Below are 57,671 nucleotides of genomic sequence, written 5' to 3'. Positions count from 1 at the left end.
AATTTAGTCAAGCAACTGCGAGAACTGGACTACAAAAATCCTATCATTGGTGGCAATGGCTTGAATACTGCCAACATCTTTTCTGTGTGTAAACAATTCTGCGACGGCATTTTCATTGCTCAAGCCTACAGCCCCGAACTGGACACTCCCATTAACAAAACCTTTCGGTTATTATATGAACAACAAAAGCAGCAAATTCCACCCCAATTTACCGCCCAAGCCTTTACCGCCGTGCAAGTGATTGTGGAAGCACTGCGCCGAGTCGACAACCCCACTGGTCTACCCCTGGACACGCTGCGGCAAAAACTCAACGACACAATTCTGTCCCACAGTTACGACACACCCCTGGGTAAGATCAGCTTTACCGCCGAAGGGGAAATCCTCCAGAATCAGTTCTACGTTGCCCAAATCGAGATGGACAGTAGCGGGGAAAAGGGCAGATTTAAGTTCATTCTATAGCCCCAACTGCCGCCGCGCCTCAAACAACCCCACTGCCACACTCACTGACAGGTTATAGCTCCTGACTTTGGGTTCGGCAAAGGGTATATAGACCGTAGGATTAGTAGCGAGAATTTCCTGGGGCAAGCCATTGGTTTCACTACCAAACACCAGCCAATCTCCTGGTTGATAGGAGAACTTTTGGAAATGGGTTTCCCCGCGAGCGGAAAAACAGACCCAGCGCTGCGCTAATGCCCGACAACTCTGCCAGTCGGGATGCACATAGAGTTGCACATACTGCCAGTAGTCCAGCCCTGCTCGCTTTAGCCAGCGGTCGCTAATTTCAAAGCCCAGGGGTTCTACCAGATGTAAAGGTGTTTTTGTGCCGGCACAGGTGCGGGCGATATTGCCAGTGTTGGGGGGAATTTGGGGATAGACTAATACCACCTGCAACGGTGCAACTACCAATTTGTCTAAGGGTTGCGTAAACGGATAAATACCCATAGGGAAAACTGTAAATTTATGTAAAAACTATTGGCTTTTATGGCAAGGGTTTTATATTATGTATGCAAGGCACAAGGAAAGCAACAGATGAACCAAAACAACCTTAGCTCCATCGGGCTGTGCCTCCTCCCGAAGCTAAACCTTGAAGTTCTCCCCTTCGACTACAAACTAAGATTAAGGTCTTGATTCCTGCCTTATTTACTAAATTTCGGAAGCCTCTAGATCGCGACAAAGAAGTAAGTTTAGGGTTAGGTTATTAACAAATGTTGCCACCTTCTAGACGAGCAGAAGAGAGGAAGTGAGTAAGGAATAGGAAAGACAAACTGCCCAGGTTAGTGGGAGCTGTAGGTAGCGATCGTGCGAGAACTGGTGTCCTGTCGTTTAGTAAAGTGAATCGCAAATTGAATCAACCTCTGACGATTGGAGTCCGGTAGCCGTCTACTGGACTCTCGTTGTTTTGGGGTATGTGCTATACTGGACGTGCCTTGTCGGTTAAGTGCATGAAAAAGTGGGCAATTCTGGCGGCTGTGTTCCTGACTGCCTGTGCTAGTTCCGCCAATCGTTTCCCCAGCGGTCCTGTAGCAGTTGAGACAAGCGGCTTAGTCCTAGGCACGATCGAGGATACCTCTGATTTCATTGCTGCTCTCAATTCCCGGCAATCGGTAGCTCTCAAGCCTAGGGTAGCGGGGCAGGTGACACAAATTTTAGTCAGGCAAGGGGACACGGTCAAAGAAGGGACAACGCTACTAGTAATTGATCCCTCCCAACAACTGGCAACGGTAGAGAGTAATGCTGCCCAAGTTCAAGCTGCCCAAGCGGAAGTGGATGCCAAAGTTGCTGCCCTGGCTTCAGCCGAAGCCGCTTACGAAAGCGCTAAAGCTCTCCTCAGTTCTAGGCAAGCTCTCCGCAGTGAGCGGGTGGCAGCCCTTAATCTGCAACAGCGGGATGTTCAAAGGGACAGAGAGCTATTCAAGGAAGGAGTGATTTCCCAGCGTTTACTAGAGGTGAGACTAACTAATCTTCAAGCAGCAGAGGCTGCTCTCCAGTCCCTCGATCGGGAAATCGAAGCGCAGCAGGCTAACGTTAAGCAGGCGGAAGCGCGGGTTCTCCAGGCAACAGCAGACCTCAATGCGGCTAAGCAGCGTCTACAACAGTTTCAATCTAACAAGCGTCGCGAAGAGGTACAGTTAGAGTTTCACCAGGTCAGTGCTCCTTTCCCAGGACAAGTGGGAAACATTCCCGTCAAGGTGGGAGATTTTGTTAATACTGCAACAGAACTATTGACTATCACCCAGGGTGACCAGCTGGAGGTGGAAATTGCTGTACCAGTCGATCGGGCTTCCCAATTGAAGGAGGGATTGCCAGTCAAAATCCTAGGTGAGCAAAACCAACCGATCGGTGAAGGTAATATATTTTTTATTTCTCCCACTGTCACTCCCCAAAGTCAGTCCGTACTGGTGAAGGCAGTGATTGACAACCAACAGGGCTTGCTCAGACAGAACCAGTTTGTGCGGGTGCGGATAGTGTGGAGCAGTCGCCCAGGGGTAAAAGTACCTGTAACTGCTATCTCTAGACAAGCCGGCAAGAACTTTGTCTATGTGTTGGAAACAAAAGTGGCAGATGGTAAAACGAAAACGATCGCTCGCCAAAGGATGGTAGAGCTGGGCAAAATTGTGCAAAATAACCAAGAAGTTTTGAACGGATTACAACCCCAAGATACTGTCATCACTAAGGGAATTCAATTTTTGACTGACGGTGCCGAAGTCATTGTAGGAAAGGATCAATCATGATTTTCTCTATTTCTGACCTGTTCATTCGCCGTCCCATTCTTGCTACTGTCTGTTCTTTGATCATCTTCCTATTGGGGCTGGGGGCAGCTTTCACCCTACCGATCGGACAATATCCCAATATCACTCCCCCCCAAGTTGTAGTCAGTTCCGTTTACATTGGGGCAAGTGCAGAAGTGGTAGAGGCAACGGTCACAAATGTCCTGGAGCAGGAGCTTAATGGTATCCAAGGATTGCGTTACATCACCTCTACCAGTACCGACGATGGAGTCAGTACTATCACTCTCACCTTCCAACCCGATCGAGACCAGGATTTAGCCGCGGTGGATGTACAGAATCGGGTAGCAACTGTCACTTCTCGCTTGCCAGCACCTGTACAACAGGCAGGGGTAAGAGTTAGAAAACAGACATCAGGCTTTTTGTTTGCTATCGGTCTTTATGCCGACAAGGATGAACAGGGCAAACCGCTTTATGATGATGTCTTTCTCAGTAACTACGCTGACTTATACCTAGTTGACCCGATTCGCCGTGTAAATGGTGTCAGCAATGTACAGATCTTTGGGGAAAGACGGTTCGCTATTCGGACTTGGTTAGACCCCAACAAAATGGCAGCGCGGGGAATTACTACCCAGGATGTCATTCGTGCGATTCAAGAACAAAATTTACAGATTGGTGTAGGACAAATTGGGCAACAACCAGCTCCACCTGATTTAGAATACCAACTGACAGTAACGGCTAAAGGGCGCTTAGTTGAGCCAGAACAATTCCAAGAAATTATTGTCCGCTCTACCCCTACAGGGGAACTAACCCGCATCAAAGATATTGGTAGGGTGGAGTTGGGGGCGGAAAACTATGCCACTGTATTGCGTTTTAATGGTGTACGGGCTGTTGGTTTGGGGGTATCCCAATTAGCTAATGCTAATGCTTTAGAAATAGCTGACCAGGTGCAGAGTTTGATGGCAAGACTGTCTAAGCAGTTTCCCCCTGGTATCAAGTACAAATTCGCCTACGATACCACTCGGTTTATTAGAGCAGGGGCGCGGGAAGTAATTGTTTCTTTGTTCCTAGCTATTGTTTTAGTGGTCATTATTCTCTTCTTGTTTTTACAAGATTGGCGGGCTACTCTGGTGCCTTCTCTGGTTATTCCTGTAGCTTTGGTGGGGACATTCATTTTTGCCAAACTGCTAGGTTTTAATATCAACACTCTCACTTTATTTGGTCTCACCCTTGCTTCTGGTTTAGTGGTAGATGATGCCATCGTTATTGTAGAAGACATCAGTCGCCGCATCAATGAGGAAAATATGAACCCGATCGAGGCAGCAATTGCTTCTATGAATGACTTAGTTAGTGCGGTAATTGCTACTTCTCTGGTTTTGATGTCAGTGTTTATTCCTGTTGCTTTCTTCCCTGGTACCACGGGACAGTTGTATCGTCAATTTGCTCTCACGATCGCTTTTTCGATCACTATTTCTACTTTTAATGCTATCACTTTTACTCCCACTTTGTCAGCGCAATTATTTCGCCGGGGTCAGGTTCATACCAATGGCTTCTTTCGCTGGTTTAATAATGGAGTAGATAACCTAAGAATCAAATACCGATCGGCTTTATTTGCTCTGTCTCACTACAAGGGGCTAGTTGTCATATTGTTTATCGCCTCCCTGGGTCTAACGTATTTTGTCTTTACCAGAGTACCGACTAGCTTTTTACCAGGGGAAGACCAATCCTACTTTATCACGATCGTGAGGGCACCGGAGGGTGTATCCCTCAGTTACACGGAAAACATCCTCAAACAGGTAGAACAAATAATGCTAGCGCAACCAGAGGTAGAGGGAGTATTTGCGGTTGGTGGTTTTAGTTTTGCTGGTACTGCTCCCAATCAAGGGATTGTTTTTACTACTCTCAAACGCTGGGAAGAAAGGAAGCGCCCTGACCAGGCGCAAAATGCTATTATTTTTGGCAGAATTGCCCCCCAACTAGCCCAAATCAAGGAAGCTAGAGTATTTGCTTTTCCCCCACCAGCTATTTTGGGTTTAGGTAATGTGGGTGGATTTGAGTTCCAGTTACAGGCTTTAGAGGGGCAAAGTTTTACTGAATTAGAGAGCTATGCCCAACAGATTGTAGCTAAGGCTAAAGAATTTACAATTGACGGCAGACCTGCTTTTGCGCCCCCCGGCTTAAGGGTGGATTTCAGTGCCAATACACCTAAATTGTTTGTGGAAGTCGATCGGGATAAAGCCATAACTCTCCAGGTTTCTCCCCAGGATATTTACACTACTTTGCAGACATTTTTAGGTTCTAGCTACGTCAACGATATTGACAGATTTGGGCGCGGTTATCGCGTGTATGTGCAGGCAGATGCCCCTTTCCGATCGAGTGTGGATGACATTCTCAAACTCTACGTCCGTTCTAGGTTAGGGGTAATGATTCCTTTGAGCAGTTTAGTACGGGTTTCTCAGGTTTCTGCCCCTGCTATTATCAATCACTACAACTTATTCCGGTCGATTCCGATTAGCGGCAGTGCTGCCCCTGGCATTAGCTCTGGTCAGGCAATTAAAGCAATGGAAACAATTGCTACCCAAGTTTTACCGCGGGGTTACAACTATGAGTGGACGGGATTAGCCCTAGAAGAAATTACCTCCGGTGGTCAGGGTGTTTTAATTTTTGGCTTTGGTCTAATTCTTGTCTTTCTTGTGTTAGCTGCCCAGTATGAAAATTACGTAGACCCCTTTATCATCATGCTGGCTGTACCTCTGGCAATTTTAGGTGCTCTAGTGGCAGTGATTGGTAGGGGATTCCTGTCTATTTTACCCTTTATTATTGGGCAACCTTGGCTAACTCTAATTGTTGGTCCACCATTTCAAATGGCAAGCGATGTTTACACCCAAATTGGGTTCGTCATGCTGATCGGTTTAGCTAGTAAAAATTCTATTCTGATTGTGGAATTTGCTAACCAACTGCGCCAAGAATTGAATCTCCCAATTGTGAAAGCAGCGATCGAGGCAGCCCAGTTGCGGTTAAGACCAATCTTAATGACGGCTCTTTCCACCATGATTGGCATTTTTCCCCTAGTGATTGCCAGTGGGGCAGGGGCAGCAGCGCGGCAGTCCCTTGGTACAGCGGTATTTGGCGGTATGGCTGTAGCTACTTTCTTGAGTCTGTTTATCACCCCCGTACTGTACATCGTTGTTAAAACAGCAGTTGATCGCAGCCAAGCTGGTCTTTATAAGCCCGATCCCTGTAAGGAGAAAGAATTACCTTGATAGGGACTAACTATTCTGTGCTATAATCTGGCTTGTTGGGCATGTAGCTCAGTGGATCAGAGCATCAGATTCCGGTTCTGAGGGTCGTAGGTTCGAATCCTACCATGCTCGTAGGGAAGATGATTCGGTGGGCTAGGCAAATCCTCTTTTACCTAGGAGTTACTTATTGTCTCTGTCTTGGTAGTTACCTAAAATTGTTTGGCAAAGCAGATGGGCAGTAGCTAGTTGAGAGTAACACAGCGAAAATAGTCAGTATGTCCTCCATGAGGTGAGAACCAATTGCAAGGCAGTTGTAGCGAGTAATTATGACTAGCACAGTACGGGGTATATTATCCATGTATATGTAGCTTTGTCGAAGTATGTTACAGCAATGGGTTGGCACGGTTGTCTTTTGCTTGTGCGTTGTGTCTCTGTCCCTCTCTGCTTCAGAACTGGCAAGAAAAGCTTACGAGGAGGGTAACTACAAATTAGCAGTAGCTCTGTGGCAAGATTCATTGCGAAAATTTGAACGACAGGGGGATATAGCCAATCAAGCTATGGCTCTAAGTAATATCTCCCTTGCCTGGCAAAAACTGGGGGAATGGGAGAAAGCTACTACAACTATCGATCGGAGTCTCTCCCTGTTATCATCTGGTGTTATAGAGAATAAATTACTACTAGCCCAGGCACTGGATATTCATGGACAACTATGGCAAGAGAGGGGCAAACCAGCACAGGCGATTGCCTCCTGGCAGAAGGCAGCCAAACTCTACGCAGACCTGGGGCAAACAGAAAGACTGATCCAAAATCAACTAAATCAAGCGATCGCTCTACGATCGTTAGGGTTATATAGCAGGTCTTGTAGTATTATTTTGCAGACATTAGGATGGAGAGGGCAAGAATGCCAAATTACGCAGCAGGACATAGACAATCTAAACAAAAATAATCAAATCAATCCCCAGCAACTTAGTACAGCATTGCGGCAATTAGCTGACACATTACGGGTTGTCGGGAAACTTACCCAAGCAGAACAATTGCTGCAGTTAAGTTTGAACTACGTAACAACAACTCAAGAGAAACAAAGGGTTTATCTCAGCCTAGGAGATACATATCGTACCCTAGCGATACGTCAAACGAACACTGCCAATACAGATTTACAGAGACATTACCGCGAACTAGCACACAAGCATTATTTGCTGAGTGGGAATACCTTGGCAAGCAAGTTAGGGCTATTGCGGCTAGCAATCGATAGAAGTGAAGCAATAGATTCTCTTGTTCCATCGATCGAGGCAGACCTACAAACCTCATCTCCTAGTCAACTCACTGTTTTCACACGCCTTGAGCTAGCTCAGCATCTGTTATGTCAATCCCATCCAGCCCTATCAGAATTAGCCAAGTTACAGGCATCGCCGATTATGCAGTCCTGTCGCCCTAACTTTTCTTCAGAAAAAGAGATACCCTGGATGAAAATCATAGACTTGTTGCAGACCGCCATAGCAGAGGCGCAGACCTTGGAGAACAAGAGAGCAGAGTCCTATGCAGTGGGCTATCTAGCAGGAGTGTATCACCAGCAAGGTAAGTTGCAACAGGCAGAAACTCTTACTCTCCAGGCTCTAGCTTTAGCGGCAACGGCAGGAGCATCTGACATAACTTATCTTTGGCAGTGGCAGTTAGGGAGAATCAGCCGTGCCCAGCAAAGAACAGCAGACAGTTTAAGTTTTTATGCTGCCGCCTTTCAAACTCTACAACCCCTGCGGCGTGACCTAGTGGCAATCAATCCAGAAATTCAGTTTACCTTTCGTGACAGTATTGAACCAATCTATCGAGAATACGTAGATTTACTGTTGGCAGACAGGAATCCTAGCCAGTCAAATTTGCAGCAGGCAAGAAATGTAATTGAGGCGTTACAGCTAGCAGAACTGGATGACTTTTTCCGCGAAGCTTGCATTAATGTCAAACCCAAGGTAATTGATGCGATCGACCCCCGTGCTGCTGTATTTTACCCTGTGATTGGTTACCGTCGCCTAGATGTGATTGTTAAACTCCCAGGGGATCAGAATCTGTTGCACTATGCAATTCCTGTAGAAAAGACTAGCGTAGAATCAACTCTGAAGGCACTACAAACCTATCTACCCGATCGGACTCGATCGGCGCAAGTACGTCAGCTATCCCAGACAGTTTATAGCTGGTTAATTCGTCCTGTACAAGACAGATTAGCAGCGATCCAAGCTCAACAAAATGAGCCAATAAATCTAGTCTTTGTTTTAGATGGCATCTTACGCAATGTACCGATGGCAGCCCTCTATGATGGCAAGGCATATCTAATTCAGAAATATCCTGTTGCTGTTGCTCCTAGCTTACAATTAGTTGATCCCCAGCCCTTAGCTAAGGTAGAGATCGCAGCACTAGTAGCAGGAATTAGTCAAGAGCGCGCAGTACAAGGTAGGAGTTTTGTGGCATTGCCGCAAGTAGAGTCAGAATTAGTGTCAGTGCAAGGGAAAGTAAAAACAAAAGATAAACTACTTAACCCTAACTTCACCAGTTTTAATTTGCAAGAGAGGTTGGCAACAAAAGATGTCTCGATCGTTCACATTGCTACCCACGGCAAATTTAGTTCTATTGCTGAGGAGACTTTTGTATTGTTGTGGGATCAGCTCCTCAATGTCAAGGAATTTGATCAAATTTTACGGGCAACAGAGCGTGGCAAGCCCATAGAATTATTAGTTCTGAGTGCTTGTGAAACAGCTGCTGGAGACAATCGAGCAGCATTAGGGTTAGCAGGGGTAGCGATCAGAGCAGGAGCGAGAAGTACCTTGGCTACCTTGTGGCCCGTGGATGATGTCTTTACCGCGTTTTTTATGGAGCGATTTTACACAGAATTAAGTAAACCTGGGGTAACCAAGGCATTAGCATTACGCAAAGCACAACTAGCAGCATTACAAGTGGAGAACCGTCCCTATTTTTGGGCACCCTACATTTTAATTGGCAATTGGCTGTAAGGGGCAGTAGTAGTATCACCGAATAACAACAGCCTGGGAAATTAATTGCCCAAAGAGAAAACAGACTTATAGAATGGAAAGGGAATAAGCCTAATTAGGTATACAGCTGTGGTCAAATATATCAACCTAGAACTCACAGGGCAGGTGCTAGATGGCTATGCAGTGCGCTGCGAAGTAGGAGAAATTAAAAATAGTGTCTTACAGCGCCAGGGAGTGGTAACTGGTAAACTCCCTTCTCCTGCAGAGATATGTGCAACTCACAAGCGCTGGCAAATTCTGCATAGCTATGTTAGTCACAGCTTGTTGAAAATTAGGTGTCAAGATGAGATAACTATTAACAATGGGGGAAATTTGGACACTTCCATACGAGAGTTAGATACAATATCTGTAGAGTTAAAGCAGGGAATAAATAGGTGGTTACAAGCAGATTATTTCCAGGAAATAAATGACTATCTATTAAGTTATTTTCACGATCAAGATGAAATAATTTTCACTCTAACAACCGAGGATCAACAAATACAAACCTTACCCCTTCATCTCTGGGAATTTTTTGACAACTACTCCCATGCTACCTTTTCCCTGGGTTACCATAGCCCTAGCTTATCTGTGTCAACCGATGATAATACAGGCAGACTTTTAGTCATTATAGGACATAATGGTCATACTGGCGGCAGTGCTGACCGACAAGTGTTAGAGAAATTTATGGGTAGTAATCTATGCTACCTAGAAGAGCCTACAACAAAGGCTCTAATCGAAGTTCTTAATACACAAAATTTTGCAGCAATATACTTTGCTGATTATAACTTTCACCCTATCGACAAGGGCTATCTTAGACTAAATCAGACTGAAATCATACCTATTAAAAATTTTAAGTCCATGCTGAAGCAGCAAGTTCACCAGCGATTGAAGTTAGCGATCATTAATTCCTATAATGCTGTAGAGTTAGCGAGGGAACTGACAACCTTGGGCTTAGGGCAAATTGTAGCAATGATCCATCCCCTACCCGGCTATATCAACCACCAATTTTTGGGACATTTTTTAGAAGAATTTTACAACCATAATTCATTATGTTTATCAGTTCGGCGTGCGAGGGAGAAATTAACAGCTTGGCAGGTACACTTCCCCTATATTAGCTGGTTACCTATCATATGGCAAAACAGTTTATTGATTGGTAAATTTCTCTTTTGGAAACATATTTTTCCTCCACCTCCCTTTAGTCTCAATGTCACATTGCCCGATCGTGATGAAGAAGAAACTCTCCTGATGGCTGTTGATCCTGCGATTGGAATTTTAGAGAGTAGAGGATACAAAGTGTTGGGGGTTTTGGGGCAGGGGGGATTTGGCAAAACCTACAGAGCTGTACAAAGTGATGGTAGATTTGTAGCCATAAAACAGCTATTGTTTAGGGAAGGAAAAGATAAACAAGCTCTTGTAGAAAGATTTCTCAAGGAGGCAAATGTTTTGCAGAAATTGGGTAGTCATCCCCAAATCCCTAGTTTCTATGGTTGTTTCTGGGAAGGTGACAATTATTTTATTGTGCAGGAATTTATAGAAGGCATAACCCTTGATCAGGAACTAGCACAGGCTACTAAATTTTCTGAAGATTATGTCAAACAATTAGTAGAGGATGTACTTAATGTTTTATCCTTTGTGCACTCTAACAACTTCATTCACAGAGACGTTAAGCCCCAAAATTTAATCAGGCGAAGCTCTGATCAAAAAATAGTGTTGATTGACTTCGGTGTTGTCAAGGAAAATGTCGGTACTAACTTGAACTTGTCTATCCGTGTTGGTACTCCCAAATATATGCCCGTTGAGCAATACTACAATAATCCTGTGTTTGCTAGTGACATTTTCGCCCTAGGGATAGTTGCTATAGAGTGTCTAAATGGATTGACAATACTCAGTGATAATTTGGAACCTGCTTCTTTGGCACAACGATTATCAATATCAGAGGGATTTGCTAGTTTTCTACTCAAGTGTATTGCTGATAAAGCTGCCGATCGCTATAAAGATGCCAAAACAGCTCTGTTAGCACTACAGTCCTTGGATAACCAGCCGCCAACCTTTGCTAAAACTACCGTAGCTCTGCCTAAGCCACATCCTCTTACCTCTATAAAATCTTTACTCCCTCTTGTTCTGTCGACTTTTGCAGTTTTAGCAGTACGATATGTAGGTTTACTGCAGGGGGTAGAACTATTTGCCTATGATTTACTGTTGCGGATACGACCAGGTGAGTTTCCCGATGAACGCTTAGTATTTATCACCATAGATGACAAAGACCTTAGTTTTCAAGATGAAAAAGGTTGGCAGAGAAGGGGGTCGATCGCAGATGCAGCTCTGGAATTGACAATTAGGAAATTAAATGCCCTAGGAGCTCAAACGATCGGGCTAGATATTTATCGAGACGGCGAGCCTGATACTGGGACTATTACCAATCTCTATGCATCCCAAAGTAATTTAATCGGGGTGTGTAAGGTTGCTGATCCTGAAATTGATGTACCAGAAATACCACCTCCTACGGGTTTAAGGAAAGAGCAGGTGGGTTTCAGTGATGTCCCTGATGATAATGATATTGTGCGCAGGCAACTAGTATTTATGACCCCGCCAAAGTTAGAGGGAAAATGTGTTGCTAGTTTGGGTTTTGCTACACAGGTAGCTCTGCATTACTTACGCAGTAAAGGGGTTAGCCCAGCGGTCGAAGGGGGACTTATACGAATTGGTGGAGTTAAATTATTCCCCTTAGAATCCCATAGTGGTGGCTACCAAAGAGTGGATATGCGTGGTCATCAAATTTTGCTCAACTATCGTGCTGTTGATGCAGTGCAGAGTTTCGGCTATCGTTCTAACCGATCGGTACAAAATCTAGCTCCTTCTCTGTCATTACGTGATTTTCTGAATGAGGAAATTCCGCCTGAACGCATTAAAGGTAAAATTATCCTGATTGGTGTCACCAGTACCAGTTCTGATGATTATTGGCAGACTCCCATTAGTAAAGGAAGAGTGGCAGGATTGTATATACAAGGGCAAATGGTTAGTCAACTTGTCAGCGCTGTTTTGGATGGGAGAACTTTGCTTCGCCCTCTGCCATTTTGGCAAGACTATCTTTGGATGTTTGTGGGGGCAGGGATCGGCTGTATAATTTATCGCATATCTCGTACTCGTGTTATCTTCCTGGGTACTACACTTGCTGGTTGCCTAGCATTATTTATTGTCTACTTTCTCCTATTTGCCAAGGGGCTGTGGATACCTTTTGTACCAACAATTGTTTCTATGATCTTAGCTCAAGGGGGGACACATCTCCTGTCTTACTCTACCAAAATAGCTCATAATAGAAATCGACTGTAAAGTTTGGTAGTTTGAGCTGTCCCTGTTCGGTTTGGAGTCTGGTAATGAAAAATTTCTGGTTGTTTGTACCAATGATGGCTGCCACGATCGGGCTGATCTTACCTTTGCCTGCCCAGGAGAACGAGCCGACTAGTGTCTGGAGCATGGTTTTGGGTAGGAGTGCCCCAGGGGGGAGACGTAAGGGCGCTGCCAGTCGTGGCTGTTCACCCCAAGTTACTCCTATTGCTTTGGTGCCTGACCCTGCCAAAGCTTGGGCTTTAACCAGTAGCCCTACTCCTCGTTTCTGGTTTTATCTGCCCCAATTGCCGCCACAAATTCGATCGGCGGAGTTTGTGCTACAGGATACCCAGGATAATGACATCTATCGCACTACTATTTCCTTGACAGGCAAAGCTGGTTTAGTGCGGGTGGCTGTGCCAAATGTGCAAGGAAAGACTTTGGACACAGGGAGAACCTATCGATGGACTTTCCAAGTGCCCTGTGAACAAAACAGTTGGGTGGTTTTGGAGAGCCATACTGGTAGGGATACTGAAGGGAAAACTACTCCCTGGTTAGACAAGGTAGATACTGTTGCCAGCCAGGTAGTGGCAAATCCCCAAAATGTAGAGGCACGCAAAGCTTGGCTAAAACTTCTCCAAGAGCTGGAGCTGCCAGAACTGGCTAAAGCCCCCCTTTAGCTCAGGGCAACCTACATCTCTGCTGGTAGGCACCAAGCCGCACTAACTTTCCTCTAGGGTCGTAGTCCACCAGTACCACATTCCCTTTGCCGTCTGCCACCCAGCCTAGGGCAGGGGGTGTCTCACCTTTATCGATCGTGTTTTTCTCCCCCCTGGTGGAAGGACTTGCTACAATAGGCGCCACAGCATCCGCTAGACCCACCTCCGTCTCTGAGCGAAAATTATCCCCAACTGTTGGGGGCACTCCTCCTCTCCCTTTGATCACAAACTGACTGCCCTGCCGTACTCGACAGACATTGCTGTTGACTAACTGCAAAGGATCAACCGTGTTTTGGGGAAGATTGACCAAGCCCTTGCTGGGGTCAGCCTCTGGAGTACTGATGTTGACTTGCCCGCTCAGATTGGGGTCAGGATTGGTAGTGGAAATCGCCAGAATATTGGCGCTGTTGGGGAAATCTCTGAAAGGGTTGAAATTACTCAAGTCTTCTCTGCCCAGTAATCTTTGAATTTCAGGACGGGAAAGAGTGCGAAAACCCAAAACTGCCTTAGCAGTAATGGCAATTCTACCGCCTTGCTTCTCAGCGTTGGCTGTGATGTTTGTGTTGGGAAAGCCAATCAGGGTGTTCGCATTGATGGTAATGTTACCCCCAGTGGCATTGCGAAAGGCATTGGCTTCGATTTCACTGTTGTTCCTCAGTCGTACATCGCTAGCGTTAATCACAATGTTTGCTTCACTTCCTCTAAGAGCAGAGGCAGTAATACTAGAGTTGTCAATGCTTAGAGCATCAGTAGTAATCTGCAGGCTACCTGCACCTTTGGCACCCGAAAAGTCACTCACAGAAATACTCGCTCCCTCACCTAGACGGAGAAGAGGAGTCTCGATCGTTAAATTGCCCCCCTTCCCTGCTGCCCTTGATCTAGCCTGCGCTCGAATGATAGTTGGTGAATTGTCGGTCGGTGCTCTACCCTTTGCCTCTAGGAGTTGAGATGCCCTGACAAATAGAGAACCACCATCCCCCTTGCCATCAGTGGTAGCAGAAATAAAAGCCCCCCCAGTTAAACGGAGAATAGCAGTTTCGATGGATAAATTACCACCGCTTCCTTCTGCTCCCTCTTGCACAGAGACACCTATAGCGGTACCAGAACCGCTTGCTTCCAGAAGTTGCGAGGCTTTAATGAGCACAGTCCCTGCCTTTCCTCTGCCAAAGGTGGCAGCTGCAATCTGCGCCCCCTCAGTTAGACGGAGAATAGGGGTCTCTATTGTTAAATCCCCACCCTTCCCTTCTGCCCCAGCATCAACATCTGCCCGAATACCACTTGCCAAATCGTCAAGCCCTCTTGCTACTGCTTCTACTGATTGAGAGGCTTTGATAGATAGGTTTCCCCCATCACCTTTGCCAAAGGTAACGGCTTGAATTTTTGCCCCCCCAGTCAAACGGAGAGTGGCAGTCTCAATAGATAAATTGCCGCCCTTTCCCTCTGCTTGTGGCTGGACGGATACATCAATGAGGCTACCAGAATCCTTAGCTTCTAAGAGCTGAGAGACCTTGAGGGAGAGGTTACCTCCATTGCCCCTACCAAAGGTGCCAGAGGCAATTTGTGCTCCTTCAGTTAACCGAAGCGTGGGTGTTTCAATCGTTAAATTACCGCCCTTGCCTTCACCTCCTACAGCAACATTGGCAAAAATTCCACTAGCAGCTTTACCAGTGCTTGATCTACCAATTGCTTCTAGGAGTTGGGAAGCTTCAATAGCTAGAGTCCCTCCGTCCCCTTTACCAAAAGTGCCGCTGGAAATTTGGGCTCCTCCAGACAGGCGGAGAGTATCAGTTGTAATGACTAAATTACCCCCCTTCCCTTCGGCTCCTGGCTGCACAGAGGCACTGATAAGGCTATTCCCTGTGGCTTCTACTAGTTGGGATGCCTTGATAAATAGGTTTCCCCCGTCCCCTCTGCCGAAGGTGGCAGTACCAATTTGTGCTCCCTCCACTAAACGGAGAACAGGAGTATCTATGAATATGTTACCTCCCCTGCCTTCTGCTTCTGGTCCAACATCTGCACTAATATCACTAGCAATCTTGCCATCAAGCGATCTGCCCTGCAATTCCAAGAGCTGAGAGGCTTTAATAAATACTGTCCCTCCATCTCCCCTGCCAAAGGTACTAGCAGAAATCTGGGCCCCTTCAGTCAAACGGAGCGTGGGAGCCTCGATCGTTAGATTGCCCCCCTGTCCTGTTGCTATCGGTTGCACGGACGTGTCAATGACGATGCCGGGACCTCTTCCCTCTACCAGTTTATCTGATTTAATGAATACTGTTCCGCCATCCCCCTTGCCAAGAGTAGTGCTGGAAATCTGGGCTCTATCAGTCAACCGCAGGGTAGGTGTTTTGATGGTTATGTTACCTCCTTTTCCCTGCCCTCCCACACCAACGCTGGCAGAAATGCTGCTACGGCTTGCCTCCATAGCTTGAGATGCTACGATGACCAAAGTTCCTCCCTCGCCTCTGCCAAACGTATCAGTGGTAATTGAAGCTCTATCACTTAAACGGAGAGTGGGAGTTTCGATCCTCAAGCTGCCGCCCTTCCCCTCTGCTCCCGGTAGAACCGATGCATCAACAAAACTTGGCAATTCTCCTACGATTTCTACCAATTCAGATGCTCTGATGATAAGACTGCCACCATCTTTACTACTTGTAGTGCCGGCAAAAACCTGCGCCCCATTCCTCAGTTGCACGTTCCTGCCCTGGATTTGTATATTGCCATCGCTGCTGTAAGCACCAGCAACATCTCTCAGGCTAATGTCGCTAAAAATGGTGTCGTCACTGTAGCGCAAAATCATGTTCGGCTGAATATTTATATCTCCCGATCGGACACTGCCAATTTCCAGAAAACCCGCTGGTGCAGACACTACCCCCCCCACAAGATTTACTGCCCCACCAACGAGAGCCAATGTCTTTCCTCGGTTCGTTGCTAAGCTGGTTTGCAGTTTTCCTGTGCCGTCTCTGTTGGCAGTCCTTACGTCTATCGCTCCTGCATTCTCCCTAAACCGCAATCCCACAGGAATGTTGACGACTAACAAAGGTGGGGCAGTAGGGTTGGTGGCACTGAATTCAACGTTGTTGGGAAACATAAAACTATTAGCTGTTGTCCCAAGGAATGACCCCTGCAAATCTAAACGGGCACCACCACCAAAAACTATACCCGCTGGATTGGTAAAGAATAGGTTAGCCTCCCCCAAGACTCCCAAGGTGCCATTGATATTGGAAACATTTCCCCCTGTTACCCTAGTGATGATGTTCTCAATACCCCCAGGATTGCTGAAGTAGACTCCCTGACCTGTATTGACATTAAATTCCTGAAAACTATGAAATAGGTTGACTCCTCTGACGGCACCACCATCAATTCGTGTCGCCGGTAGGTCTCGAATTGTCACGTTGGGGATAACAACAGAAGTCTCCCCTCCAAGAGTCCGATCGGGAATAATCTGTGCTCTCCCTGGAACACCCCACAGTACCAAAATACTGAGGATGTGCAGGGAATGAGAGAGTAACCGATCGATGTCCATATGTGCCCCCAACTTATGTCTGTAGTGTATCAGGGTCAATGCCTAACGATCGGAGTTTGGCTATTAGTTTCTCTTTCTGCTGCCGTTCCTGTTCTGCGCGTTGATACTCAAATTCCGCTCTTTGGCGCTCTAGTTCTGCCCTTTGGCGCTCTAGTTCTGCTCGTTCTTCACCCGTGGGCAGCAACTTCCCTTCCCCATCGTACCACCGCAGCCAGGGTAATTCCATGCCACAGTAGCATCCCTGCCATATCCCCAACGACACCCCCATCTCCGGAATGAATATATGCCCTCGAGCATTGGCAACCATCCTCTGATACCGATCGTTGACCAAGTGATACACCTCTACCGCCCCCTTGCTCACCTCATAAATCCCATAGTAGGGAACCCTTATCCCCTGCTCATACACCCAAAACTTGCCTGGCTTGCAACCAGGGCTTGGGGGAGTCTGGTCTCTCTCTTCTCTGCCATCCCCTGACACAAACTCAATCACAATCAAAGGTGGGACTTTCTCCTGCCACAGGACATAGGAGCGGCGGTATTTGCCCTCGAGCATGGGGGGTACATTGGGGACATAAAACCAATCTGGTGCTATGCAGCCCTTGAGGGGGTCTGCGGTTATTTGCCAGTAGATGCCGCTGTCTTGACCTATGGTGAACTGACCATCGGGATGGAGTTGCTGCAGGATGGGGTAAATGGCGCTGGTGAGCAAGATACTTTGGGGATGTTCAGCAAAGTTTTCCACGATCGCACCATCGGATTCGGGTAGTTGATTGTGGTCAGGGAGTAGGTTAACTGTAACAACCATGGCTGGACTCCAAATGGACTGCTCATTCTTGCAAAGTATCAGGGTCAATGCCTAGGGATCGGAGTTTAGCTGCTAATTTTTCCTTCTGCTGTCGTTCCTGTTCTGCTCTTTGACGCTCCAGCTCCGCCCGTTCTTCCCCTGTGGGCAGCAGCTTCCCCTCCCTGTCGTACCAGCGCAGCCAGGGCAACTCCATGCCACAGTAACACCCCCGCCATATCCCCAATCCCACTCCCATCTCAGGAATGAATATCTGCCCCCCCTCTTTGGCAACCAGCCGCTGATACCGATCGTTGACCAAATGATAAACCTCCACTCTCCCTGGGCTGACTTCATAAATGACATAATACGGAACCCCTATCCCCTGCTCATACACCCAAAACTTGCCTGGCTTGCAACCAGGGCTTGGGGGAGTCTGGTCTCTCTCTTCTCTGCCATCCCCTGACACAAACTCCATCACAATCAAAGGTGGGACTTTCTCCTGCCACAGGACATAGGAGCGGCGGTATTTGCCCTCGAGCATAGGGGGTACATTGGGGACATAAAACCAATCTGGTGCTATGCAGCCCTTGAGGGGGTCTGCGGTTATTTGCCAGTAGATGCCGCTGTCTTGCCCTATGGTGAACTGACCATCGGGATGGAGTTGCTGCAGGATGGGGTAAATGGCGCTGGTGAGCAAGATGCTTTGGGGATGTTCGGCGAAGTTTTCCACGATCGCACCATCGGATTCAGGTAGTTGGGTGTGGTCAGGCAGAGAGTTAACAGCAACAACCATAGGCGAATCTCCCAGGGGCTACATCCATGATAGAGGCTGACAGGCTTAGAAAGCCCTGTACTCCAGGGAAAACAAAATGTTGTTTGTGCCCAAAGCATTGCCTGCTGCGTCGGTGAGATTGAGAGGAACACCAACATCTAACCTTGTTGTCAACCGATCGCCTAGACGAAATTGCAGTCCCAACCCCAGAGAATAGAGTGTACCGTTGCGAGCAGCCAAGCCAGGAGTAGCACCAGCACTCCAAGTTGTCCCAAAATCAGCGAAGGGAATTACTTGTAAAACATCTTGGGGAGAGAAGCGCGCGATCGGTATTTGCACCTCTGTGGACAGGAAAAAACCACTGTCAGCCAAAATAGTGTCCTGTCGGTAGCCCCGTACACTGCGAAAACCGCCCACAGCAAATTGTTCTTGGGGTACCAGAGGGCGATTCGCTAATTGGGTATCAACACGGGTCACCCACAGACTATCAGCACCCAACGATCGGACATATTGTCCCTGGAAGCGCCAAGCAAGGAACCGACTATCAGGGGGATCAGGGTTAATCGTTGCTCCCAGTAAGCCGACACCGTAACTAAATTGCGATCGAGCTTGGAAAACTTCCAGCCTACCGCGGGTCAGGTAATCTTGAAAGAAACGAATAGCTGCAATGCGAGTGTTTCCCCCAGGGTCAGCCCCAGGTGCTAATTGAAATGGCTCCCCCCCCAGGGTGGATTGACTCGCTTGATAGGAAGCAGTTAAACCCAGAGCTAATTCCTGCAGGGGAGTTTGATACACAGGTTGACGATAGGTAATGCGATAAGTAGGAGACTCCCCCAATATGCTCAAACGATCGAAAGGAGGTTCAATCACAGTACTGCTGGTGCGGTCATACTCCAAAGATAGAGTACCGTTGAGGGGGTTGACAGGAACTAGATAATTAAAGCTAAAAGCATTGCTGCCATCTGTGTTGACATAATTAGCAGAAAGTTTATCGCCGATGCCGGAGAGATTTTGGTAACCAAATGTAACACCTCTACGAACACTACCTACAGCAGGAGACCTGCCGTTGTCGACATTTACTTTCAACTCAAAAGGTTCAGATTCCGTTACAACCACATCCAAACGACTCAAATTGGGATTAGGACCAGGTGATAACTCTGCTGTGACACTGCTAATCAAGGGATCAAGCCGCAGTAATTGTAATCCTTCCAACAGTCGGTTTTGATTCAAGGGAGATGCACCAGCCACTGCCAAGCGGGAGCGCACATAATTAGGGTCAAGCCTGCGGAGTCCCGTAACCGTGATTTCTTCCAGACCACCCTCAATAATTTCAATGGTGATGACGGCATCTTTGGGGGAGAGGATTTGTCCTGCGGGGATTTTCGCACCAGAATTAATATAGCCAGCCTCTACGTATTTCTGAGTGATACGTGCTTCTAAATCCAAGAGGTCACTAAATGATACTTCCCTGCCGATCAGAGGAGCTGCCGCTGTCAAAATCTCCGCATCTGAAAACACAGTATTCCCCTTTAGCACGAAGCCCTTAATTTTTATTAATTCCTGGGCAATTGCTCCCTGGGAGTAAAATAGCGGGAAAAGAACAAGCAGCCAACCTCTGGGCATACAGCATTAACAATAGCAATACTCTAGCCAGTTTAGTCTATAGTCGACGGAAACAGCAATAGAGGTTTGATTAGGGATGAGTAATGTAGTTCTAACAGATGATTTCTCCTATCTTGATGCACATTTCTCAGTCTTTTTGCCGACTTAATGCAGTAACAATTCTGCGGATGAGTGCAAGGGATGCCATAGAAAACTGCACATATTACCGCTTGGTAAGAGACATTTCTTATAACCTGCAAAAGGTGGCAAAGACCAACAAAATTTCTACAGCCAATCAAGAGCGATCGGGAGTAAAAAGTTAATGATACTTCCCTGACAGTTAGAGGGACTGTCTGCTTACAGAACTCTGGGCATCCGTGATAGATTTCTTTCAGCCTCTTCTCCCCACTCGATGGAAAAAACGATCGATTCCACAATTTCAGACTCTATGAGTTGCATGGGAAGAAAAATTAAGTAATCTGACAGAATCAGTATTACTCTGAACTTGGCGATTTTCTACTGGAACCTTTATGACTAGCAAAAATCTACTACTAATTTCGTTTTGTGTCTTGGCGGGATTGTGTGCTAGAGCAGAAGCCCTAGATATTGTTCTCACCAATGACGACGGCGTTGAATCTGCCCTGACCCAAGCCCTGGCAAGTTCCCTTCGTGCAGCGGGACACCGAGTGATTGTTTCTGCACCAGCTCAGGACCAAAGTGGCACAGGAGGGGGAATCAACTTTCTGCGTCCCATCACTGCTCTAACTGCTCCTTCCCGCGGTGGGGCTATAGCTAATGGTGCACCTGGAATTGGTATTTTACCTGGTGATCCCCAGAGTTTCTATGTCAATAGCTCGCCAGTCGCTGCCTCTCTCTATGGCATTGATATTGCCGCTCCCAGAGTTTTCGGTAAACTTCCTGACCTGGTCATCAGTGGACCTAACTACGGTAACAACACAGGTTTAATCAACAACCACTCCGGTACAGTCAATGCAGCGTTGATTGCTATCAATCGGGGTATTCCCGCCATCGCTGTTAGTTGTGAAGCCCCTTTGAACTATCGTCCTGTTTCCCAGTTGCAGAGGGGGGATATTGACTTTGAAATTGCCGAAATTGTTGTCCTGTTAGTGAATACTCTGGAAGCACGTCGCACCGTTGGGGGAAATGCCCTTTTACCCCCTGGTATTGGTCTCAATGTCAACATCCCCGCTTTTACAGCAGGTAGGGGCAAAGATTTACCCATTCGCTTCAGTCGGGTAGGCTTAGCTTCCTTTGTCATTCCTTTCTTCACAGAGAACCTCTCCCAAGACCCCGTAGCTCAACAATTTGGTGCAAATGTGGCTGCGCCTGGGGTTACTCTCTCTCTGTCTCCTAGCTTACCTAGGGGTCTGTCTGTGCTGCCTGATGTGAATCCTACTTCGGAACAAAATGTAGTCCGATCGGGGGCAGTGGCAATTTCAGTGATCGAAGGTACTCACCAAGCTCCTGAGGAAACAAGACTACAGGTCATCCAGAAGCTCGATAGTTTGGTGCGTTGATTATGCTCCCCCACTCCCTGGAGAAATTGATTTGGAAAGATTGTCTTGATATTCATTTCTGCAGAGGAGTAAAACATGCCAAAAACCCGCACCAACCTGCCCAGATCAAATATGTCCCGATGAGGTAAAAGGGAGCGATAAGATTTTGTAGAACAACGTATCAGTTTTCCCTACACTATGGTGCAGCGTATTCTGGAACCAGAAGTGATGGATTCCCCCCAAGCAGCGATCGAGTACGACCGCATGGACTTTACGGCAGTCAACACTGATTTTGCCCGTACGGCACTACAGCTAGGGGCTAGGGGTCACATTCTCGACATCGGCACAGGGACAGCCAGGATTCCCATTATTCTCTGTCAGTTTGCTAATGACTCCACCATGCACATCACGGCGATCGATTTAGCCCAGAGTATGCTTGACCTTGCCAAAATCAACGTCACTGCTGCCCAGCTTGAGCACCAAATTACCTTGGAACTGGCAGACGCAAAGCAGTTACCCTACGCTGACCATACGTTTGATGTAGTGATTTCCAACAGCATCGTGCATCACCTGCCAGACCCTCGCCCTTTCTTTCGGGAAGCCCTGCGGGTACTAAAACCAGGGGGAGGCATTTTGATCAGGGATTTAATGAGACCAAAAACGATCGAGGAGCTAGAGCAGATAGTTGACACGATTGGGGCAGGCTACAACCCAGACCAGCGCCAGCTATTTTATGATTCTCTTCATGCTGCCTTTACCCTAGAGGAAGTGGAGACAATGTTGGTAGAGTGTCAATGGCCAGGGGTAGAAGTGTATGCCTCCTCGGATCGGCATTGGACAATTTCCCGACCTTTCTTGGGAGGCGGTGTTGTCAAGTAAATCATAACTAATTTCTCTACCGTTCTGTTGACTCTGAATAGGTCTCCACCATAATACTACTTTGACCTTCTGCCTAAATCCGTATTGGTACACCATAAACTTTGGGCTGGCTCACCAGCTCTGCTCCATATCGTTCCCTCTCATCTTTGAGAGAGATTGTCACTTGCCATCGGTTTAATCAAGGCATTATCCTCCTGTTAACTATCACGACCTTACATAGACCGGGTCTACTAGCACTGAGCCTGACTATGTCACTCGCAACTTTTTGCCATGGTATTTAGCAGGGGTATCTTGGATGGAATTAAGCTCAGCGGTGCTTTATCGACTGCGAGGTGGGTGACCTAGCTCACAGGTACCAGGCTAATTGTCTTTAGCTGTAACTTAATGCTTGACATTTTTATTAAGCCCCTGTAGTGTAGAGGGATAACTTAAGAATAACTTTTAATAACTTATGAAAGTAAGCCACTTTTCGCGCAGGGGGTCTCTACTGGTTTTAGGGGGTCTTGCTGCGGTCTTCATTGATTTCACTCCCTCTAGGACAGGTTTTCCAGCAGCAGCCCAGGGAGGGGTGAATAGAGTTGTGGCTTTGACTTCTCTGACAGCAGATATTTTACAGAGACTAGATGGCTCTAAGCTGGTAGGAGTGCCTGGAAGTCAATTATTGGCTAATAATCCTGATTTTCGCAACAAGGTCAAAGTTACAGAGGGACGAGCACAGCCAAACTTGGAGCGGGTTCTCTCCCTTAGACCTGATTTGGTGATTGGGGCAAAGGGGTTCCATGACCAAGTGGCGGTGCGCTTACAACGATCGGGCATTAGCACTGAATTAGTAGATGTAGATAGCTGGACAGCCCTGGAACAAGTGACAAGAGACTTGGCAAGCAAGGTAGGGGCAAATCCAGAACCGTTGTTGAGTCAATACCGAGCGTTATCCTTGCCTAAACCTAGTCAGTCTCCTAGTGTGATTGTGATAGTTAGCCGTCAGCCGATTTTGAGTCCTAATCGCAATAGTTGGGCAGGGGCGATGTTGGAGCGTTTTCATTTGCGTAATTTGGCTGCTGATATACAAGGTAAAGCGCCTGTGGAGGGTTATATCACTCTGTCCCCCGAACGTCTGTTACAGCTCAATCCTGATACTCTGATTGTCGTGGAGTTTGGTGAAAATGTACTGGCTCAGCTACAAAACCAATCATTTTGGCGCAACCTCAAGGCAGTGCAACAAAACAAGGTCTATCAAATGGACTACTACGGTCTGGTGAACCCTGGTAGCATCGACTCGATCGTTAAAGCTAGTCAAAAGCTGCAAGAGATTGTCAGTGGGAGGTGAAAAGTTGCATTTATTCCTATGGAGTGCACACATGAGAAACCTATTTTTTGCACTTTTGGCTGTCCCGATCTTTAACTTACCCGTGTTAGCACAAGCGGATGACATTGAGATAACTGTGACAGGCACACGATCGCCACGGGATGTACAGGATGCCCCAGGGTCGGTGACAGTGATCGAGCGGGGTGAAATTGAACGGGGTAACGTCAACAATTTACGGGACATTATTCGGGAAGATTTAGGGGTGTCAATCAGAAAAAGTCCCCGATCGGGATTGCAAAATTTCAACATTCGGGGGATTGAGGGAAATCGAATTCTGTTCCAGGTAGATGGTATTCGTCTACCCAATGAATTTACCCTTGGTCCCTTTGGTACAGGCAGGGATTTTGTTGACTTGTCTACCCTCAAAGTATTAGAAATTCTCAAGGGTCCTGGTTCGGCTTTGTATGGTTCTGATGCTATTGGAGGGGTATTAACTTTTACTACCGTTGATCCCAGTGACTTATTAGCAATTACAGGTAAAGATAGCTACATTAGTGCTAACACCAATTACAACAGTGCAGATAGTGGCTTTAATAATTCAGTAGCAGTGGCTACAAGGGCAGATAAGTTAGAATTTGCTGGCATTTATACCCGCAGGGATTTTCGGGAACTGAACCGCAACGGTGATCCTCAATTTAACGATCGGCAGACAGGTTCTTCTAATAACTATTTGGGCAAGCTAGTCTACAGATTTGATGCTAAAAACAGCTTGAAATTGACGGCGGAAGTGTTGAACCGATCGACCTTTACTACCTTTGCTCGGGCTAACTTACCAGAGGAGACGGGGGGTGCTGTAGTTGTACAAAGCTTGACTTCTGATTTCAAGACTAATAGGACTAGATTGAGTTTGGATTATGACTTTGACAATCCCGATGGGGGATTTATTAGAACTGCTAAAATACAAGCCTTCTACCAGGATGCCAATACTCCTGAATTCAATGTGGAGGATAGATTAGTTGCTCCTACAGGTGCTCGTCCTGGTACGCCCCCTAGTCAACTAGCCAGTAGAATTGGTTTGAATGATTTTACCGATCGGATTTATGGTGCTAATTTACAACTGCAGAGTAGTTTTGCTACAGGAACAGTTAATCATTTACTCACCTATGGACTGGAGTATTCCCAACAGAAAAATACTAGACCCAGAGAGCGGGAACAGATAAATAGAGTGACAGGGGAGCGCACCCGCAATCTTATTCCTGAAAACTTCCCCACTAAGGATTTTCCTGACTCTGATACCACGCGGTTTGCTCTGTTCTTGCAGGATGAGATTAGTTTCGGTAACATCAGTATCATTCCTGGGCTACGTTTAGATTTTTACTCCTTAACTGCTACGGCTGATGAGGATTTTTTGCGTAATTTATCACCGCCCCCTGCTAATTTTAGCTCCAGTAATCTATCCCCTCGTTTTGCTATTCTATGGAAACCCTCACAAGACTTTACTATTTTTGGACAGTATGCTAGGGGATTTCGAGCACCCCTTTATGATGAAATTAATAGTGGTTTTGCTAACACATTGTTTGGCTACCGAGTTATACCTAATCCTGACCTCAAGGCAGAGAGTAGTGATGGTTTTGAATTAGGGGTAAGGGGCAGATTTCCCCAGGGGAGATTCTCCCTGGTAGGCTTCTACAACACCTATGACAATTTCATTCAAAGGTTTGTCAATACTGGCTTGGAAAATATACCTGGATTTCCCCGTCCATTTATCAGATTTCAGTCGCAGAATGTGGCTAGTGCTAGAATCTATGGTGTGGAATTCAGTGGGGAATATCGCTTTTCTAACCAACCAGGGGGATTCAGTTTGTTCGGGGGGTTAGCCTATGCTGTAGGTGATGACCAAACTAATAATCGTCCTCTCGGTACTATCAATCCTTTCAAGGCTAATGTGGGTCTGCGTTACCGTGCTGCTGATAATAGTTGGGGGATAGATTTAGTAGGTACATTTGTTGGTTCACCCCGTGTACCTTTGGATACCCAATTGTTTGTCCCCGCTGGCTATACTCTGGTAGATTTAACGGGATATGTTAACTTTACTCCCCTTATATCTCTAAATTTTGGGGTCTACAATCTGTTTAATCAAAAATATTTTGAATACAGTGACCTGCGTACTTTCCCAGCAGCGGATGCGGCTAGAGTCGATCGCTTAGCCCAACCTGGTACTAACGTGGCAGTAAGTTTGAATGCTAAGTTTTAGGAGGTGGTCATGTCTAACTATACTCTGTGGTTAATAGAAAAAAAACGATCGTTGCCCCTTAAAAACTTGGTCTGGGGAATTCCTATTACAATTGGTCTGAACGCCACTTTGTTTATTGGTATTGCGTCAGCTATCAGAGAAGTTCAGCCTGTAGTTGTAGCAGATATACCAATTGAGATTGTTGTTTTAGAAGAAGAGAAGCCAGACTTACCAAAACCTGAGTTAATTGAACCACCACCGCCAGAACCCCAGCCTGTAGCTGCACCAAGTTCCCCCGCCTATACACCACCTTCTGTACCGAGTTCTCCTGCAAAAGTAACTTACACACCACCTTCCGTACCGAGTTCCCCTGCAAAAGCAACTTACACACCCCCGCCAGCGTTATTCCAGCCTCCTGCTCCCAAGGAGCAACCAAGGATGGTACAACAACCAGAGGAGAGGAAACCGACACCTTTACCCCCTGCTCCCCCTGTAATGACAAGTACGACTGAACCAGAAGAAGAAGCTCCTGCTCCCTTTGTGCCTCTTGTCAGTTCGGCAAATCAAACCCAAGAACCTGAGTCCCAGCCTGGGAGTCTCACCGAGCAACCCGCCCCTGTGGCGAAGGCACCACCTGTAGAAGCTTTGCCCGCACCTGTGGTACCTAAAGTGGAGTCCACTTCTCCACCGCCAGAAACGCCTAAGCCAGAACCTGTGCCAGAGGCAGTCTTACCAAAGGAAACAAAACCCTATGTGCCTGAGGAAGAAAAACCGCGGGAAGATGGAAAAGTTACTTGTGTTAGCTGTGAGAAGCCTAGCTTTCCTGCTGGTGCTAAAGAAAGGGGTTTGCAGGGACAGGTAAGACTAAGTATTGATGTTGCACCCAGCGGGGTAGTGGAAGATGTACGCTTGCTGACTTCTAGTGGTCATCCCGAATTAGACCAGGCGGCAATGGAACAGGTAAAAAGGTGGCGGTTCACTACTTCTACTCAGGGGAAGAAAGGTTTGTCAGCTAGGATTAACTTTGAATTGATAGATCGGGATAGAAGAGCGGGGACTAGATAGTATGTGGCAGACAACGATCGATTTATTTCAGAAAGGGGGTCTGGTTATGTATCCCCTCTTACTCAGTTCTTTGGTGGCGATTGTTTTAATTGTAGAACGCTGTCTTTTTTGGTGGAAAGTTGCCAGAAGGCAGCAGCGGGTAGTGCGGGAAGTGTTGCGCTTGTATGCAAGTAGCAAAGATAAGGCAATAAAAAAATTAGAGTTGGAACTGGACTTACCGATCGCTCGTATTTTTCTCACAGCCTTGGAGTTAGATTACCCTGATACAGAGGAGTTCAAGATTGCCCTAGAAAGTGCTGCTCAAGCGGAAATTCCCATTTTGAAACGCTTTAACACAATCTTTGACTCCATCATTACTCTGGCACCTTTGCTGGGGCTGCTGGGGACGGTGACTGGCTTGATGAACTCCTTTGCCTCCCTGCGCTTTGGTGATTTTTCTGGGGAGCGGGCGACAGTGGTAACAGGGGGTATTAGTGAAGCCTTGATCACAACAGCCACAGGTTTAATTATTGCCATCTTTACCGCCTTTTTTGCTAACATGTTTCGTGGTTTCTACCAAAGGCAAATTTATCTCATTCAGGAGTATGGTGGTCAGTTGGAGTTGATCTTTCGCCGTTATCATTGCAAAGCAGGAGTGAGTAACAATGCGCTTACCTGAAGAACCAGAACAACCTGCAATTATTAATGTCACTTCTCTGATTGATGTTACCTTTGCCATCTTGGCGTTTTTGGTTATCTACTCTTTGTTTTTATCGCCTAACTTAGGTATTTCTCTCAATTTACCCCAAGCTAGGACGGCTAGGACTCAAACTTCCCAGCGGCTGCTTCTCTCTATCTTGCAGGATGGTAAAATTATGTTGGAAGATAGAGAGGTCAAACTCGATCGTTTAGCCGCAGTTCTGCAACAAAAGAAGGGACAAAACCCTGAGCTATTGGTTTATTTACAGGCAGATGAAGCGATCGATTATGGGCAAGTAGTGAGTGTTATTGATGTTTTGCGGGAAGTAGAGGGGGTCAAAATGGCATTGGCAACGAAGAAAAAGCAATGAAAAAGAATCCGACGGTTTATCTGAATTCATCACAATCAAACTCCCTCAAGCAGTGGTCTGCTCTATGTATTACCCTCCTATGTCTGCTAGGAGTAATTTTGTTGGGCGTAGGACTAGGCTCTGTGCCGATTTCTCTAGCAGAAGTAGTGCAGGCTTTGTTTAGGCGAGGGGAAGAGTTAAACCAAACGATCGTGTGGGATTTGCGGCTGCCCAGGGTCTTGCTGGGAGTCTTGGTAGGAGCGGCTTTGGGGGTAGCAGGGTCATTGATGCAGGGAATGCTGCGCAATGGTCTGGCGGATCCATTTCTATTGGGCATTTCGGCGGGGGCGGGCTTGGCAGCAGTTGTGCCCCTAGTGCGGGGTTTCATGTTGAGCTGGGTGCCCTTGATTGCCTGGGGAGGAGCGATCGGGACGACGGCATTAGTCTACGCTCTCTCCTGGAGTGCCAATGGTATTTCGATTCCCAGGTTAATTCTAAGTGGAGTAGCAGTTAGTGCTTTCTTTGGTTCTTTGACTTCTATGCTGTTGTTGTTTGCTGATGAACGAGTACAGGTAGCTCTCAACTGGCTAGTGGGCAGTCTGAATGGCAGAGGCTGGGATGAAGTCAATGTTGTGGCTGTATATATTGGGATTGGTATTTTGCTGAGTATATCCCTAGCTAAGTTCTTGAATCTGTTGAGTTTGGGGGATGAACTGGCAGTTAGTTTGGGTGTCTCCCTCAAGTGGATGCGCTTGGGCATTGGTCTGACCTCAGCAGGTTTGACAGCGGCAGCAGTTAGTGTCAGTGGTTTGATTGGCTTTGTCGGTTTGGTCGTTCCCCATCTAGCTAGATTGTTGGTGGGCAAAGATTACCTGTGGGTCGTTCCTATGTCAGGGTTGGTCGGTGCTCTGCTCTTGACGGGGGCTGATACCCTAGCGCGCTTGGGCAGTGTAGAGTTACCCGTAGGAACGGTTACAGCTTTGATCGGTGCCCCTTTCTTTGTCTGGTTGCTAGCAAAACGATCGAGTTAACTTTCTACCGCTCCTCCCAGGACAACAATTTGTTTACCTATGGGTGTGTCCATGCAGACAGAATCAATATTGAATACTGCCCTCAGGTTCTCTTTGGTCAAAACTGTATCCACAGAGCCGACAGCGTATAATCGTCCTTGATGCATCAAGGCTACCCGATCGCTATAGCGCATTGCTAAATTGATGTCATGTAAAACTGTGACGATCGTGAGGTGGCGTTGAGATTGTAACGATCGGAGTAAGTCCAAAATTTCTAGTTGGTAGTGAATATCTAAAAAAGTAGTGGGTTCATCTAGGAGGAGAATATCCGTATCCTGTGCCAAAGCTAGGGCTAAAAACGCCCGTTGTTTTTGTCCACCCGATAGTTGTTCTACAGGCCTGTCCTGTAACGGTAAGAGATTTGTTTGATAGAGAGCTTCCGATACTTTACTTTTACCTTCCCCATCTAATTCCCATTGCCACCAACTTTGGTAGGGATTGCGCCCTAAACTCACCATCTGCTTGACAGTCAAACCTTCAGGCATAGGCGGAGACTGGGGTAACAATGCCAATTGCTGTGCCACTACTTTGGGAGCTTGGGTGTGAATACTTTTGCCATCTAGAAGGACAACACCACCCTTTGGTGCCAATACACGGCTCAGTAACTTCAGCAAAGTCGATTTACCAGAGCCATTGGGACCCAAAATAGTTAACCACTCACCGCTATTGATTTGTAAATTTATACTCTCCAGTACTACGCTATTGCCGTAACCTCCCCGCAGACCAATCGATTGTAAAATCATCTACCTCTCCAGATTATCTTCCTAAATTTTAGGGGAACTCACAGCATTAGAACCAACAGCGTTGAACTAGAGATACTGTCCCACACAACCAACCAGCCTTATCAGCATTCGGGAGTAAGATTAAAAAAAACGATCGGATTTGCAGCAACTACTCTACTGGGAATTACAATAATACAAAATGAGAATCTGAACATGAAACTCTACTGGCAAGCCAAGATATGGGGATACTTGCACGACCCCGTCTTGAAGCCGCTGCATACCAATGCGGGGAGAGGGAAAGAAGGGTCATGGAAGCAGTTAGCCGTGATGGCAGGGTGGCAGGAACCTGGTGAGTGGCTAAAAAGTGCAGACTACATAGCTTCTGCCAGCGATCGTTCTGCCATAGGTAGTTTGAGCACATCCCTAGATTATGATCACCAAGGGCTAGAAATAGTTCACCTCCTATCAGGGGCGAAGCAGGCTTGGCAAATAGCGAATACCCAACATCAAGAATTAATAAATAAAGATTACCAAAAACGGAGCGATGACTTATTTGCTATTGAAGCAGAGTTAATACCCCAGGCTATCAAAGAAGCTCAGGACGAACGCCTGGTGCATTGGTGGTTATGGCGGTGTCTGCCGGAAAAAGCAATGCAGAAATTTGGCGAGAACACCTACCTCATGCCCGCAGAAACCAGGATTCCTGATGCATCTATCTGGAGTCACCTGAACTTAACCAGCGCCCTAGCAGGAGCATTGCAGGGTTATGACCAGAACAAAACCCGTCCTTACATCGCTGCCTTCACTTTCAGTCCTGTGCAAGAGATGATTAAAGCTAGTCGTAAAATGCGGGACTTTTGGGCAGGTTCATGGATACTGCATTATCTATCAGCGCGGGTGTGTTGGGCGATCGCTTGGAAATATGGTGCAGATGTTTTGGTTTATCCTAGCTTATATGCACAGCCGTTGATTGACTATTGGTTGTTACATGGTTTGGATGGATGGGAAGGCATGTACAATCATCCTACCCGCAAAGAGTGGGAAGTAATTCGGGAGCCTTCGCCGAGAGCCTTATTAACTGCAGGGTTCCCCAATGTCATAGTAGCCTTACTCCCCCAAGACAAAGTGACAGATGCCATGCAAATGGCAAAACAGACTATGCAGGAAACTTGGCAGGGACTGGCTGAGCAAGTCTTCCAAGCCATAAAAAAAGAACATCCCAGATGGATGGGAGAATTAGGCACTGATAGTCCGCTATGGCAACTGACCATCAAACACCATTGGCAATATTATTGGGCATCTTTGCCGCTAGGCGATCCACAACAAGAACTACGTAGTAAAGAAGATACATGGCGCATGGCACAGAATAGTTTTTACGGATTGCCAGAGCCACCAAGAAAGTCAGACGAGGATGAGGCAAAGAAGTGCATGAAACTGGACACCCAAAGTGATAACATTACCAAACCAGAACAGACAGACAAAGATAAAGCAAAGAGCTGGGGGTTATTTCTACCCGCAGAAGCAGATTTTTTGAAAGAGGCGGCAGAGCTACGAGAACAAAAGTGGGAGAAACCAGCTTACAAAGCCAATGTTGGTTCATGGTGGAGTAGTGCCTTTGACCAACTGCGATACAACCTCCAAGCGGTCAAATCAGGGCGGGCATGGCAGCTACCAACGGCCTTTGGTGTGCGGTCTACCATATCAGGTATAGGTTCTGTGTTACATCCAGAGCCAAAAAGTCAGGAGGAAAGCATCAAAACCTATTGGCAAAAGAGAGTAGGTCTATTTGATGGTAGAGAAATGCTGAATGCTACAGAAGTAACAAAGAGGGGATTACATAAAGTGCTGACAGACCTATTCGAGCATGCCCTATCCAAGGACGAGAGCAGCATAGATAGTGCTTATCCTGACCTAACAGCAGGTGTAGCAGGCTATCTCAAGCAAAACGACCAAACTGTTAGAGACCATTACGTCAGATTTTGTCAGGAAATCATAGAGAAAGTTCCATTGGTGCAACAAATGGTGCAGCGTATGCGGGGTAGGTGGGGGATACCCTACGCAGATGAACATTTGCAACTCCAGCATCCTCGCCTGTTGAATGCCGGCTGGCTACTGGAAGATATAGACGTACCAGAAGAACAGTTGCAAACGATTAAGCAGCAAATCCAAGAAGTGATTAAGAAATACTACCCAGTCAACAATCCCTCTGATTGGTATGTCATCGCTGCCGGTGACGGAGATGGCATGGGAGAGTGGTTACAGGGCAAGAAGCTAAAAAAATACCATCATTACATACCCCAGAGGTTGCAGGAAAATTATAAATAAGAAGTAGAGAGGATTACAGATGACTTGGTTGACAAAGAAAAAGCCGTGTATGAAGCCTTTGTTCAGTTTATTACACAGCCATATACCAACCTCTCTGGTACTCCCAGAGAAATTAGTCTCCCCACTCGCAGGGGAAAACGATCGAAATGTGCAATAATATAGCACTATGAACAGACTACCACTTTTCCAGCATGCTCAGCCTATTGAAGCGCATTTTACATCGGACGCTGAAATTGTTGTCTCTCATGCCGATGTGAACGACATTGTAGCCCAGCTTCCTGACAAATCAATAACATTAATTGTGACTTCACCACCATATAACTTAGGGAAAGAATATGAACGCAAGACATCGATAGAGAAATACATAGAAAATCAGTCCCAGATTATTGCCCAGCTCTACCGTGTTCTGCGAGACGATGGTAGCATTTGCTGGCAAGTTGGCAATTTTGTCGAGAATGGAGAGGTTTATCCGCTTGATATACTCTATTATTCTATATTCAAAAGACTGGGAATGAGACTGAGAAATCGAATTATATGGAAGTTTGGTCACGGATTACATGCGTCTAAGCGTTTTTCCGGTCGCTACGAAACTATCTTATGGTTTACAAAGTCTGACAATTACATCTTCAACCTCGATCCAGTTCGTATTCCAGCTAAATACCCCGGGAAGCGTCATTTCAAGGGGCCAAATAAGGGAAAGCCGTCGGGAAATCCTCTAGGGAAAAATCCATCCGATGTATGGGAAATCGTGGCTCAGGATTGGGAAGAACTTATTTGGGATATCCCAAATGTGAAGTCCAATCATCCAGAGAAGACAATTCACCCATGTCAGTTTCCAATTGAGCTCGTTGAGCGTTGTGTGCTTGCGCTCACTAATGAACACGATTGGGTATTTGACCCCTATATGGGAGTTGGTTCTACACTAATAGCAGCGTTGATGCATCACAGGAGAGCAATAGGTTGTGATAGGGAGTCATCGTATGTCGATATAGCTCGCCAGCGTATTTTGGATTACTTTAATGGAACACTCTGCTATCGCCCCCTAGGGAAGCCTGTTTATCAACCAACAGGAAAGGAAAAGGTATCTCAGATTCCCGAAGAATGGAGGGATTCAGCCCAAACAAGCTTTCTAGAGTAAAGAGGTAAGCACAAATGAGAATTGCAGGCATTTATTCTTTTAAAGAAGGTGAGCAAGTTATCACATCCGAGTATCCACGTCAACTTGAGGAAGTTTATCAAGTTATTGCTGCTGTTGACAGTACCAGATATAAAACAAAAACTAGCCGCGAAAAGACTATGTCCGGTAGAAATTTATATAACCCTCGTGATTTAAATAGAGCCTTTGCAGAAGAATTTGACAAGCGTGGATGGAGAAAGCATAAAGTCAATTGTGAATATTCGAATCAGTACTATGTAGGTGGTTTCAAGCCAAAAGATCAACCAAAAACCGCTTTTCGAGAGATAGATTTCGTTAAATGTTGTTTGGGTGTTGAAGTTCAGTTTGGTAAGTATGCTTTCATGGTTTACAACGTTTGTGCAAAGATGACGATTTTTCATAATTTTGGCATAATAAGAGCAGGCATCGAAATAGTACCTATCAAGTGCTTTGCGGAAGAGATGTCCACTGGGGTTTCATATTTCGAACAATTTGTGTGGGATTTAGAGCATCGAGGTGTAGCAGACATTGATATTCCTGTTCTTATTCTAGGTGTAGCAGAGTAAATCTAGTTCGAGAAAAACCAGTGGGTATATTTAATCTATACCGACGATATTCCTTGAGACTTCCCACTTGCAGGGGAAAACGATCGATGGGAAACACAGGGCGGCGACGTTGCGGCTGGTTTGATGCTGTGATTGGTTGCTACGCGGTGCGGATCAACGGCATGGATTGCATGGCGATTACCAAACTGGATGTACTGGACGAATTGCCGGAAATTAAAGTCTGCGTGGACTATGAACTAGACGGTCAACGCACGTGCAATTTCCCCAACAGCAGTCGGCAATTTACCCGTTGTCGGACTATCTACGCGACGCTCCCCGGTTGGCAAACCCGGACGAGTCATTGCCATTCCCTGGACGAATTAGACTACCTGCAATTTTTAGCCAGCTAGATGGAAGTCCCCATTGCCATTGTTTCCTTGGGAGCCGCCCGGGAACAGACCATCATCGTAGAAGACCCGATTCACGGTCTCAAGCGGGCCTTGTTGCCGGTGTAAAGCGAGAGACGCTGAGTATCAGTCCAGTATCGGTTGCTACAGTGATTTGCCCTGTCCTCGATTAACCTATGAACACTTATTCAACAGGAGGAACTTGCCCCATGCCGCAAACGCTCTTCAAGGTGGACTTAACCAAGCCCATGACAGAGCAGGACGTCCCTGGTCACAATCGTTGGCACCCTGACATTCCGTCAGTGGTTTCGGTCAATCCAGGTGACACCTTCCGCATTGAATGCAAAGACTGGACGGATGGGCAGATAGGCAATAACGATGATCCCAGTGATGTGCAGGATGTAGACCTGACGGTGGTACACGTGCTCAGCGGTCCTATTTGGGTGAATGGCGCCCAACCCGGCGATATTTTGGTGGTGGATCTGTTAGATATTGGGCCGTTGCCAGGCGATGAATGGGGCTTTACCGGCATTTTTGATCGCAATAACGGGGGAGGATTTTTAACCGATCATTTCCCCAACGCAGCCAAAGCCATTTGGGACATTGAAGGCATTTACACATCATCGCGGCATATTCCAGGAGTGCGGTTTGCGGGGATTCCCCATCCGGGGTTGATTGGCTGTGCGCCATCCCACGAACTGTTGGCGAAGTGGAACGCTCGGGAAAAAGCCTTGGTGGAAAAGGGGGGACCGCCGTGGAAGCCAAAAATTCCCCCTCTGGCAGCTTTACCGAATTCCCAAAACGCTATCTTGGGAACGCTGCCCAAATCCGAGTGGGAAAGGGTTGCTATGGAAGCCGCCCGCACTGTACCACCCCGCGAACATGGGGGCAACTGCGACATCAAGAATCTCTCGAAAGGGTCGCGAATTTATTTCCCCGTTTATGTAGAAGGGGCCAAGTTATCTATGGGCGATATTCATTTCTCCCAGGGTGACGGTGAAATTTCCTTCTGCGGCGCGATTGAAATGGCGGGCTACATTGACCTGCATGTGGATCTGATTAAAGGGGGTGTGGAAAAGTACGGACTCACCAATCCCATCTTCAAGCCAGGGCCAGTGGAACCCCGCTACTCGGAGTACCTGGTGTTTGAGGGAATTTCGGTGGATGAATTCACGGGGGAACAGTACTACCTCGATGCCCATGTGGCTTACCGGCGCGCTTGTTTGAATGCCATTGAATACCTCAAAAAGTTTGGCTACACAGGGGAGCAAGCCTATCTGCTGCTCAGTTGTGCGCCGATTGAAGGTCGCATTAGCGGCATCGTGGACATTCCCAATGCCTGTTGCACCTTGGCTATTCCCACTGCCATCTTTGACCGCAACATCTTGCCGGTTTAGGAGTTGGACCCATGCCAGTGTATGACTTTCGTTGCCGTCAGTGCGGCGAGTTTGAGGTCTGGCGTTCGCTGTCAGAGATGAGCCTGCCAGTGTACTGCCCGACTTGCGGCGCGTCAGCTCGGCGAATTTACACGCCACCTGCCATCGCGCTCAACGGTCCATTGCGGCTGGACCGGCAAGAACAGAAAGAACCACGACTGGTTCGGCAAGAACGAGAGCCAGAAAAACCCCGCTTTCGCTCGTCCACCTGCGGTCGTCCCTGGATGATTGGCCACTAGATTTGCTGGCCTCATCTTCCAGGGTTAACTAGGGATTTGACTGCTAGTCATAGTTGAGTCATCTATACCTGTCATCCCATAGGTCGCTCGGCTTTCTCATCTTCTCTCTAACAAGCTAGATTGATTTAGCTATACCAACGGAAAAGTTAGACAGGCGAAGTTGATGAAGGGGAGCAAGTCCTCTTCCTAGTCCCGGTTAATCCAATTACTTCCAACACCCCAGCAGCAGAAATAGCTGTCAGATGTTTAGTTGAGCGTTTCGGTCGGCGTTTGCAAAGGGTCTATCTATCGTCGCCCCGACCCCAAAATTCCAACCTCCTCTACGACCACCCTCCATGGGTCGTAAAACGTGGGATTATGTCCGTCATGGGGTGGCTCACCATGGTATGTATGCTGACTTTCTAAAAGCGATGGAGATCCGAAGTGGAGAAGATGAACTCTGCTGAGCAGTTTGCCAGGATGTGGGAGAAGGCTGAGCGATTAAGCCGTTTTGTTGCTAATACACGCTTCCCACCTTGTTCTTCATGAGGTGGTGGCGTTACATAATAGGGAAAGCTGACAGTAAGGCTGCGCCCTTCGACCCGACAGACCATAAATAACCGTAAGTGACTTAGCTACACAGAGCCAATGCAGATTGGGCGATGGTGGGGCTGGTTTCTTCGGTCTCTCCACTCCCAGGGGAAAAAGATCGATGGGAAACCATAGCGCGAGAGCAGTTGCACATCAAAGACGAAGAAGCCGCCTCAACGGACGGCTCTAACGACAATGCCTAACTAGAACAGCTAGAACTCTCCACTCGCAGGCGAAAACGATCGATTGGAAACACGGCTTCCCCGGCCAGCACGCCTACGGCAGCTAACCCTCCCCACTCGCAGGGGAAAACGATCGATATCCCCCTGGCATAGAATTCTTGTCTCCTAGCTTCTGGAGGCTGCTTGGTGATACTAGCCCAAAAGTTTGGTTCCTCCTGTTCCAGTATCTTGCCCAAGTGTTTTGGTGGAACTTGTTCTCTAAGCCCTCTATGCTAATATGTTAGGGACTCGAAGAGTTCAGCTAACTTATGCTTAGTTCTTTGGTTACGATTGTTGTATTACCTAGAGAGAGATTTAGCACCATAGAGAGGTGTATAGAAAGTATATACAGATGCACACCTCGACCTTTTACCCTTATCTGTGTAGATGGTAACTACCCCTCGCCTTTAAAGCAGAGACTACAGATATTATCTAAGGTGTGTAATTTTCAGGTGTTACACTTTAACTCATTTCTTTATTACTCACAAGGTCGTAGATTAGTTGTTCCATTCTTGACAACTCCTTACACTTGTTTTGTTGATAATGATGTGATTGTCACGCCTGGTTGGCTAGATAGAATGTTAATCTGTGCCCAAGAGAACGGTGCAGGAATCGTGCCCCCTGTGATTTTGGAAGGGGAAATTGAGCAGGGAATTATCCATTCTGCTGGAGGCATCGCAGTACTTGAAAGGAAAGAAGACGGTGTTTTTATGCATGCCCATCAATTCTATTATCATAATCGTCTAGCAGAGGTTAGGTCATCCCTCCAGAGAGGGGCGTGTACATTAGCGGAACCTCACACTTTTTTGATTCGTACAGATTTACTGAAGCAGGTTATTGATGAGCAGATCCTCTGCTGCACCGATTATGTTAGTATCTCATTAGACACAACTATGGCAGGCTACTCAATTTACTTGGAGCCAGAGTCAATTGTGTCGTATTTAGCACCTCCCCCCTTTGAATACTGTGACCTTCCCTTCTTTCGGTACATTTGGAGTAGGGAAGCTGTAGAGAAAACGCTCGAAAGGTTGAGGGAGAAATATGACTTGAATCCAAATGATCCTTGGTTAGATTGCAAACGACAGTGGATGATCAATCATCTTAATCACAGTTTTCGGAGTGAGAACATTCTACCATCACCTGCTTTAATCTAGTACTTTGATCCCGTCTACGTAAGTGTTTTTGTTGTGTTCTCCCCACTCGCAGGGGAAAACGATCGATGGGAAACGAGGGTCAATAGTTTATACGCCTATTCCTGAGAAACAGCAGGAGAACAGTTTTGCATTTGATGTGTCCGAATAAAGTTTTTTGTGTGACTTTGTGACGTTAGTCTTTTTGATGACAATCATACACCTTTATTGATGGGGGTCACTGTCACAAATGGAACATCTTGAATAAAGTGAAATTAACCTGTTTGTCTATCCAAGAAAGCTCAGACGGTGCTCTCTACTGCTGTGCTAGCTGGGTTTTTAGTGATTTACAAACAGCTACTATTCACCAACAACTATATGGGAGAAACACTATGAGACAGAATCCAGTCAATCTTAGAAAACGCTTGACGCATCTCACTTTAGTTACAGCAACAACCACTCTAACATCAAGTCTAGTGTTTGCGCCATCTGCGTACGCTAGTCGTGATTACTGTTCTCTGTTAAATGGTCAATGGCATTTTGAGGGTCAGCCAGGACCAATTATCACTGAGTACGGTAGGGAATTTAAGGTGGATATGTCTGTCTATGGTCGACCTACGGCTACAGGGAAGTTTGTCAGCCCCAATCAAATTCAGGTGACTTTTCCTGATGATAAGACCTTTATCGGCACGTTGGACGGCATGGGTAATATCCGCTGGAATAACGGTACAGTATGGCAATCTCTCAACTTCGCTGGCAAGTGGAGGTATGAGTTAGTACCTGGGCCCATCGTGATGCAGGAGGGACGCAATTTAACTGTCGATATGTCAGCCTATCGGCGTCCGACCGCAAGGGGTACGCTGATTACCTCTAGCCAGGCTAGAGTGACTTTTCCCGATGACGCTACTTTTGTCGGCACACTAGTTAGTCCCAGTTGTATCCGCTGGTCGAACGGCACGGTGTGGACGAAGAAGTAGAGCCAGAACTTGCGATGCGCTAAATGACCAATAGGGGCGGGTTGTGGGCAGCCTGCCCTTTTCTCATCACAAATAGTGACTGGCGGTAAGAGATGTAAGCAGCATTGTCAGGTTTGGGATTCGATCGCAACTCCAACTCCTGTTGAACCGCTTGTTGCAGAGCGTAAAACCATAAAGGCTTGTGGGGTTAATCATCGCTAAGCGAGCACAGTCAGCAAAATTTCTCTCGTTTGAACCACAGTAATCGTATGAGTTAGAAAGAGCTTTGCCGCGCTCTACACTCGCTGGAAAAAAAGAATTGCTTGGAGAGCTGTCACAACTCAGAGGTCTAGTTCATCGGCTAGCACTCTTTGATGTGTTGTGAATTCAGTCGTTGTAATCTCTCTTCATTGGTAAGATTACCCAATCCTATTCCGATTAATTAGGGCAAGTGCTGAGTAGGAGAAAGTTAGTGTTACGGGGAGTAAGATACTCTCCTGACTCCCCAATTAAGCTCTACTTGCCGTACTTAACACTGCAACCATAGGGTTGGGTTGTAGCCACAGCAACAGGTCTGCCTGCCTTAATTGCTTCCAGGGCTTCACTGATATAGTTTCTTGCCCCTGCTACGTCATTTTTGTTGGCCGAGGGTTTGTCATCGATCGCGCCCATGTAAGCTAATTTGCCATCGGGAGCAATAATGAACATGTGAGGTGTGGTGCGAGCGCCGTAGAGTCTACCGAAAGTACCATCGGGATCAAGGATGACCGCTGTGGGACTGGCGTTGCGAGATTTGGTCAATTCATTGGCTTTAGCAGCATCCACAAATCCCTGTTGCCCAGGGGCAGAAGAAATTACTGAAAGCCAGACCACTCCTTGGGCGGTTGCTGCTCGCTGTAACTTTTGCATGTTATCCGTTTCGTAGTGCTTCTTGACAAAGGGACATTCGTGGTTAGTCCATTCCAGAACAACTGTTTTGCCTTTGAAGTCACTCAGGCTGTGCTTTTTACCATTGCTGTCTGTCACAGTAAAAGCGGGGGCAGGCGCACCTACTTTAACATCTGTTGCAGCTACAACATTGTCGGTCTTAAAAAACAGACTAAAACCAGCTATAGCCGCTAAGGAAGCAGGCACTACTGCTAGCGAGATCAAACTATTCTTGACATTTGTATGCATAATTTACTCCTTAAGATAGAGGTACAGCTTGTTCTAACGCTCCCTGCACTATCTCTGGTGTCAGGTTTTTGGGTAGGATTAATGGTTCTCCCCTATCCATATTAGCCCCATAGAGCAAGTACAGGGGGACACCACTGCTGCCATATTCTTGCAATGCTCTAGTGATCTCTGCATTCCGCTTCGTCCAGTCTGCCTTGAGGAGGATGACATTGCGTCGTTGAAATTCCTTAAGCACAGCAGGTTGAGAGAGGGTAGTCCTTTCATTGACCAGACAACTGACGCACCAGGCGGCACTAAAGTTGACAAATACCGGTCTGCCCTGCTCCCGCAAAGTGACTAGTTTTTCCCGTGAATATGCCTCCCACTCGATCGTTTTACTACCAGGGCTACTGCTAAAGGGCAGGAGAGATACACAGGCAGTCAGAGCGATGAGAGCACCGATCGTAGCGACCTTGCGCCCTAGAGAACGAGCTAGTTGGGCTTTACCGTAGAGCCAAGCGGCGAAAGCTAGCAGAATTAAACCCACCAGGGCACTCGCCAGTCCCTCTGTCCCCACCTGCACCGTAAACACCCATAACAGCCACGCTGCTGTCCCGTAGATGGGGAATGCCAAGATTTGGGGTAGTACCTCCAGCCATGCCCCTGGTTTTGGTAAGAATTTGTGCAAGAAAGGAGCAAAACAAAGGAGCAAATAGGGGAAAGCAAAGCCTAGTCCCAAGGTCAGTAAGATTGCCATAGATTGCCAGCCTGGCAACACCAAAGCGGCACTCACCGCCGTTGCCATAAAGGGAGCGCTACAGGGCGTAGACATCAACACTGCCAATACCCCCGTGAAAAATTCGCCTACTAACCCTGCTTTGCTTGCCAGACTTTGCCCCACGCCCATCCAACCACCGCCGATTACAAAAACCCCTGAGAGATTTAACCCTACCCCAAACAGTAGATAGGCTAAACACAAAACCACCAGAGGGGATTGTAACTGAAAACCCCAGCCCACCGATTGTCCCAACGATCGTAACAAAACCAAGGCAAACCCGATCATGCCAAAACAGGTCAACACTCCCCCAGTGAACGCTAATCCTTGCAGCCGGGCAGTGACAGGATGCTGTTGCGCAAGGGAAACGATCGATAACGCTCGCAAAGACAACACTGGCAATACACAGGGCATCAAGTTAAGAATAATTCCTCCCAAAAATGCTAGTCCGATCGCTTGCCCAAGGTTAGTAGTTTGAAGCTGAGAAGCAGGGGAACGATCGGCAATTACCGCCGTTGATAAGTCGGCTTTGATATGCCAGCCCTGCTTTTTGTCTAATGCGATTACTCCCTCTATGGTTGGTAGATCAGTTTGATAACCCCGTTCAAGGCGCAGAATCGGTCGGTTCTGACTAAAATCCAATTTTTGGGCAGCAGCATTGACAATTACCCCGTCCTGTAGGGGAAAGAAAGTAACTTCACTCTCAGGTTTTAAGGAAAGTTCTGGTATGCTGCTTAAATCAAGGAAGATTTCCCGATCGGTTGCGGTAAATTTTGCCGTCTTGTTTGTCTTTCGCGGTAAAGATTGACGAATCTGGTTAAACAGAGCCTGCTTTTCTGGATCAATCTTGGCATCTGCCACAGGTAAAGTAAGGGACAATACACCTGATTCCGGTATACATTCCTGTTCACAAATCAACCACTCTGCCTGCACTTGCAAAGTCACTGTATTACTCTCTATCGCAACGGGTGCTTCCAACTGTACAGGTAAGTAGACATCCCTTTCATAGCCAAAGTTCGCTAGGGGTAGGGGCGGAATGACAAACCTTTGAGGTGTGGGAAAGATAATATCACTAGCAGTAAAACCAGAGGGTAATTGCCAAGTTAGATTCGGTCTCATACCGGAATCCCCTGGATTTTGCCAGTATATATGCCACCCAGGACGCATTTGCCAACGCAAAGCTACCCAGAAGTTTTCCCCTCCCTTGATTGCATCTACTTCACTAACAAGGGAAACTTTGGATAGTTCCGTCTCGATCGGGTTAGCATGCACGGGTGCGCCAAACAAAGATAGTAATAGCAGGCATATACAGAATAACCTGACCATAATCTTTACTGTAGTCCTTTTACTATACTAACAGTTAGACGTTCTACCCTTGGTTATATTCCCTGTCATCCACAGTTCTTTCTATAACACTTGCCAGAAAGTTTAGGAGCTTGTCCCGATCGGCAGTAGTCCTAAAATATAGCTCATACTCTAATATCTCGTCACCATCTGCGAACTCAATAACAACCCCGATCGGTTTCTCAATTAGTACTAGGTTGTTAATTCGTCGTAAATCAAATTCCAGGCTAAGTGTATAGAAAATTTCCTTTGATTGCAATGAAGCTGTATATGACAGACGGTTGAAGATAATCTTAGTCTCTCGTGTGTCATTAGCAAAAATGAATAGGATAGAGTAAAAGACAACCGCAAACCAGATAGCAAATAATGAAGCAACAAGATAATCTGATATGGACTGTCTGACTGAAGAGCTATTCAAGTACAAGTACTGGAAAGTAAAAAATAGACTGGTTACTGCGATCATAAACAACGAATCTGGAAATATTCGCCAAGCTATCAGGACTAATAGGCTAGGAGTAGATAGTAAAAGGTCATTCTCCCCTTCTAGCAGCTCAACTTTAGTAATCTTGACTTTTTCAGGGAGTAACATGCCCCCATTCCTATAGCATTATTCAGCAGTTATAGTAATTTTATATAAAACGCTCTAATTACCCAAGATAGCCTGAAGTAGAGTTACAGTAGCAGTTGTGTGGAATATTCAAAATGTCTTACAGCGGCTCAGCAGAGCTGACCAACTTCTGGACTTAAGGGAAAAATAATCCCTTTTATTAAGAATGGCAATATGTTCAATTAGTCAGCCTCGAAAACTTTCACTTCAGCAATCAACTCAGTACTGTTCTCTAAGAACTTTAGAACTTGATCCCGATCGGTTTGTTTCTCAAAGACAATTCTGTACCATTTCTCAGTCTCTCTACCCTTGTTAGCTTTTTGAGCATCTGCAGCTCTGTAGTTTATTTCTATTTTGATGGGATTGGAGAATATGATCTGGGTTCGGTTATTTATATCAGTTATTGCTAGCTAACGGTTGACAAGGTCTGGTTTAAGCCTTTGACATACAAGCTCCTCGTAGTAGCCCCGATAGGCAAATATGGCTACTGGTACGACTGGCAGCGAAACAAGACCAAGAGTGAGTAACAAACCAACCACACTACGTTTAATAATAGTAGATAGAGATCGGGAAGAGGAGCTAATCAGATGGGAGTTGATTAACTCGACTTTGCCTATCTCCATCTGTGTTGCCACTTTCCCACTCCTAACCCCCAAATTACCTTTTTACGCTAGCTAGTGGCAGTAAACACAACTAAACCAAGAACTCCAATAAAAACAACCAAAGCATAGAACTGAGCACGACCACTCTCGAAATATTTGAGACCTTCACCCGTCAATAGCGTAACTAGACCCGTCAAGTTAACCACCCCATCTACAATACGGGCATCTACTTCTAATACCTGACGAGACAACCGCCGTGACCCCTGGACAAACAGAAATTCATAAATCTCATCAAAATACCACTTGTTCTTGGATAGTTTATATAAAGGCTCGATCGCTTTTGCCACCTTGTCGGAGTCAATTTTCTTCCAGGCAAACGTCAGGACAGCGATCGCAATCCCCACCACGGCAATCCCTACGGAACTGCCCGCCATTACCAAAAACTCCCTTAGCTCCTCCTGGGGTAGCATCTTAATTCCTTCCACCGCTTCTACTACTTCCCCTGGGGCATGGATGAACGACTCAAAGTAATTGCCAAAGGGCGTGCCAACCAAACCAATCCCGATCGAGGGGATAGCCAAACTCACCAAAGGCAAAGTCATTGTCCAGGGAGACTCGTGGGGCTTATCACTGTGATGCCCGTGTTCTTCCTTACTTTCATGGAGCTGTCCTTCATTGCTTTCGTGTGGCGAGCTTGTCGAGCCACCATTTTCCTGCTTAACAATTGCCACCAGGTGTTGGTCATTGCCCTTGAACTCACCCTCAAAAGTCATGAAATACATGCGGAACATGTAGAAGGCAGTGATACCCGCCGTGAGCCAGCCTACCAACCATAGAGCAGGGTTAGCATGGAAAGCCGCATCTAAAATTTCATCCTTCGACCAGAAGCCTGCAAAAGGTGGAATTCCACAAATTGCTAGAGTGCCAATCAGAAAAGTAATAGCAGTGACAGGCATGTATTTACGCAAGCCCCCCATTAGGCGCATGTCTTGGGCAGCAGCGGGATCGTGCCCCACCACCTCTTCCATACCGTGAATTACAGAACCCGAATCCAAGAAGAGCATGGCTTTGAAGTAAGCGTGGGTCATCAGGTGGAATAGCCCTGCACCATAAGCACCGACCCCCATGCCCATCATCATGTAGCCCAGTTGAGAGACCGTTGAGTAAGCTAGACCCTTTTTGATGTCATTTTGGGTAATAGCAATACTTGCCCCTAGAAAGGCAGTAAAGGCACCCGTCCAAGCGATCGTGTTCATTGCCCCAGGCAGATGCTCAAACACAGGGAACATCCGCGCTACTAGGAAAACACCTGCTGCCACCATCGTTGCGGCATGGATTAGCGCCGAAATCGGGGTAGGGCCTTCCATAGCATCGGGCAGCCACACATGGAGAGGAAATTGAGCAGACTTTGCTGCCGGTCCCATAAAGACCAGGATGCCAAACAGGGTAGCCAATCCCGCACTGATAGTACCGTTCTCCAGAGCTTGCTTAAGACCCGCCCCGATCGCTTCAAACTCAAAACTACCTGTGAGCCAGTAGAGTCCCAGCATCCCTAGGAGTAAGCCAAAGTCCCCCACCCGGTTAGTGACAAAGGCTTTTTGACAGGCATGGGCAGCAGCGGGTCGATCGTACCAGAAGCCTATCAATAGGTAGGAGCACATCCCCACCAACTCCCAGAAGATGTAAATCTGGACAATATTGGGACTGATTACCAACCCCAGCATAGAAGAGCTAAACAGACTGAGGTAGGCAAAAAAGCGGACATAGCCAGGGTCGTGGGCCATGTAGCCGTCACTGTAAATCTGGACGAGGAAGGCAACAGTAGTCACTACCACCAGCATCATGGCAGTCAAATGGTCAATCACAATGCCCATGCTGAGGTGAAAATCCCCTGCCCGCGCCCACTCAAACGTCCAGAGGTAGGGTTCATGCCCTTGGAGTTGACTTACCAAAAGTGCCACTGATAGAACAATCCCTGCACCCGTAGCAGTCAAAGTCAAGAGGGCAGCAAATTTTCTGAGTTTGCTAGTAAACTCACTGAAGGTAATCAGCCCCAATCCCAGAATCAGAGCTGCTGCCAGAGGTAATACAGGGATAAGCCAGGCGTAGGTGTAAGCCAATTCCATATCAGTTATTTAACCCACCGCTCTCCAGTGTACATCACCAGGTAGGTATGGTTACTTTTTTTCACGTTTCCCTTAGGAACTCAACAATTGTTGAAATTTTGCTTGGAGAGTGCCGGTCGCTAAACTGGCACAGGGGTTAACCCACTCCCCCTTGGTACTGCCTAGAGTAGGGATGTCAACTTAATTGACTACCACTATGAAACCTATTGTTTACCAAAAAGACACCAATGCTTGGATTCTGCAAGTTTGGGTTGCCTTTTTCGCAGCTACTAGTGCCACCGCGATCGGGATGGTTCATCTGCCTGTGGAACCTTGGGTAAAGAGCTACATAGGTATCGGGTATCTGTTTTCCCTGAGTGCAGCTTTCAATTTGTCCAAAACCGTCCGCGACAACCAAGAAGCTAGCCGTCTCACTGCCCGTGTCGATGAGGCAATGGTAGAAAAAATCCTCAGGGAAAATCATATGCTCCGCTAGGGACGGCTGCCAAACTGTCACATTGCCAAATGGCTATTGCCGATCGGTTACCTAAAATCAAGAATGTAAGTGTTGGATTGGAGGCGAACAACTATGATGAAACCTATTATCTACCAAAAGGATACAGCTGCTTGGATCTTCCAAGTCTGGGTTTCTTTCCTTATCTCTGTGGGCGCTACTACTTTCACAGTCATTGCTATTCCCGCAGAGAACAATTGGATGAAGGGATGTTTTGCCATCGGCTACCTCTACTCCCTCAGCTCTGCCTTTACTCTGGCAAAAACTATCCGCGATAATCTGGAAGCTAGCCGTCTCACTGCCCGTATTGATGAAGCGATGGTGGAAAAAATCCTGGCAGAAAATCACCCCCTACGGAACTAGTAAAACCCTAACCGATCGGGGGTCACTACTTATTGGGCTTTGGCTTTCTCGATCGCGTTAGCAATCAAACTATTGACGGCATCAAGCCCTTCCCAGCCGTGGATTTCAGTTACCTTCTTTTCTAGATTCTTGTAGGTGCGGAAAAACTCGGCAATTTCTTCCAGGCGGTGGGGAGCAACGTCATTGAGGCTCTTGTAGTGGTTATAGCGGGGGTCTTTTACTGGCACACACAGGAGCTTCTCATCCCGATCGCCGCTGTCTATCATAATCAGCATGCCCAGGGGACGCGCTGGGACAATGCAACCGGGGAAAGTGGGTTGGTCCATCATCACCAATCCATCGATGGGATCGCCGTCATCGCCCAGGGTATTGGGAATAAAACCATAGTCGTAGGGATAGCTAACGGAGGAGTACAAAACCCGATCGAGGGTGAAGGCATTTAGTTCCTTGTCGAATTCGTATTTATTTTTACTGCCAGCGGGAATTTCAATCACCAGATTGACCACCCCAGGCTTAGGTTGGGGCGGAATTAGCTTTAAGTCCATAACCACTCCATGCTAGACAATCTCAAGTATAGTGCCATAGCCCTCTTTGTGAAACCGAACTGGCGATTTCTTTGCTATTTTGTAGAGATGAATGGGGTATTATTGCTGAAGTTACCAGGTGGTCATAATGGACGCACAGGGCAGACCCAAGATTTTGGTAGTTGACGATGAGGCTCTCAACCTCCAGCTCATCGAGCGTATTCTTTACCCTCGCTACCAAGTTTTTACCGCTACCGATGCTGTCAGCGCCTCGTCAATTCTAGACCAAGAGCAGGAAATTGCAGTCATTATTTCCGACCAAAATATGCCCCAGGTGACAGGGACAGTGTTTTTGTCGCAGGTGGCTGAGTCCATGCCTGACACAATCAGGATTTTAATGACGGCACGCACGGATACCAAAGACCTAATTGAAGCCATTAACACCAGTAAAATCTTCAAATTTATTCCCAAGCCTTTCAAGCGAGAACATCTCCTCAGCATTGTGGAACAGGCAGTGGAAACCTACCAGCTCCTGCGCTCCCGCACTCTCAGTCTACGAAATACCCTGGATCAAGTGGAGGCTCGTTATCAAAGTTTGTTTGAGAATGCCCTAGAGGGTATTTTCTTTGCTGACCAAGATGGGGTGTTCCAGTTAGTCAATCCTGTCATGGCCCAGATACTAGGCTATCCTAACCCTACTGCTCTAGTAGAAAACAGGACTAGTTTGTCTCAGTTTTTTCTCTTGCCAGAGACATACAGTGAATTCCTGACCTACCTGAAGCAGAAGCAAGGGGTATCCGACTTTGAAACTCAGTTCCGTCGTGGTGATGGACAAAAATTTTGGGTATCCCTCACAGCGCGATCGGTTTTAAACGACCAAGGGCAAATCGAGCGGATTGAAGGTTTTGTGCAGGATATTACTCAGCGCAAGCGGGCGGAAGCGGGCATTCAGATGTTACAAACAGTGGTGATAGAAGCAGGCAGTGCCCCCGACCTCCATACTGCTCTCCATCTAGTGCTGCAGCATATCTGTGAATACACAGGCTGGTGGATTGGCGAAGCCTGGTTACCCAGTCTCGATCGGCAAACCTTACAATTTTCCACCGCTTGGTACACCCCCCACCAAAACCTAGAGGAATTTCGCCAACTCAGTTATGACCTGATTTTTGCGGGGAGCGACAATCTCATTGCCCAGGTGTGGCGGAAAAGTGCCCCCCAGTGGATTTGGCGACTCGACCAAGTGTCCCCCCAAGTTATCCCCCGCCGTGATGCTGCCCTCCAACACGGTATTAGTGGCTGTCTAGCCCTGCCTATCCGATCGAAACAAAATGTCGTGGCTGTCCTAGTCTTCTTTATGCCCCAAACAATTGAGCAGGACAGTTGCCTAGTGGGTTTGATTAACACGATTGCTACCCAATTGGGGACAATTTTCCAACGCAAGCGGGATGAAGCGGAGATTTTACGCATGAACCAGGAACTTGCCCTTGCCCGTGACCAAGCCCTAGAAGCCAGCCGTGCCAAGAGTGCCTTTATGGCAACGATGAGCCATGAACTGCGCACCCCCCTCAATGCCATCATTGGCTACAGTGAAATGTTGCAGGAAGATGCCCGCGATGACGGCAGGGAAGACATGGTGGCGGACTTACAGAAAATTCATAGCGCTGGCAAACAACTCCTGGAGTTGATCAATGACATTTTGGACATTTCCAAGATCGAAGCGGGCAAAATGGAAGTTTTTGCAGAAGAATTTTCTATCCCTGATTTGCTCAGGGAGATAGTGGATGTGGTGCTCCCATTGGTGGAGAAGAACAACAACGAGTTGCGGGTTGCCTGCGACGAAAATATTGGCACCATGTACTCAGATATGGCGAAGGTGCGTCAGTGCCTGGTTAACCTCCTGAGTAATGCTGCTAAGTTCACCCAAAATGGCATCATTTCCCTAGCGGTCGATCGCCGCGAAGCCACTAATGGGTCTTGGGTTAGCTTCATTGTCCAGGATACGGGGATTGGCATGTCCCAGGAGACGATGAGTAAACTATTTCGTCCCTTTAGCCAGGCGGACAACTCTACAACCCGCAAGTACGGTGGGACAGGGCTAGGACTAGCCATTACCAAGCGCTTTGCCCAGATGATGGGAGGGGACATTACAGTAGAAAGTGAACTCAACGTCGGCTCTACCTTTCGTCTCTACTTGCCCGCTGCCCTAGAGAAAAAGGAGAAACAGACAGAACCCCCCCCGCCTGTAAAATTAGAGGATGACCAGCCCCAGCCCCAACAACCAGTAGTGCTCGTGATTGACGATGACCCCTATGTCCACGACCTGCTAAAGCGTTTTCTCAACAAGCATGGCTTTGCCATAAAAATGGCATTCAATGGGCTGGATGGCATTCGCTTAGCACGGGAAATAGTGCCCTCTGCTATTACCCTCGATGTCGTCATGCCGGGAATGGACGGCTGGAGTGTGTTAGGTATTCTTAAGGCAGACCCCAAAACCTGTCACATTCCTGTGATTATGCTGACGATCGATGGTGCCAAGGAGAAGGGCTATGCCCTAGGGGTAAGTGACTTTCTCACCAAACCTATCAACCGCAATCGCCTACTGGCTGCCCTGCAGAAGAGCTGCCGACGTGATACTTTGGTTAATCAGCGAATTTTAGTAGTCGAAGACGAAGTCAACGCCCGTCAAGTCCTGCGCTGGATGTTGGAAAAGGAAAAATGTGTGGTATGGGAAGCGAACAACGGCAGAGATGCCCTGCAGAGAATAGCCCAATCCACTCCCGATTTAATTTTGCTCGATCTAATGATGCCAGAGATGGACGGATTTGAGTTTGTGGAAACCCTCCGGCAGCAGTATCCCGACTGGCAGGTACCAATTCTCGCCATTACAGCGATGACACTATCCCCCAGCGATCGGCAACGCCTAAATGGCTCTGTGGAGAAAATTTTGCAAAAGGGGGCGTGCAGTGTGGCAGAACTCCTAGCAGAAATTCACAACCTTTTGCCCCAGCAAACTTAAAAAACCTGTTCTACCTCCCCAATGTCAGGGATTTCCTCCCGTAATTTCCGTTCAATACCCATGCGCAGAGTCATCGTAGAACTAGGGCAAGCACCACAGGCACCCTGCAACCGCAACCGTACAACTGGTCCATCAATTTCTACCAATTCCACATTCCCACCATCTGCTAGCAGGTAGGGGCGCATTGTATCAAGAACTTGTTCAACGTTCTCCCGAGTTAATGCTAGAGCCATAAATCAACACTCACAACTACTGTAGGTATTCTAGCTCACACACCAAAGGACTGTAATACTACCCGTCCTAGCTCCTCCGCCGCTTTAGCGGAAGCGGGGTCACCAGCCTGCCCCTGTCCATAGAGGGAGGCTATGATACTAGCAAAGATCAGGGCCTGGTCATGCAAAGTAGTGACTTCGGCAGGGGAAAGTCTCTTCAACATCTGGCTATCCAAAATAAACCTGTGCACATCACCGAGAAGCTGGTTACTTTGTGCTTCTGATAACTCCGTTCCGCTGACGCTGGTCACTGCTGCTGCAATCAGGAGGGACAGAGCATAGGTGAGATTGTTCGATCGGAAGTTTTTGTCCTTGTAGATTTCTTGGAGTACCTCTTGTCCATATCTTTGCAGAGCAGTTCGCTCAGCAGGGGTTTGACCTAGTTGGGCAAATTGTTGAGGCAAAGGAGTGCTGCGTACAGGGCGAAAATCAGTCTGGGAGAAGGGAGCAACGGTAGCCTTACTAGTTCTAGCAGCCTGGCGAGGGGAACCCGATCGGTTTTTAGTCTGCCGGCCCTCCAGGGGCACATTCATACTCAAGAAGTAGTTTTGTTGCGCCTGGGAGAGAATAAAACTGGCATTTGCCAGCCACATGGTGCTGTATTCCATACTGGGGGAGAGGTAGTTGCTGTATTGGGCAAGCATAGAAGCAAAATTACTCAGCCAGCCTGCCCCCGCTAGGGCAACACTAAGCAATAGGTTACGCCATCTGAGCAACATACCAACTCCCTCCTAGATTAGGCTGCTTCCCACTTAGCTGCTACCACTTCCGCTAGGTCAACTACCCGCTGACTGTAGCCCCACTCATTATCGTACCAGGCTACTACCTTCACCATATTATCTCCCAACACCATTGTGAGAGAAGCATCCACAATGGAAGAGGCATCCGTCCCGCGATAGTCAATGGAGACTAGGGGCAACTCACTGTACTCTAAAATGCCCTTGAGGGGACCGGCTGCCGCCTCCTTCAAAGCAGCATTTACCTCCTCAGGAATTGTGGGCTTTTCTACCTCTGCCACGAAATCTACTACCGAGACGTTGGGGGTGGGTACGCGAAAAGCATTACCGTTTAACTTACCCTTTAATTCTGGTAATACCAAAGCTACAGCCTTGGCTGCCCCAGTAGTGGTAGGCACAATGCTCAATGCCGCTGCCCGTGCTCGGCGTAAATCCCTGTGACTAGCATCCAGGAGACGCTGATCCCCTGTGTAGCTGTGGATAGTGCTCATAAAGCCCTTGATAATGCCAAACTGTTCGTGTAAAACCTTAGCAACTGGGGCAAGACAGTTCGTGGTACAGCTGGCATTGCTGATAATGTGATGCTCTCTATGGTTGTAGGTCTCATGGTTTACCCCTACAACAAAGGTGCCATCCTCATTTTTCGCCGGTGCAGTAATTAAAACTTTCTTTGCTCCCGCTTTCAGGTGCTTTTCTGCCCCTGCCCGATCGGTAAATACCCCTGTTGCTTCGATAATCAAATCCACGCCCAGTAAGCCCCAGGGGAGGTTTTCCGGGTTGCGGTCAGAGAAAGTCTTGATGCGGTGACCATTAACAGTAATCGACTCGTCATCGGCGCTGACTTCACCAGTGAATTTACCGAGCATCGAATCATAAACCAGTAGGTGAGCGTTGGTACGGGCATCTGAGGTGTCGTTAATTGCCACAATCTCTAACCCTGTTTCCTTACGCCCTGCCCAGCATCTGAGGAAGTTACGCCCGATGCGTCCAAAGCCATTAATTGCTACTTTAATCACTGCTTATTGCCCTATCTAAAATTGTTAAATTGATCTTAAGCTTATGATACAGAAAAAAGGTACTAATACGGCATCACTTTTCCCTGGTGGCAAGGGGATACTGGGAGTCAGGGATGGCTGAACCAGTGGGGTCAATTTTCTTCGCTAGTTCGGGATACTTGATCCTGCCGTGGTTGCGCTGTTGCCAAACCGTGATAAACACAGGGGCAAGGGTTTCTAAGTCCTGCCAAGTCAAGCCAGATTGCCTTAACTGTCCATCGTCCCAACGGGCTTGAAATATGCGCATCACCATCTCCTGGGCTTTTTCTAGGGTTGTGTCTGTTCCCAGGGAGCGTAAAGCTGCTTCACAAGCATCAGCTAACATGACTATCCCCGTTTCCCGACTCTGGGGCGTGGGTCCATCGTAGCGAAAATCTGCTTCCCTAGCCTGGGGGTCGATCGCCTTCGCCCTGTGGTAAAAGTAAGAAATGACAATTGTGCCCTGGTGTTCAGGAATAAATGCCTGGAGAATTTCTGGCAGGCGATACCGCTGCGCTAGCTTTAATCCACCTGTGACGTGTTCCTTGATGATGGCAGCACTGCGCCAGGGGTCATCGAGCCGATCGTGGGGGTTTGTTCCCCCCATCTGGTTCTCAATAAAGAATTCGGGATGGAGGGTCTTGCCAATGTCGTGGTAGAGGGTACCCGTCCGCACTAAGTTGGTATCTGCCCCCAGTGCCCTTGCCCCCGCCTCTGCCAGGTTTGCCACAAATAAAGTATGTTGAAATGTCCCTGGGGCTTCGTTGACTAGGCGGCGTAATAGAGGACGATCGAGGTTAGCCAGTTCTGCCAAGCGAATAGGAGTGAGGGTATAGGCAATCTGCTCCAGATAAGGAATTGCCCCCAGGGCAATAATGGAACTCACTACTCCCCCTGCGGCAAACTGTAGCGCCGTGACCACCAAACCAATGGGTGCCCCTCCCGCCATTGTCAACAGCAGGTAAACTCCCCCCTGCACTGCCCCCACCACCAAACCCATCAACGCCAAGTGGGAACGAGTTTGGGGACGATCGGTGATCATGCCAGCTACTACTGCCCCTACCACCAAGGGTATATAACTGAGCCAGTTACCCGCCAAGCTAGCTAGTACTGGTAAACACACTAGCAGGGTTGTACTGGTTGCCAAGCGTGCTCCGTAGAAGCTGCCCAAAATAAAGCCCAGCCCTGCCAAGGGCACAAACATCAAGTAGGTATTGGGGATTAACACCGTTGTGACTGTAATACCCAGAGTAGTCAGGGCAATTACTGCTAAATCCCGATTTTTGGTACTGCGGGGCTTATAAAACAAAGAACTGAACACCAACAAACCTAGCCCGACCAAACCAGCCACGGTTATAATTCGTACCCAGTTAGGACGGCGACGAGTTAACCCCAATTGATCCAGAAAAATGAAATCCCGATTAGTGATCGTCTGTCCCGCCAGGATTAAAATCTGTCCTTGTTTGAGCGTAATTAACTGGGGTGGCACAGCTTCTGCTGCTTTAGCGGCTTCCCTTGCCATTGCTCCATAATCAGGCACCAGGTTTGGTTTACTCACCTCCTGCAACAATGCCAGCACCACCCCGCGGCGCTCCTCTTCCTTGGGTAGGAGACGGAGGGACTGCAACCGCCGCTGCATCAGCTCCAGTGGAATACCGGGTACAATCCCTTCACTAAGTAACTGTTCCAGGGATTCCCGCAGAATGTATTTGTCCAGTTCCCATTCCATGTCAGACAACTGCAACCACTGGCGGGTGTAAAATTTGCCCCCTAGCTGCATCAGTACCTGCCGATAGGACTGCCTAGCTTGTAGAATCATGCGCCATTTTTGGGGGGAGTGCTGTTGTATTTCCTGCAGCTTACGGCTAAGGGCAGGCTGGGAACTAGCCCCAGACAGCAAGGCTTGCCAGGTTTGGTCACTCATCTGCCGTAGCAGCCTTTGTTGTTCCAAAGATAAGTCTTCCAGAGGTAAGTAGGGTAACCTGCCCGCCTTGTCCCGCAGTAAGTCTCCCTGTAGGATTAACTGTTCTAGCCTTTGCCGTGCCTGCACATTGGCATCTTCATCGATTTTGTAGATCGGTAAGACTTCCTGTTGGGCTTTCTGACGAGCAGTATAAGTTGCTTCGGGGTCTTCAATTGTTATGTCCCTGGGTACGCGGATATCTTCCTGCACCACCATCCCCACTTTTAACGTCGGCTCCCAAAAGAAGCGGGAACTCAGCGTCAAACTCAGCCCCAAAAAGGTGACACCCACTAAGCCTTGGCGGAACCACACACAGGAATTAGCACAGAACCAACTTTGCAGGTGTTGATAGAATTTGCCCATAAAGATTAGGAGTGGGTCGTAAGCCGGGTTCTGTTACATCATAACTGGTATGATGCGGCGATTATCTATCTGGGAGGGCTGTTACCAACCCCCTCGTGCGGCACACACCACTATTTTAGTGGTAACGGCAATTGACCCGCAGCAGACCACAGTCAATCACCTCTCGCCTTGCTTCCGTCTGGGGTTTACCGAGCCAGTACCTCACGATACTGCTGGTGCGCTCTTACCGCACCTTTGCACCCTTACCCTTCCTCAGGGCGGTATGTTTCTGTGGCACTATCCTCACGCTCACGCGCACTGGGTGTTACCCAGCAGACTGGTCTGGTGGAAGCCCGGACTTTCCTCAGAAGTTACCTTCCGCAATCGCCTCCCCCACTCCTAATCGCTCTATATTCTATATGGTAGGAACGCTAAAATAAACAAGTTTGCCGCTCCCTTTCGGCTGCACAACTGGGTTTATCCATGCCAATTAGTTTTGCTGTAACTGCTACCTGTGGCACCGCTAGGGCAGGTGTTCTCCAAACTCCCCACGGAGTAGTACAAACCCCCCGCTTTATGCCTGTGGGTACCCTGGCAAATGTCAAAACCCTGACACCGCAACAACTGCAAGCCTGTGGTGCCCAGATGATCCTCGCCAATACTTATCACCTCCACCTGCAGCCCGGGGAAAAGATTGTTGCCTTGGCAGGCGGTCTGCACCAGTTCATGGCGTGGCAGCAGCCTATCTTGACGGATTCGGGGGGCTTTCAAGTGTTTAGTTTGAGTGAGATTCGCTCGATTAGTGATGCAGGGGTAGAATTTCGCTCCCCCAAGGATGGACAGATAATTACTCTGTCACCCGAAAAGGCGATCGAGATTCAAAATACCCTGGGGGCGGATGTAATTATGGCTTTCGATGAATGTGCTCCCTATCCTGCTACCAAGGAAGAAATTATTGCTGCCAGTGATAGAACTACAAAATGGCTCGATCGTTGCCTGCGTGCCCACCAGAGACCCCAAGACCAGGCATTGTTCGGTATTGTCCAGGGAGGCGTATTTTTAGATATAAGAAAACGATCGGTGCAAGAAATTACGCAATTTGATTTACCAGGGTATGCGATCGGGGGAGTAAGTGTGGGAGAACCGCCCGCATTGATCAACAAAATTGTGCAAGCTACTGCTCCCCTCCTACCTGTCCATAAGCCTCGTTACTTGATGGGTGTGGGTACTCACCGTGAGATGGTACAGGCAGTAGCAGCAGGGATTGATTTATTTGACTGTGTCATGCCCACGCGGTTAGCTCGCCATGGTGCCGCTTTGGTGCGGGGAGAAAGACTAAATCTCAAAAATCAACAATTCAAAACAGATTTGCAGCCCCTTGACCCCACTTGTCAGTGTTATACCTGTAGAAATTTTAGCCGTGCTTACCTCAGTCATCTGATACGTGCCCAGGAAATTCTCGGCTACACTTTGCTATCTATACATAACATCCATGAATTGATCAATTTCACTGTGAAAATGCGAGAATCAATTATGAAACAGACATTCTATGAAGAATTTGCCCCCTACTTATGTTCCGCGTCCTAACATATACTTTGCTGTGGATTTTGTTAATGGGTGTAGCCATTTTTGCTAGCCAAAATCTCAGTCCCGTTAGTATCAGTTTCCTCTGGTTCCAGTCAATTCCCCTACCCCTGGGCTTAGTGTTAATTAGCTGTGGGGGGCTGGGGGGAGTCTGCCTGACAGTCCTGCAGGAAATGGACTGGTCATTGCCCCAGCTTGACTTCTCTCCCCAGAGAGATACCACCTACCGTTATGTGCCACCCCGTGCCCAACCCCCGCAAGATGACTGGCAGGAACCTTGGGATGACGATTGGGAATAGTCTATAGTGGAAAGTGTTAAATTATTCTAAAATTAACCTAGCCTACGTCCATTTTCAGTTAGGAGAAACTTTATGGCTCTCGTCCCTTTACGTCTCCTGTTAGACCACGCGGCGGAGAACAACTACGGTCTTCCTGCCTTTAATGTCAACAACATGGAGCAGATTCAGTCCATTATGCAGGCAGCCCACGAGACCGACAGCCCTGTGATTTTGCAAGCTTCCCGTGGTGCCCGTAAGTACGCAGGGGAAAACTTCCTCAGACATTTGATCTTGGCAGCGGTGGAAACCTACCCCCACATTCCTATTGCTATGCACCAGGACCATGGTAATGAGCCTGCTACTTGCTATTCTGCCATTAGACATGGTTTTACCAGTGTGATGATGGATGGCTCCCTAGAAGCCGACGCTAAGACTCCCGCTAGTTATGAATACAATGTCAACGTTACCCGCACTGTAGTGGAAGTTGCCCATGCTGTGGGTGTAAGTGTAGAAGGGGAGCTGGGTTGCTTAGGTTCTCTGGAAACCGGTATGGGGGACAAAGAAGATGGTCACGGTGCCGAAGGTAAGCTCTCCCACGATCAGCTCTTAACTGACCCCGACCAAGCGGTGGACTTCGTGGAACAAACGGGGGTAGATGCTCTGGCAGTAGCAATTGGCACTAGTCACGGTGCCTACAAGTTCTCCCGCAAGCCCACAGGGGAAATTCTAGCGATGGATCGAATTGCGGAAATTCACCGCCGTCTGCCCAACACTCACTTGGTGATGCATGGTTCTTCCTCGGTGCCGGAAGATTTGATTGCTCTAATTAATCAGTACGGTGGTAAGATTCCTGAAACCTATGGTGTGCCGATTGAGGAAATTCAGCGCGGTATTCAACACGGTGTACGCAAGGTCAACATCGATACTGACAACCGTTTAGCTATCACTGCTGCTGTCCGTGAAGCTCTGGCCAAAGCCCCAGAAGAATTTGACCCCCGCCACTTCCTCAAGCCTTCTATCAAGTATATGCAGAAGGTCTGTGCCGATCGCTATGTTGCCTTCGGGGCTGCCGGCAATGCCAGCAAGATTAAGCAAATTGGTTTGGATGAGTTTGCTACTCGTTACGCTAAGGGTGTCTATCCTGCTCCCAAGCCTAAGGTAGTAGTTATGGCATAAATTTTCCCAAGTAGGGGGAGGGGACCCGATCGGGTCCTTTTTCGGGTTTACAGCATTGCCTGGATAACGTAATCGAAGTAGGGTTCTGCTACCATAGCATCCTCAGCCGGTAAGAGCACGAGGGCAGCGGCTTTTAGACAGCGTATAGCATCTGCCATACCCACCAAGGGCACATTGAGGTTGTTATACATTTCTCGCACACCGATGATCCCAATGTCCTCGATCGGTTTTTTATCCCCTGCCAGGATACCGTAGGTGATTAACCGGAGATACCAGCCAAAATCGCGGATACACTGGGCGCGCTGCCTAGCACCGGCGGCATTTCCCCCTGGGGCAATGTATTCGGGATGAATTTTCCACAGTTCTTCCGTGGCTTTCTTGACAATTTTCTCTTCGTTTTCTGTTAACACACTGACAATCCGCACCCGTTGTGCACCCGTTTGTAGGTAGTCCTTGATCGTTTGTAGTTCGTCCAAGGTGGGGTAACGCAGTTCATCATCCGCCTGCAGTATAACTTGAGTAATAACGCTCATATAATATAACGATTAAAAACACTACCCCTCCTAGTTTACTCCCCTCCCCTCCATTTGCCAAATAATACGCTAGACTGAAGCCAAGGGGGAATGGCTGTGGCACAATACAGCAGAATATTAATTATAGCCCAATGGAACGCCCCGATCGCTTACTGGTAGTTGATGATGTCAGTGACAACATTCACCTTGTCCGTGCCATTTTAGCGGAGGAGAATTACCTGATCCTTGAG

The 57,671-nt window shown here is 47.5% G+C and carries 43 protein-coding genes, 1 tRNA gene, 1 other RNA gene and 1 pseudogene (2 of these 46 running past the window's edge); 29 read left to right on the top strand and 17 right to left on the bottom strand.

All coding sequences use genetic code 11. From position 1 onward, the window contains the following. Positions 1 to 459 carry the end of an ABC transporter substrate-binding protein gene (locus NZM01_07325; protein MCS6959843.1) on the top strand. The gene continues 711 nt to the left of window position 1, outside the view, so only the last 459 of its 1,170 coding nucleotides appear in the window; its start codon lies beyond the left edge, outside the window; it ends in the stop codon at positions 457 to 459. On the opposite strand, the gene NZM01_07320 is transcribed toward NZM01_07325, so the two are convergent. Further along, positions 454 to 942 carry a tRNA (cytidine(34)-2'-O)-methyltransferase gene (locus NZM01_07320; protein MCS6959842.1) on the bottom strand — a complete coding sequence of 163 codons (489 nt, stop codon included), beginning with the start codon at positions 940 to 942 and terminating at the stop codon, positions 454 to 456. The genes NZM01_07325 and NZM01_07320 overlap by 6 nt on opposite strands. 500 nt (positions 943 to 1,442) lie before the next feature. Between NZM01_07320 and NZM01_07315 the strand changes: the two genes are divergently transcribed. From NZM01_07315 to NZM01_07290, 6 genes are all read left to right on the top strand, one after another. Continuing rightward, positions 1,443 to 2,732 carry an efflux RND transporter periplasmic adaptor subunit gene (locus tag NZM01_07315; GenBank protein ID MCS6959841.1) on the top strand — a complete coding sequence of 430 codons (1,290 nt, stop codon included), beginning with the start codon at positions 1,443 to 1,445 and terminating at the stop codon, positions 2,730 to 2,732. Continuing rightward, a complete protein-coding gene (locus tag NZM01_07310) occupies positions 2,729 to 5,989 on the top strand; it encodes an efflux RND transporter permease subunit (protein ID MCS6959840.1) in 3,261 nt (1,086 codons plus the stop codon). The genes NZM01_07315 and NZM01_07310 overlap by 4 nt, the downstream gene beginning before the upstream one ends. A 37-nt stretch (positions 5,990 to 6,026) precedes the next feature. After that, positions 6,027 to 6,100 (top strand) — tRNA-Arg (locus NZM01_07305). Between the two features lie 248 nt (positions 6,101 to 6,348). Then, positions 6,349 to 8,967 (top strand): CHAT domain-containing protein, encoded by a 2,619-nt coding sequence (locus NZM01_07300; protein ID MCS6959839.1) that lies wholly within the window; start codon positions 6,349 to 6,351, stop codon positions 8,965 to 8,967. A 108-nt stretch (positions 8,968 to 9,075) separates the two neighbouring features. Then, entirely contained in the window at positions 9,076 to 12,315 is a 3,240-nt protein-coding gene (locus tag NZM01_07295) for a CHASE2 domain-containing protein (GenBank protein MCS6959838.1), read from the top strand. 44 nt (positions 12,316 to 12,359) lie between these two features. Next, positions 12,360 to 12,992 carry a DUF928 domain-containing protein gene (locus NZM01_07290; protein MCS6959837.1) on the top strand — a complete coding sequence of 211 codons (633 nt, stop codon included), beginning with the start codon at positions 12,360 to 12,362 and terminating at the stop codon, positions 12,990 to 12,992. A gap of 1 nt (position 12,993) precedes the next feature. Here NZM01_07290 and NZM01_07285 read toward each other — a convergent pair whose 3' ends face one another. Genes NZM01_07285 through NZM01_07270 form a run of 4 tightly spaced genes read right to left on the bottom strand, consistent with a single transcriptional unit; the run spans position 12,994 to position 19,733 of the window. Next, positions 12,994 to 16,554, bottom strand: a complete 3,561-nt coding sequence (locus tag NZM01_07285; protein ID MCS6959836.1) for a filamentous hemagglutinin N-terminal domain-containing protein — start codon at positions 16,552 to 16,554, stop codon at positions 12,994 to 12,996. A 13-nt stretch (positions 16,555 to 16,567) separates the two neighbouring features. Then, a complete protein-coding gene (locus tag NZM01_07280) occupies positions 16,568 to 17,359 on the bottom strand; it encodes a Uma2 family endonuclease (protein ID MCS6959835.1) in 792 nt (263 codons plus the stop codon). 22 nt (positions 17,360 to 17,381) lie between these two features. Then, positions 17,382 to 18,131 carry a Uma2 family endonuclease gene (locus NZM01_07275; protein MCS6959834.1) on the bottom strand — a complete coding sequence of 250 codons (750 nt, stop codon included), beginning with the start codon at positions 18,129 to 18,131 and terminating at the stop codon, positions 17,382 to 17,384. Positions 18,132 to 18,176: 45 nt separating this feature from the next. Beyond that, positions 18,177 to 19,733: a BamA/TamA family outer membrane protein gene (locus tag NZM01_07270; GenBank protein MCS6959833.1), complete on the bottom strand. Its 1,557-nt coding sequence runs from the start codon at positions 19,731 to 19,733 to the stop codon at positions 18,177 to 18,179. 509 nt (positions 19,734 to 20,242) lie between these two features. On the opposite strand from NZM01_07270, the gene NZM01_07265 reads away from it, so the two are divergent. The 8 genes from NZM01_07265 to NZM01_07230 all read left to right on the top strand — a co-directional run bounded on the left by NZM01_07265 (position 20,243) and on the right by NZM01_07230 (position 28,771). Next, positions 20,243 to 21,250 carry a 5'/3'-nucleotidase SurE gene (locus NZM01_07265; protein ID MCS6959832.1) on the top strand — a complete coding sequence of 336 codons (1,008 nt, stop codon included), beginning with the start codon at positions 20,243 to 20,245 and terminating at the stop codon, positions 21,248 to 21,250. 177 nt (positions 21,251 to 21,427) lie between these two features. Next, positions 21,428 to 22,108 (top strand): class I SAM-dependent methyltransferase, encoded by a 681-nt coding sequence (locus tag NZM01_07260; GenBank protein ID MCS6959831.1) that lies wholly within the window; start codon positions 21,428 to 21,430, stop codon positions 22,106 to 22,108. Between the two features lie 568 nt (positions 22,109 to 22,676). Beyond that, positions 22,677 to 23,435 (top strand): ABC transporter substrate-binding protein, encoded by a 759-nt coding sequence (locus NZM01_07255; protein MCS6959830.1) that lies wholly within the window; start codon positions 22,677 to 22,679, stop codon positions 23,433 to 23,435. A 31-nt stretch (positions 23,436 to 23,466) separates the two neighbouring features. Continuing rightward, a complete protein-coding gene (locus NZM01_07250) occupies positions 23,467 to 25,668 on the top strand; it encodes a TonB-dependent hemoglobin/transferrin/lactoferrin family receptor (GenBank protein MCS6959829.1) in 2,202 nt (733 codons plus the stop codon). Between the two features lie 9 nt (positions 25,669 to 25,677). Continuing rightward, on the top strand, positions 25,678 to 26,712 hold the full coding sequence (locus NZM01_07245) for a TonB family protein (GenBank protein ID MCS6959828.1): 1,035 nt from the start codon (positions 25,678 to 25,680) through the stop codon (positions 26,710 to 26,712). A gap of 1 nt (position 26,713) precedes the next feature. Beyond that, positions 26,714 to 27,370 (top strand): MotA/TolQ/ExbB proton channel family protein, encoded by a 657-nt coding sequence (locus tag NZM01_07240; protein MCS6959827.1) that lies wholly within the window; start codon positions 26,714 to 26,716, stop codon positions 27,368 to 27,370. Then, positions 27,357 to 27,761, top strand: coding sequence for a biopolymer transporter ExbD (locus NZM01_07235; protein MCS6959826.1), 405 nt, complete (start codon positions 27,357 to 27,359; stop codon positions 27,759 to 27,761). Before NZM01_07240 ends, NZM01_07235 begins: the two co-directional genes overlap by 14 nt. Further along, positions 27,758 to 28,771 carry an iron ABC transporter permease gene (locus NZM01_07230; GenBank protein MCS6959825.1) on the top strand — a complete coding sequence of 338 codons (1,014 nt, stop codon included), beginning with the start codon at positions 27,758 to 27,760 and terminating at the stop codon, positions 28,769 to 28,771. Before NZM01_07235 ends, NZM01_07230 begins: the two co-directional genes overlap by 4 nt. Here the strand turns inward: NZM01_07230 and NZM01_07225 are convergent. Beyond that, on the bottom strand, positions 28,768 to 29,553 hold the full coding sequence (locus NZM01_07225) for an ABC transporter ATP-binding protein (GenBank protein MCS6959824.1): 786 nt from the start codon (positions 29,551 to 29,553) through the stop codon (positions 28,768 to 28,770). The two genes, NZM01_07230 and NZM01_07225, sit on opposite strands and share 4 nt — an antisense overlap. Positions 29,554 to 29,745: 192 nt before the next feature. Between NZM01_07225 and NZM01_07220 the strand changes: the two genes are divergently transcribed. The 7 genes and pseudogenes from NZM01_07220 to NZM01_07190 all read left to right on the top strand — a co-directional run bounded on the left by NZM01_07220 (position 29,746) and on the right by NZM01_07190 (position 38,538). Beyond that, positions 29,746 to 31,857, top strand: a complete 2,112-nt coding sequence (locus NZM01_07220; GenBank protein ID MCS6959823.1) for a hypothetical protein — start codon at positions 29,746 to 29,748, stop codon at positions 31,855 to 31,857. A gap of 166 nt (positions 31,858 to 32,023) precedes the next feature. Further along, entirely contained in the window at positions 32,024 to 32,995 is a 972-nt protein-coding gene (locus NZM01_07215; protein ID MCS6959822.1) for a site-specific DNA-methyltransferase, read from the top strand. Positions 32,996 to 33,009: 14 nt separating this feature from the next. Beyond that, entirely contained in the window at positions 33,010 to 33,579 is a 570-nt protein-coding gene (locus tag NZM01_07210; protein MCS6959821.1) for a hypothetical protein, read from the top strand. 95 nt (positions 33,580 to 33,674) lie between these two features. Beyond that, a pseudogene (locus NZM01_07205) lies at positions 33,675 to 34,073 on the top strand (adenylosuccinate synthetase). 68 nt (positions 34,074 to 34,141) lie between these two features. Continuing rightward, positions 34,142 to 35,362 carry an acetamidase/formamidase family protein gene (locus NZM01_07200; protein MCS6959820.1) on the top strand — a complete coding sequence of 407 codons (1,221 nt, stop codon included), beginning with the start codon at positions 34,142 to 34,144 and terminating at the stop codon, positions 35,360 to 35,362. 11 nt (positions 35,363 to 35,373) lie between these two features. Next, positions 35,374 to 35,640, top strand: a complete 267-nt coding sequence (locus NZM01_07195) for a zinc ribbon domain-containing protein (GenBank protein MCS6959819.1) — start codon at positions 35,374 to 35,376, stop codon at positions 35,638 to 35,640. A 2,313-nt stretch (positions 35,641 to 37,953) separates the two neighbouring features. Continuing rightward, positions 37,954 to 38,538 (top strand): hypothetical protein, encoded by a 585-nt coding sequence (locus tag NZM01_07190; protein ID MCS6959818.1) that lies wholly within the window; start codon positions 37,954 to 37,956, stop codon positions 38,536 to 38,538. 495 nt (positions 38,539 to 39,033) lie between these two features. On the opposite strand, the gene NZM01_07185 is transcribed toward NZM01_07190, so the two are convergent. From NZM01_07185 to NZM01_07170, 4 genes are all read right to left on the bottom strand, one after another. Continuing rightward, entirely contained in the window at positions 39,034 to 39,693 is a 660-nt protein-coding gene (locus NZM01_07185) for a thioredoxin family protein (protein MCS6959817.1), read from the bottom strand. 10 nt (positions 39,694 to 39,703) lie between these two features. Then, positions 39,704 to 41,773, bottom strand: coding sequence for a protein-disulfide reductase DsbD family protein (locus tag NZM01_07180; GenBank protein ID MCS6959816.1), 2,070 nt, complete (start codon positions 41,771 to 41,773; stop codon positions 39,704 to 39,706). A gap of 43 nt (positions 41,774 to 41,816) precedes the next feature. Then, positions 41,817 to 42,050, bottom strand: coding sequence for a hypothetical protein (locus NZM01_07175; GenBank protein ID MCS6959815.1), 234 nt, complete (start codon positions 42,048 to 42,050; stop codon positions 41,817 to 41,819). 1,018 nt (positions 42,051 to 43,068) lie between these two features. After that, entirely contained in the window at positions 43,069 to 45,126 is a 2,058-nt protein-coding gene (locus NZM01_07170; protein ID MCS6959814.1) for an NAD(P)H-quinone oxidoreductase subunit 5, read from the bottom strand. Positions 45,127 to 45,322: 196 nt separating this feature from the next. Here NZM01_07170 and NZM01_07165 point away from each other — a divergent pair, with 196 nt between their 5' ends. Together NZM01_07165 and NZM01_07160 are read left to right on the top strand one after the other, a co-directional pair. Then, positions 45,323 to 45,601 carry a YiaA/YiaB family inner membrane protein gene (locus NZM01_07165; GenBank protein MCS6959813.1) on the top strand — a complete coding sequence of 93 codons (279 nt, stop codon included), beginning with the start codon at positions 45,323 to 45,325 and terminating at the stop codon, positions 45,599 to 45,601. Between the two features lie 93 nt (positions 45,602 to 45,694). Beyond that, positions 45,695 to 45,982: a YiaA/YiaB family inner membrane protein gene (locus tag NZM01_07160; GenBank protein MCS6959812.1), complete on the top strand. Its 288-nt coding sequence runs from the start codon at positions 45,695 to 45,697 to the stop codon at positions 45,980 to 45,982. A gap of 29 nt (positions 45,983 to 46,011) precedes the next feature. Here the strand turns inward: NZM01_07160 and NZM01_07155 are convergent, their stop codons facing one another. Further along, positions 46,012 to 46,527 carry an inorganic diphosphatase gene (locus tag NZM01_07155; protein ID MCS6959811.1) on the bottom strand — a complete coding sequence of 172 codons (516 nt, stop codon included), beginning with the start codon at positions 46,525 to 46,527 and terminating at the stop codon, positions 46,012 to 46,014. Between the two features lie 127 nt (positions 46,528 to 46,654). Here NZM01_07155 and NZM01_07150 point away from each other — a divergent pair, with 127 nt between their 5' ends. Further along, entirely contained in the window at positions 46,655 to 49,522 is a 2,868-nt protein-coding gene (locus tag NZM01_07150) for a response regulator (protein MCS6959810.1), read from the top strand. Here the strand turns inward: NZM01_07150 and NZM01_07145 are convergent. The 5 genes from NZM01_07145 to rnpB all read right to left on the bottom strand — a co-directional run bounded on the left by NZM01_07145 (position 49,519) and on the right by rnpB (position 54,271). Then, positions 49,519 to 49,755 carry a NifU family protein gene (locus tag NZM01_07145; GenBank protein ID MCS6959809.1) on the bottom strand — a complete coding sequence of 79 codons (237 nt, stop codon included), beginning with the start codon at positions 49,753 to 49,755 and terminating at the stop codon, positions 49,519 to 49,521. The genes NZM01_07150 and NZM01_07145 overlap by 4 nt on opposite strands. 35 nt (positions 49,756 to 49,790) lie before the next feature. Beyond that, entirely contained in the window at positions 49,791 to 50,513 is a 723-nt protein-coding gene (locus NZM01_07140; GenBank protein ID MCS6959808.1) for a hypothetical protein, read from the bottom strand. 17 nt (positions 50,514 to 50,530) lie between these two features. Beyond that, positions 50,531 to 51,547, bottom strand: coding sequence for a type I glyceraldehyde-3-phosphate dehydrogenase (locus NZM01_07135; protein MCS6959807.1), 1,017 nt, complete (start codon positions 51,545 to 51,547; stop codon positions 50,531 to 50,533). A 73-nt stretch (positions 51,548 to 51,620) separates the two neighbouring features. Beyond that, positions 51,621 to 53,891 (bottom strand): HDIG domain-containing protein, encoded by a 2,271-nt coding sequence (locus tag NZM01_07130; protein MCS6959806.1) that lies wholly within the window; start codon positions 53,889 to 53,891, stop codon positions 51,621 to 51,623. Between the two features lie 3 nt (positions 53,892 to 53,894). After that, positions 53,895 to 54,271: RNase P RNA component class A (rnpB, locus tag NZM01_07125), an RNA gene on the bottom strand. An 82-nt stretch (positions 54,272 to 54,353) separates the two neighbouring features. On the opposite strand from rnpB, the gene tgt reads away from it, so the two are divergent. From tgt to fba, 3 genes are all read left to right on the top strand, one after another. Further along, positions 54,354 to 55,457, top strand: coding sequence for a tRNA guanosine(34) transglycosylase Tgt (tgt, locus tag NZM01_07120; GenBank protein MCS6959805.1), 1,104 nt, complete (start codon positions 54,354 to 54,356; stop codon positions 55,455 to 55,457). 26 nt (positions 55,458 to 55,483) lie between these two features. Next, on the top strand, positions 55,484 to 55,753 hold the full coding sequence (locus tag NZM01_07115) for a LapA family protein (protein MCS6959804.1): 270 nt from the start codon (positions 55,484 to 55,486) through the stop codon (positions 55,751 to 55,753). Positions 55,754 to 55,825: 72 nt separating this feature from the next. Further along, the gene (gene fba / locus NZM01_07110) at positions 55,826 to 56,908 is read left to right on the top strand and encodes a fructose-bisphosphate aldolase class II (protein MCS6959803.1); all 1,083 of its coding nucleotides are present in this window, start codon (positions 55,826 to 55,828) and stop codon (positions 56,906 to 56,908) included. A gap of 47 nt (positions 56,909 to 56,955) precedes the next feature. Here fba and NZM01_07105 read toward each other — a convergent pair whose 3' ends face one another. Beyond that, complete coding sequence (locus tag NZM01_07105) at positions 56,956 to 57,441, bottom strand: allophycocyanin subunit alpha-B (GenBank protein MCS6959802.1); 486 nt, start codon at positions 57,439 to 57,441, stop codon at positions 56,956 to 56,958. A gap of 131 nt (positions 57,442 to 57,572) precedes the next feature. Between NZM01_07105 and NZM01_07100 the strand changes: the two genes are divergently transcribed. After that, positions 57,573 to 57,671: the 5' end (the start) of a hybrid sensor histidine kinase/response regulator gene (locus NZM01_07100; protein MCS6959801.1), read on the top strand. It continues 1,005 nt past the right edge of the window; only the first 99 of its 1,104 coding nucleotides appear in the window; it begins with the start codon at positions 57,573 to 57,575; its stop codon lies beyond the right edge, outside the window.

It is taken from the genome of Pseudanabaenaceae cyanobacterium SKYG29, assembly GCA_025055675.1.
Lineage (GTDB): Bacteria > Cyanobacteriota > Cyanobacteriia > Pseudanabaenales > Pseudanabaenaceae > M5B4.
This window is presented reverse-complemented; position numbering and strand designations above follow the sequence as displayed.

Excerpts from the sequence above, each read along its gene's own strand:
- NZM01_07170 (MCS6959814.1), bottom strand. The coding sequence starts at position 45,126 with ATGGAATTGGCTTACACCTACGCCTGGCTTATCCCTGTATTACCTCTG.
- NZM01_07185 (MCS6959817.1), bottom strand. The coding sequence starts at position 39,693 with ATGCATACAAATGTCAAGAATAGTTTGATCTCGCTAGCAGTAGTGCCT.
- NZM01_07290 (MCS6959837.1), top strand. The coding sequence starts at position 12,360 with ATGAAAAATTTCTGGTTGTTTGTACCAATGATGGCTGCCACGATCGGG.
- NZM01_07200 (MCS6959820.1), top strand. The coding sequence starts at position 34,142 with ATGAACACTTATTCAACAGGAGGAACTTGCCCCATGCCGCAAACGCTC.
- NZM01_07245 (MCS6959828.1), top strand. The coding sequence starts at position 25,678 with ATGTCTAACTATACTCTGTGGTTAATAGAAAAAAAACGATCGTTGCCC.
- NZM01_07160 (MCS6959812.1), top strand. The coding sequence starts at position 45,695 with ATGATGAAACCTATTATCTACCAAAAGGATACAGCTGCTTGGATCTTC.
- NZM01_07230 (MCS6959825.1), top strand. The coding sequence starts at position 27,758 with ATGAAAAAGAATCCGACGGTTTATCTGAATTCATCACAATCAAACTCC.
- NZM01_07165 (MCS6959813.1), top strand. The coding sequence starts at position 45,323 with ATGAAACCTATTGTTTACCAAAAAGACACCAATGCTTGGATTCTGCAA.
- NZM01_07190 (MCS6959818.1), top strand. The coding sequence starts at position 37,954 with ATGAGACAGAATCCAGTCAATCTTAGAAAACGCTTGACGCATCTCACT.
- NZM01_07115 (MCS6959804.1), top strand. The coding sequence starts at position 55,484 with ATGGGTGTAGCCATTTTTGCTAGCCAAAATCTCAGTCCCGTTAGTATC.
- NZM01_07300 (MCS6959839.1), top strand. The coding sequence starts at position 6,349 with ATGTTACAGCAATGGGTTGGCACGGTTGTCTTTTGCTTGTGCGTTGTG.
- NZM01_07280 (MCS6959835.1), bottom strand. The coding sequence starts at position 17,359 with ATGGTTGTTACAGTTAACCTACTCCCTGACCACAATCAACTACCCGAA.
- tgt (MCS6959805.1), top strand. The coding sequence starts at position 54,354 with ATGCCAATTAGTTTTGCTGTAACTGCTACCTGTGGCACCGCTAGGGCA.
- NZM01_07140 (MCS6959808.1), bottom strand. The coding sequence starts at position 50,513 with ATGTTGCTCAGATGGCGTAACCTATTGCTTAGTGTTGCCCTAGCGGGG.
- fba (MCS6959803.1), top strand. The coding sequence starts at position 55,826 with ATGGCTCTCGTCCCTTTACGTCTCCTGTTAGACCACGCGGCGGAGAAC.
- NZM01_07180 (MCS6959816.1), bottom strand. The coding sequence starts at position 41,773 with ATGGTCAGGTTATTCTGTATATGCCTGCTATTACTATCTTTGTTTGGC.
- NZM01_07260 (MCS6959831.1), top strand. The coding sequence starts at position 21,428 with ATGGTGCAGCGTATTCTGGAACCAGAAGTGATGGATTCCCCCCAAGCA.
- NZM01_07210 (MCS6959821.1), top strand. The coding sequence starts at position 33,010 with ATGAGAATTGCAGGCATTTATTCTTTTAAAGAAGGTGAGCAAGTTATC.
- NZM01_07265 (MCS6959832.1), top strand. The coding sequence starts at position 20,243 with ATGACTAGCAAAAATCTACTACTAATTTCGTTTTGTGTCTTGGCGGGA.
- NZM01_07145 (MCS6959809.1), bottom strand. The coding sequence starts at position 49,755 with ATGGCTCTAGCATTAACTCGGGAGAACGTTGAACAAGTTCTTGATACA.
- NZM01_07155 (MCS6959811.1), bottom strand. The coding sequence starts at position 46,527 with ATGGACTTAAAGCTAATTCCGCCCCAACCTAAGCCTGGGGTGGTCAAT.
- NZM01_07310 (MCS6959840.1), top strand. The coding sequence starts at position 2,729 with ATGATTTTCTCTATTTCTGACCTGTTCATTCGCCGTCCCATTCTTGCT.
- NZM01_07195 (MCS6959819.1), top strand. The coding sequence starts at position 35,374 with ATGCCAGTGTATGACTTTCGTTGCCGTCAGTGCGGCGAGTTTGAGGTC.
- NZM01_07225 (MCS6959824.1), bottom strand. The coding sequence starts at position 29,553 with ATGATTTTACAATCGATTGGTCTGCGGGGAGGTTACGGCAATAGCGTA.
- NZM01_07105 (MCS6959802.1), bottom strand. The coding sequence starts at position 57,441 with ATGAGCGTTATTACTCAAGTTATACTGCAGGCGGATGATGAACTGCGT.
- NZM01_07215 (MCS6959822.1), top strand. The coding sequence starts at position 32,024 with ATGAACAGACTACCACTTTTCCAGCATGCTCAGCCTATTGAAGCGCAT.
- NZM01_07240 (MCS6959827.1), top strand. The coding sequence starts at position 26,714 with ATGTGGCAGACAACGATCGATTTATTTCAGAAAGGGGGTCTGGTTATG.
- NZM01_07275 (MCS6959834.1), bottom strand. The coding sequence starts at position 18,131 with ATGGTTGTTGCTGTTAACTCTCTGCCTGACCACACCCAACTACCTGAA.
- NZM01_07130 (MCS6959806.1), bottom strand. The coding sequence starts at position 53,891 with ATGGGCAAATTCTATCAACACCTGCAAAGTTGGTTCTGTGCTAATTCC.
- NZM01_07315 (MCS6959841.1), top strand. The coding sequence starts at position 1,443 with ATGAAAAAGTGGGCAATTCTGGCGGCTGTGTTCCTGACTGCCTGTGCT.
- NZM01_07270 (MCS6959833.1), bottom strand. The coding sequence starts at position 19,733 with ATGCCCAGAGGTTGGCTGCTTGTTCTTTTCCCGCTATTTTACTCCCAG.
- NZM01_07285 (MCS6959836.1), bottom strand. The coding sequence starts at position 16,554 with ATGGACATCGATCGGTTACTCTCTCATTCCCTGCACATCCTCAGTATT.
- NZM01_07220 (MCS6959823.1), top strand. The coding sequence starts at position 29,746 with ATGAAACTCTACTGGCAAGCCAAGATATGGGGATACTTGCACGACCCC.
- NZM01_07150 (MCS6959810.1), top strand. The coding sequence starts at position 46,655 with ATGGACGCACAGGGCAGACCCAAGATTTTGGTAGTTGACGATGAGGCT.
- NZM01_07320 (MCS6959842.1), bottom strand. The coding sequence starts at position 942 with ATGGGTATTTATCCGTTTACGCAACCCTTAGACAAATTGGTAGTTGCA.
- NZM01_07235 (MCS6959826.1), top strand. The coding sequence starts at position 27,357 with ATGCGCTTACCTGAAGAACCAGAACAACCTGCAATTATTAATGTCACT.
- NZM01_07250 (MCS6959829.1), top strand. The coding sequence starts at position 23,467 with ATGAGAAACCTATTTTTTGCACTTTTGGCTGTCCCGATCTTTAACTTA.